Here is a 57,671-nt window from a genome sequence, read left to right on the forward strand (position 1 = left end):
GTGTTTTATTGCACAAATGTCCTGACCTGAATAGGATATAGGGACACAAAAAAAGGAGGTTGTTACGATGTCTGAAGGATGCGGCTATGGTGGCGGTTTCGCCCTGCTTGTAGTATTGTTCATTCTTTTAATCATAATCGGAGCTTCTTGGGGTTTCGGTTACTAAACAGTGAATAAGTAAACTTCATTAGGAGGTTTTACCATGTACGGATACAGCGGCTGTGGATATGGCGGTTACGGTGTAGGAGGAGCTGGATATGGCAGCGGTTTTGTGTTAATCGTTGTGCTGTTCATCCTCTTGATCATCGTTGGCTGCGCATGTTATCGCTAACAAACCATGGAAAGAGGCTGGCTCAAAGGTCATTGTTTGTGACCTTTTGCCAGTCTCTTTTTCTTTAAACCTCATAGCCGCCTTCTCATTCAGCTTCTAATATTTCCTCATAACTCGGCTGCCTTCCTTCTTAGTCAATTAGGCCGATTGGAAAAGGTAAGAATTTTTGTTATTTTTAATTAAATTAAAAATATTCCAAAAACAGTGATTCTTTTTTTATCCTTGTTCGTCTAACTGTCTGTAAAAGGGGGGAGAATTTTGAGCGATCACTACAGCAATCATTTCCATGAGGTATATGTGGAGTACAGTGACAAGGTTTATGGCTATCTCCTGTTATTGACCGGAAAGAAAGAAGTCGCAGAGGATCTAACCCAGGAAACATTTTTAAGGGTGTACAAGCATATTCACCAATTTAACGGTGATTCACAAATTTTCACATGGCTTGTTAAAATTGCCCGGAATGTTGCTATTGACCATTTAAGAAGACGAAGGAGGCTGCGTTTCTTTTCTTTGGATAAGTATGTCATTCAATCATGTCAGCCTTCTCCTGTCGAAATTATTGTAAAAGGGGAGAAGACTTCACACCTTTATAAAGGAATCAAAGCTCTGAAGCTAAGCTACCAGGAAGTATTGATTCTAAGGAAAATCAAAGAATTTTCGATTAGGGAAACCGCTTTGATTCTTGGCTGGAGCGAAAGTAAAGTGAAAATCACGACTTCCCGTGCAATGGCAGCCTTAAAAAAAGAGTTAAAGAGAAGAGGGGAAATAATTGAAGAAATCATTTGAACTGGAAGATCACTTCAGGAGCCTCAATCAAATCCCAAGGTCGGAAATTCAAAAACGAAAAACCTATAATACCATACTCCAAACTGGAAGAAAGCAGATGCCCAATCAATGCTTGTCCAGTTGGACAGGCAGTCTATTGACTTTTGTGATGATATTGGTTTGTGGAGCGTACCTTCTTACGGAAATCCAAGCTCCTGCCCAGAATGGATTAGCTGCTCTCCACTCATCAGAAATCGTTGCAGAGAGCGAGGTTGTCATTACTTATCTGACTAAATCTGATTCAGCTGATCACTTTAATCTTCATTCGAATCTGACCCGAAAAGGAATTTTGATTGTTGATGAGCCAGGCTGGCTGGAGATAATGAATTCCACAGTTAATGGACAAAACAATGTGAAGGATGCCCCGGAGATGAAGAGTGCTTACGATTTGTTGTTAATCTATGAGGGAAAAAAGCCTGATAAATGCAAGGTGTGGATCAGTAAAAATCAAGTCTATATCAAAAGAATGAAAGAAAATAAGGTATATAAAGTAGAGGAAAGTCAGGCAGCCAAAGTGATCGCCATGATTGATGATATGGAAAAACAGGTTCAGTTTTGAATCTGTTTTTTTTATGCAACTTTACTCCTGTTTTTGAAAAAATATAACTCAAAATGTTTAGATAGTCGAAAGGTGTGGTAAGAAAAGGGTTGTACTTATTAAACAACTTGGATATACAGGAGGAAGAGAGATGAAAAGGGGTCTAGCACTACTTCTAACAGCATTTATTCTAATTGGCTTACTTGCTGGTTGTTCTGGGGAGCAAAAAGCAGAAGCCGAAAAAACGAAAGATGGGAAAGTAATCGTCGATTTCTGGACATTCTGGGGCTCGGAAACACGTCGCCCAATTATTGAAAAAATCATTGATGATTATAATGATTCCCAGGATAAGGTGTTTGTTAAACATACTTTCTTGCCATGGGGTGATATCTGGACAAAGAACCTTGCCTCAGTTGCAGCCGGCAATCCTGCAGATGTCATTGTCAATGACATCAATACGGTGGCCCAACGTGCTGAAAACAAGCAGGTTGAGGATTTAAGCCAGTATATTGATGATTCATTTAAGCAAAAGTTTTACCCGCATTTATGGGAAACAGTAGAGTATGACGGAAAGTCATATGCTGTTCCTTTCAATACAGACACGCGTCTTCTTTTCTACAATAAAACGGCATTCAAGGAAGCGGGCCTTGATCCTGAGAAGCCGCCTGCAACCTGGGCAGAGCTTGAGGAGTATGCAAAGAAATTAGATAGTAAAAATGGTGACCGATACGAACGAGTTGGCTTCTATCCATTATGGGGAAGTGTCGGAGCTTCAAGCTGGATGACAAACGCTGATAATGGCAATGGATTCATTGAGGATGGAGAGCTGACAATCAACACTCCCAAAAAAGTTGAAGCCCTGAATTGGATCCTTGATTGGAAAGAACGTCTCGGAGAAAAAACTGTCCAAGCCTTCCAGGCAGAGTTCGGGAGCGAACAGGCAAACCCATTCATCGCAGGAAAAGTTGCCATGTGGGTTGATGTAGGAACATTCTACACACAATTAAGAGATTATGGACAGGATGTCGATTTTGGTGTCGCTCCAATTCCTGCAAACGAGGAAGGGTCAGGTAACTGGGCAGAAGGCGGAGGATTTGTAGTCGAAATTCCAAAAGGCGCAGATCATCCAGAGGAAGCAATGGACTTCATTAAATATCTGACAGACGTAGAAGCGCAGAACTATTGGGCAGTGAAAAACTATGACAATGTAGCTAACGTTAAAGCTGCAGAGGCGGCATTAAATGAGCTGGAAGGTCCTGACAAGCTGGTTTATGAAGCTACTGTCAAAAACCTGGAGCAAACCAAGATGTTCCCTGTACCCGTAGAGTATCCAGATTACCATAGCAGGTTGAACCCGCATATCGACAATGCGCTTTTAGGTAAAACAACCCCAGAAAAAGCATCGAAGCAAGCAGAAGAAGATATCGAAAAGATGAAGAAATAATGACTTTAAAAAGAGAAGGCGCAAAACGCCCTTCTCTTTTTGATAAAGATTTTAGCTTAAAACGGTAGAAAAGATAACGATTGTTTTCGGAATAGTCAATGAACTAGAGTGAAACGCAACAAGGGGGTAAGGACAGGATGAAGTCATCGGAAAGTACATTAGTGCATGAAGAAGCTGCTTCACCAGTAACAAGGGAACGTAAAACTGTTGAATCAGCACGAACGAAGGGTCTCAGCAGAGAGGCAAAGGACAATTTGGCAGGGTATTTATTTATTTCTCCTTGGATCATTGGGTTTCTTGGGTTGACCTTGGGGCCATTGCTCTTCAGCCTGGCCGCAAGTTTCACAGATTACAATATTACTTCGAAAATGAATTTCATAGGTTTGGAAAACTATAAACGCATGTTTACGATGGACGATTTATTCCGCACTTCTCTTTTTAATACTATTTATTATGTTATTTTCTCGGTTCCATTGACGACTGCAGGAGCGATTTTACTGGCCGTCCTGTTGAATCATAAGATCAAAGGGATGAAGTTTTTCAGGACAATCTATTATCTGCCGGCGGTCTTATCCGGTGTTGCTGTATATTTTCTTTGGATGCAGCTTTTGAGCCCTTCAACAGGACTTGTCAACACAATGCTTGGGTGGGTCGGAATTGATGGTCCAGCCTGGCTGTTTGATCCCGAGTGGACGAAGCCGGCATTGCTTTTAATGAAAATGTGGAGCGTAGGCGGGGGAATGCTTTTATACTTGGCAATCATGCAAGGGGTTTCGACTCAGATGTATGAAGCTGCAGATATAGAAGGGGCATCGCCATGGCAAAAGTTTTACCATATCACACTGCCTATGATTTCGCCTATCATATTCTTTGATGTAATCACAAGTACGATTGGTGCATTCCAGATTTTTCAGGAAGCGTATGTCATGACCGAAAATGGAAGCGGTGGGCCTGGTAATTCGCTCTTATTCTATAACCTCCATATGTGGAACAATGCGTTTGAAGTCTTTAACATGGGTTATGCTTCGGCCATGGCCTGGCTATTGTTTATCATTGTCATGATTCTGACAGCAGTGAATATGAAGCTCGGTAAACGGTGGGTGCATTATGAAGGGGGTAACGGCAAATGAGTTCAACGACAGCACCAAGATTTTACGAGACTAAAAAGTTTAAAAAGAAGGTAAGACATACATTCGTAACGCTGCTGCTCCTTGCCGGAAGCACATTGATCTTAATGCCGTTATGGTGGATGATATCGACTTCACTTAAGTCACCGGCAGAGATTGCGCAATATCCGCCGACGTTTTTTCCGAAAGAGTTCAATTTTAATAATTATATAGAAGCCTGGCAGACTGCACCATTCACTCGCTGGGCATTGAATACGCTTTTCTTGGCAGTAGTCGGGACAATTGGCAGTGTACTTGTCAACTCGCTGGTAGCCTATGCTTTTGCAAAGATAAAGTTTAAGGGAAGAAATGCTCTCTTTGTCATTGTGTTGTCCACTATGCTGATTCCTGGGTTTGTAACGATGGTGCCGCAATATATCCTCTTCTCGAAGCTTGGATGGATTGACACGTATCTGCCATTGCTCGTACCCGCATTCCTTGGCAGTGCGTTTTTCATCTTCCTTCTGCGGCAGTTCATGATGGGGATACCGAATGAGCTGATCGAAGCCGCCGTCCTTGATGGTGCCGGTCACCTGCAGATATGGTGGAATATCATGCTCCCGCTTACAAAGCCAGCATTGATTACAGTAGCGATCTTCTCCTTCAATGGTGCATGGAACGATCTGTTAGGGCCGTTGCTTTATATCAATGATGAAAGCAAGTATACATTGCAAATTGGTCTCCAGACCTTCAAGGGAACTGTTCAGACCCAATGGCATTACTTGATGGCAATGTCGGTCACAGTTCTATTGCCGGTGATTCTGTTATTTTTCTTTTTCCAAAAATACTTTATCGAAGGTTCAAATATCTCTTCAGGCACGAAAGGATAAATGTAGACATAAAAAGGATGCTGGTGGCCAGCATCCTTTTTTATTGTTAATTCATGACTGGGCAGGTTGTCAGCCACACGCCTGATACACACGTTCTATAACCATTATGATAAACATATTTAGTGCACTGCCAGCATGTGTACCCATCTGGGTTAACTCCAATTTTACTTTGGTAATCCTCAACAGGAGTGGCATTCCTATTTTGATTTTGTGAAGAAGAGGCAATGACAGAACCCGAGAAAACAAGCAGCAATACGAAAGTCAACATGAACAGTTTTTGCATGATTCATCCCCCTTTTTGAAATGAAAAATCGCAATAGAAAACTTTGTAAAAAATTTACTATTATTTATAAAGTACGGAAGGGGACATGGAAATAGAATAGGACGAAGTGTTTATTCCCTAAAAGACCACTTTCGTACTAGAAAGTTAAAAGGATTTTTTCCCAATAAAAAAGCCCGATTAATTTCGGGCTAAGTAAGGCTTTCCATATTATTTTCGATTGAAGTTTCTTCAATAATAGTATTACTGGATGGATTTACTTCTTTCCAGATTCGGAAACTTTCGAGGTCAACAGAAATTTGTTTTAGTACAAAACCAATGACGGCTGCGTCATCAACGATTCCCAGTCCAATCAGGAAATCTGGAACTAAATCGATGGGTGATACGAAGTAGATGATCGAAGCGATGATGGTCAGTATTGATCTTGTAGGGATTTGTCGATATTCCCCCCGTCGCCAGGCTCCGACTAAATCAAACAGGAGCTGGAGATTGTCCCAAATTTCCGCCAGCGCCCCTTTATTCTGATCAGCTTTTTTGCCGGCATCCTTCAGTAAGACATCGGTTTTCTCCGGTTTGTTCATATATTCTTTTGCCTTGGACTCAAACTTTTTATAACCTTCTTCCAGTTTTTTTGTGCCTAACATTGCAAACACCCTTCCTGCTGAAATTCCTTATTTCTTATTTTTACCCTTATGTTTCTCGTATCAAAACATTTCGAGCCTTTAGTAATTTTTTATAGTGATAGACCATCCAAGTCCAAGGTCTGTTTGAAACCAGGGTTTTTGGGAAATTTAAAGGATGATTAAAACTAGTTGACTAATCATGTATATACAAGTAAAATGAAAACGTAATCAACATGTATATACAAGAAGATTGATGAGCTCTTATTTTTATAGTAAATGAAAACGGTAACAGGAGGAGATTAACTATGGATCGACAAGCAGTTGAACAAATTGTTGAAGCTGTCGGCGGTAAGGAAAACATTGCTGCTGCCACCCACTGTGTTACAAGGCTGCGTTTTGCCTTGAAGGATGAAGGAAAAGTAGATAAAGAAAAGCTTGAAAATAGTGACCTTGTAAAAGGATCGTTTTCCGCTAACGGCCAGTACCAGGTAGTGATTGGACAAGGCCTGGTCGATAAGGTTTACGCAGAAATGGTTGCGATTACAGGAATTGGTGAAGCATCGAAAGAAGATATCAAAGATGCTGCAGCTCAAAACTTGAACCCACTTCAAAGGGCAATCAAGACGCTTGCAGATATCTTCATTCCGATCCTGCCGGCAATTGTTACTGCTGGTTTGCTTATGGGAATTAATAATATCCTGACTGGGAAGGACATCTTCTTTGAGGGAAAGGCATTAATTGATGTTTATACTGGCTGGGCTGATTTTGCCAGCATCATTAATTTGATTGCCAATACAGCCTTCGTATTCCTGCCAGGCTTGATTGGATGGAGTGCGGTTAACAAATTTGGCGGAAGCCCGCTTCTTGGTATTGTACTCGGACTCATGCTTGTTCACCCGGATTTGCTGAACGCCTGGGGTTACGGGGCAACAGAGGAAGTTCCTACATGGAATTTATTTGGACTGACAGTTGAGAAGGTAGGTTATCAAGGACAGGTATTACCTGTATTGTTAGCATCCTATGTACTGGCGAGGATGGAAATCTTCTTGCGCAAGCGGATACCTGATGCGTTCCAGCTTTTGACGGTAGCACCTCTCGCACTTTTGATCACAGGTTTCTTGTCATTCATCGTTATCGGGCCAATCACGTTTGCAATTGGAAACCTGATTACTGACGGCGTTGTCGGGATTTTTGATGCAGCACCTGTTATCGGCGGCCTTATTTACGGAGGCTTATATGCTCCACTAGTTATCACAGGAATGCACCATACCTTCCTGGCAGTGGATTTACAGTTAATAGGAACAATCGGCGGTACATTCCTATGGCCGATGGTAGCTCTTTCTAATATCGCACAGGGCTCAGCTGCTTTTGCGATGATGTTTGCTGATAAGGATAATGAAAAGTTAAAAGGTCTTTCAATGACATCAGCGATTTCAGCATGGTTGGGAATTACCGAACCAGCAATGTTTGGTGTGAACCTGCGCTACAGATATCCATTTATCGCAGCGATCATCGGTTCAGCAATCGCTGGGATTGTCATCACCCTTCGCGGAGTTATGGCACCATCGATTGGTGTTGGCGGATTGCCTGCTTTCCTATCCATCTTCACTGAGTTCTGGGGTGTTTTCTTCATCGGGATGGGAATCGCGCTTATCGTACCATTCGTACTGACATTCATTATGGCAAAAACAAGAAAGAAAAAAGAAGCATAATCGCACTAGAGTAAAATCCTGATGGAGGTGGATGTTTTATCATGACTGAACCATGGTGGAAAAAGTCGGTTGTCTATCAAATCTATCCAAAGAGTTTTTATGACACCACCGGCAATGGAACAGGCGACCTGCCAGGGATTATCGCCAAGCTGGACTATTTGAATGAGCTGGGAGTGGACGTCATATGGCTGACGCCGGTTTACGATTCACCACAGCGGGATAATGGCTATGATATTAGGGATTATTACCGTATTTATGAGGATTACGGGACGATGGAAGACTTCGACCGTCTGCTTGAGGAATCTCATTCACGCGGCATCAAAGTGATCATGGATTTAGTCGTGAACCACTCATCAACTGAACATGAGTGGTTCCAGGATGCCCTGAAATCGAAGGAAAGCCGTTACCGTAATTATTATATTTGGAAAGATCCAAAGGAAGATGGAAGCGCACCGACCAATTGGGAATCAAAATTCGGCGGGAACGCATGGGAGTACGATGAGGCTACAGGACAATACTATCTTCATTTATTCGATGTGACCCAAGCCGACTTGAATTGGGAAAATGAGCAGCTTCGCAATGATGTTTATGAGATGATGCATTATTGGTTCAAGAAAGGTATAGATGGTTTCAGGCTTGATGTCATAAACTTGATTTCAAAGGATCAGGATTTCCCTGATGATGATGGATCGGTACCGCCGGGAGATGGCCGGAAATTTTACACAGATGGACCAATGGTGCACGAGTATTTGCAGGAAATGAACGCTGAGGTTCTTTCCAAATATGACAGCATGACGGTCGGAGAGATGTCTTCTACAACCATCGAAAACTGCATCAAATATTCGAATCCCGAGAGAAACGAACTGAGCATGACATTCAACTTCCATCATTTGAAAGTGGACTATGAAAATGGTGATAAGTGGACTCTTGCCGATTTTGATTTCCTTGCCCTTAAACGGATTATGTCCTTATGGCAGGTAGAAATGAACAAAGGTGGCGGTTGGAATGCACTGTTCTGGTGCAATCATGACCAGCCGCGGGTCGTTTCACGTTATGGTGATGATGGTCAATATTACCTCGAATCTGCGAAAATGCTGGGAACCGCAGTGCATATGATGCAGGGGACACCTTATATCTATCAGGGCGAAGAAATCGGCATGACCAATCCTTATTTTGAAAGGATCGAGGATTATCGGGATGTTGAATCCTTGAATATTTATAAAATGAAAATGGAAGAAGGCGTGTCCAAGGAGCAAGTCCTGAAGATTTTGCAAAGTAAGTCACGAGACAACTCGAGGACACCTGTACAGTGGAATGCAGAAAAGCATGCAGGTTTTACAAGTGGTACACCTTGGATCAAGGTTGCTGAGAACTATCAAACGGTGAATGTGGAAAGTGCGCTCGCAGATGAAAATTCAGTGTTCTATCATTATAAAAAGCTGATACAACTGCGCAAGCAATATGACATCATCACTTATGGCGACTACCAGCTCATCCATGAGGAACATCCAGACATTTTTGCATATGTTAGGAACGGACAAAATGAAAAACTGCTGGTCGTGAATAATTTTTATGGTAAAGATACGGTATTTGAGCTGCCTGATTCAGTGAAAGCTGACGGATATAAGGTGGGTGTCTTGTTATCCAACTATACGGATTCAAGTGATGACGTGTCGCGAATTAACCTACGTCCTTACGAATCAATTGTTTATCATCTAACTAAATAAAATATGAAAAGTGGAGGCCGCTGGTGGTCTCCACTTTTTGCAGTTTTTGGAATTTGTAGAGATGACTGTAATTTGGTAGAGATTTTCATCGATTTCGTAGAGATTAAGAATGAATCTAGTCGTAGAGAATATTATCCATTTTGTAGAGATTCACTATAGAAATTATCACTGAGAGTATGGATTGTTATCCATTTGCTTTATTGAGCTGCGAAAATGAATGATTCTCTTATCCCTAGTATGCTAAAGCAGGTTTGATGTTCATTTGTGGGTGGAAAAAGTAAGATATGAGACTATCCCAAATGAAATGAGGTTTATGATATGATTCCGATTCAATCAAATATAGACGGAAAAGAGCTTACCGTTGGAGAACTGAAGAAAAAGCTAGGGCCGCTTGGTTTCAATGTCAATGGGCAGTGGGAATATGACCATGCTTTTATTGATTACAAATTGAATGATGACCATGGTGACCGCCAGTACGTACGGATTCCATTCGAGTCCACGGGAGGCCCGCTTGATGATGATGGCACCTTTGTTCAGATTGGCACGCCATTCCTGCTTGATCATCAGTTTCAGACAGATGTTGATGAGGAAGGGAATATTGGAGCAGTAACCGGTTCTTTTAACCAGTTTAAATCACCTGCAGACAAAGATGCCCCATTCCCAGAGGGACTTGTTGATAGAGGAAAAACGTTGATCAACAAAGCAGAGCAGGCATTGGGCACTTTATAGGCAAACAGCGGCAGCTCCCATTATGGGAGCTGTTTTTATTTGGATTTCCACACGACAAATACTACTGTTTCATTAAGAATGCTATACTAAAAACCATAAGTACGAATCGGAGCGTGAAAATGGCCATGGAACATAAATTGTATTATCGCGATGCATACTTGAAAACCTTTGCTGCGGAACTGGTTGAGCAGAAAGAAGATGAAGCTGGGAGGAAATATGTCACCCTTTCACAGACCGCATTTTATCCCACTGGCGGTGGACAGCCATTCGATACCGGATACCTGAATGGAATTAAGGTAGTGGATGTCGAGGAGGTTGACGAGGAGATCCGTCATTACATAAAAGAAGCTTTGCCCGCAACCAATCGTATTGAAGGCGAAATTAATTGGGATCGCAGATTTGACCATATGCAGCAGCATGCAGGACAGCATATACTTTCCGCAGCATTCGAGGAGCTGTATGGATATAAAACGGTCAGCTTCCATCTGGGGAAAGATACACTGACAATTGACCTTGAAACAGACATGCTTGTTGCTGAAGAGGCGGCAAAGGTGGAGGAACTGGCTAACCAGATGATTCTTGAAAACCGACCAATCATCACTAAATGGGTCGATGAAGAGGAATTGAAGCAGTACAGGCTAAGGAAAGAGCTATCCGTATCAAGTAATATCAGGCTCGTCATCATACCGGACTTTGACTACAATGGCTGTGGCGGCACACATCCAAACAGCACTGCCGAGGTTGGCTCATTGAAAATCCTTGGTTGGGAAAGACAAAAGAAAATCATGCGGATAGAGTTTGTATGCGGCCAAAGGGTGTTGAAGCAGCTTGGCCAGAAACATGAAGTCATCAAAGAACTTACTGTCTTGCTGAATGCACCAGAACAGGAAATGGGTGCAGCAGGAAATAGACTTCTTGGACAAAAGAAAGAACTAGAAAAAACAATTGAAGAAATGAAGGAGCAATTATTAAAGTTCGAAGCAGACGAAATTCTGGGTTCCGGGAAAAACGATGTTATCAGCTCTGTTTTTCAGAACCGAAGTATCCAGGAGCTTCAAAAGCTGGCCAGGCTGCTGGTAGCGAATGCTGAAGAAAAGGTATTTTTGCTGGTATCAGAAAATGAGGACAAGCTTCAATTTGTGTTGGCAAAAGGGAAGAATGCAGATGGGAATTTGAAGGAATGGTCTAAGCAAGCTCTTTCCCTTATTGACGGTAAGGGGGGCGGAAACGAAACCCTTGTACAGGGTGGAGGCAAGTTAATTTCAGGTGAGGAATTCATCAGAGAGGTTACCGGATTTATCCAATGATTTGAATGAAGCGTGAATGATCAAGACGATTTTAAGGTAGAACGATCTAGTTCTAAAGTGGTGATTTCCTTCGAAAAACCATCTTAACTACTGTTTTTACGGTAAAATCTTGATAAATACCGACTTATAGCCTAAATTCGACTTGTTAATTGGGTATACATGAAAGTTTTACCATTTAAAAATAGGTTTAACTCCCTCATAATGGAATTCAACCAGAGAATTAGGGGGAATCAGAATGTTTGATGTTGAAAGAGGATCTGTAGAAGAGGCAATCATGATCCTGCAAAATCTCGGTCTTAAAGTGAATGAATACGAGAAGACGAATTCAATGATTCCGGTAGAAAAATATAAAGAGTTATTGGAATTCACGATTGCGGTAGCAAGGAAAACAAATGAGATCACTGTTACTATAGATGAAATGATGGATGATATAGCAGAAAAAATGTAAATGGATATAGAAGGAGCAGCCAATAAAACTTTGGCTGCTCTTTTTTGCTTGTTTGGTAAGAAACTCTCTCTTCCTTTACTGAGTTTTATCAATGTATTCAAACAGAAAGGATTGTCCGTTTCGGTAAAAGCGTGGGTCGTAAACTCCTAATCTGTCACCGTCGTCAACAATCACGACAAATGGCGACCACTCAGTAAGAGTCTTAGCTTCTGGCTTTTCAGTGAATAAATCATTGAGATCAGCATTCTCAACAGAAGTAAGTTCGTATTGGAGAGTACTATCTTTAAATAGGTTATCATTATAAATGTTGACCTTATCGTCATTTTTAGCGATTACCGTATATGTCCATGGAATGAAGCCTGCTGAAAGGGCAATTTGCTCATATTCTTCCTCGTATTGATTATATAATATCCATCCCTGGATACTTTGAATGACGACGTGCAGAGCGATGAACACCCAAGCTAGTTTGAAATAGGCTGGACTTTTTAGCTTATTGAACTTTGAAGCAACAAATGCGGTGCCGAGAATCACCCAGAAAACGAAGTCAATGATGGGGATCGTCCCAAATGTGACTCTCATATTGGAAAATGGCTCGAGATAGCCGGTTCCCCAGGCGTTGAATAGATCGCTTGTATTATGGATGACAACTGCAAGCCACCCAAGGAAAAAAAGTTTTAAATCTTTTACTTTAAATAGAAGGAAAGATAGTAGAATAAATAAAGCGGCCCATAATGGGGTCAGGAAAATCGAGTGAGTGATGCCGCGGTGCCACATCTGGTAAAGTCCTTCTTGATCCCATAGCTGTGAAATGACATCGATGTCCGGAATCTGGCTTGCGCCGACTGCGGTGAGTAGATAAGCACGCTTTTGAGATTTTTCCATATCTTTTTTATCAACGGTGCCATACAAGGCTAAACCGAAAAGTGTATGGGTAATTGAATCCATGCTGCACCTCCTGAAGTTATTATAAACGGTAAAGGGAAATTTTTAAAAGTTCTGATATGCATTTGCAGGATTGCAAACTTACCGCCAGAAAGATAAGATTAAATTTATAGTAAAAAGAATAAATTTTTTAACTCGAGAATTGTCCAGCTCCAGCGCCTAGCCCGAGACGTTTGTCTAGCTGCGGCTCCTAACTCCTCGAGACGCTTCGGTCCTGCCAATGAAGTCAAAAAACGACTTCACTGTCAGGCCCTCCAGCGCTTGTCGGAGTTGGACAGTCGCCTCCGCTTTTCGAATTCGGTCCTGCCAATGAAGTCAAAGAACGACTTCACTGTCAGGCCCTCCAACGCTTGTCGGGGCTGACCAAGGCGCTTGCGCTTTTCTATGAGGAATTTTGCCTTTAAACAGAAAGGAAACATATAATCATGAAAAAATTAAAAGATGAAGTACAATCGCGAAGAACATTTGCGATTATTTCCCACCCGGATGCCGGGAAAACGACGCTTACGGAAAAATTGCTGTTATTCGGCGGTGCTATTCGTGATGCAGGTACGGTAAAAGCAAAGAAGACAGGGAAGTTCGCAACGAGTGACTGGATGGAAATCGAGAAGCAGCGTGGAATTTCCGTTACATCCAGTGTCATGCAATTTGATTATGATGGCTTCAAGGTCAATATCCTTGACACCCCAGGCCACCAGGATTTTTCTGAGGATACCTATAGAACATTAACTGCGGTCGACAGTGCCGTGATGATCATAGACTCCGCAAAGGGTATTGAGGACCAGACTCTAAAGCTTTTTAAAGTTTGCCGCATGAGAGGAATTCCCATCTTCACCTTCATCAACAAGCTTGACCGCCAGGGGAAAGCGCCACTGGAACTTTTGGCTGAATTGGAAGAAGTGCTTGGAATTGAATCCTATCCAATGAACTGGCCAATCGGCATGGGCAAGGAGTTCCTCGGAATCTATGACCGATTCAACAAACGGATCGAGCAATTCCGTGTAGATGAAGACCATCGCTTTATTCCATTGAATGAAGAAGGCGAAATAGCTGGAGACCATTCTATGAAAGAGTCTTCATTGTATGACCAGACATTAGAGGAAATCATGCTATTGGATGAGGCAGGCAATGAATTTTCCAAGGAACGGATTGCCGATGGAACATTAACACCGGTATTTTTCGGAAGCGCCTTGACGACTTTCGGTGTCCAAACATTCCTTGACTCTTACCTGCAATTTGCTCCGAAGCCACAGCCAAGGAATTCTACTGCAGGAGAAATTGATCCGGAATCAGAGGAGTTTTCTGGATTCATCTTTAAAATCCAGGCGAATATGAACCCAGCCCACCGCGATAGAATCGCATTTCTTCGCATTTGCTCTGGAAAGTTTGAGCGAGGGATGACCGTTCAGCTTAGCCGTACAGGAAAAGCGATGAAACTTGCGCAATCAACACAGTTCATGGCCGATGATCGCAGTACCGTTGAGGAAGCTGTAGCAGGTGACATCATTGGGCTCTACGATCCGGGCACATACCAGATTGGCGATACAATTGTTTCTGGCAAGGAAGGATTCCAATATGAAAGGCTTCCTCAGTTCACTCCAGAACTGTTCGTAAGGGTTTCAGCCAAAAACGTCATGAAACAGAAGCATTTCCATAAAGGAATCCAGCAGCTTGTCCAGGAAGGTGCCATCCAGCTATTCAAGACTTTGAAGACCGAAGAGTATCTTCTTGGCGCTGTAGGACAGCTTCAATTCGAAGTCTTCGAGGCAAGGATGCGCAATGAATATAATGTAGAAGTCCTGATGGAAAGACAGGGTTCAAAAATTGCCCGCTGGATTGAAGGCGACGATGTCAACGAAAACCTTTCCAGCTCAAGAAGCCTGCTTGTGACGGACCGTTATGATAAAAAAGTATTCCTATTCGAGAATGAGTTTGCCTTAAGATGGTTCCAGGACAAGAATCCAGAAGTAAAACTTTATAATCCAATGGATGCGTCATAAAAGCTTGAGCCGGCATTTAAATGTCGGCTCTTTTTATTTGTTTGTTTCGATCAAGTGATTCGTCAGATAAAAACTTATTCGTAAATGGCGGATATTAAATAAAGTCAGGGAAGAACACAGTAATTTTTCAATTGAAGTGTAATATCTATTGACATTTGCCACAACAAATACTATATTAATATTATTCTATAATGCTTTTATGCATAAAAGCGTTTAAGTGAAAAAGTAAAAAACAGTGCTGGCAGAAACTAGTAGAGTCCCCATGAGCAGCAAAAAGAAACTGGATGGTTGCTGAAAATCCAGGCAATGGCTGATTCGAATTACACCTGTCTCGAATAGGCGCTGTTAATGAAGTGGGCAAATGCATTGTTTGCCAATTAGGGTGGTACCGCGGAGCTCCTTCGTCCCTAGATTATATGGAGCTTTTTGTATTTTACTTCTAATTGGGGGAATCATCATGTTAAACCAAAGCCAATCCATTAAATTGAGAACTTCAGAGGCAGCAGCCGTCATAATCTTGCTCCTAGCGGGAATAGGTTATGGCATGATTAAACTGGAGTTAATGCCACATATTCCGGTAATGATCGGGATTGGATCTTTGATCATTTATGGATTGTTGAAAAGAATAAAGATGTCTGAGCTTGAACAAAGTATGATTGACGGTGCAAAGGCTGGGCTCGGTGCGGTAATGATTTTCTTCTTTATAGGGATGCTGGTCAGCAGCTGGATGGCAGCCGGAACCATACCTACATTGATATATTTCGCATTTGAGTTAGTGACTGGAAAGTGGTTTTATGCGATCGTCTTTATCGTCACATCTGTTATTGGGTTGAGCATTGGCAGTTCACTGACAACCTCAGCGGTAATCGGTGTTGCGTTCATCGCGGTCAGTGAAACACTTGGCTTCTCATTGGCAATAACAGCTGGTGCGGTAGTTTCGGGTGCATTCCTTGGCGATAAAATGTCACCACTCTCGGATACAACGGTCCTGGCGTCTTCTACGGTGAAGGTTGATCTATTTGATCATATAAAAAACATGTCATGGACAACGGTACCTGCATTCTTTATTTCACTTATTTTGTTTGCCGCTATGTCACCAGAACTGAGTTCAGTGGACTTTACTAAGCTGCAAAACTTGCAGAATACACTTACAGAGATGAATCTTATACACTGGTACTCGCTCATTCCGCTGGCAATCCTGGCGATCCTTGCATTGAAGAAAGTATCTTCAATACTGACACTTGGAGCAGGAACTCTTTCAGCAATGATCATCAGCTTGGTGGTTGTTCAGCAAGAGGACTGGGGAACACTTCCGGGAATTTTATACACTGGATATGTTTCTGAGAGTGGTAATGAACAGTTGGATTCTCTGTTGTCCCGCGGCGGCATGGAGAGCATGTTCTTTTCAGTATCGCTGGTACTACTAGCCTTAAGCATGGGGGGATTACTGTTCAAGCTTGGCGTTCTTCCTGCTCTGTTGCAAGGACTTGCCGGAAGTTTGGAAAAGGTACCGGTTCTGATTGGATCTTCAGCTTTGTCTGCGATTGGAGTAAACTTTTTGATTGGTGAGCAATACCTTTCGATTATATTGACTGGCAATACATTTGAGGGCCATTTTGAAAAAGCCGGGCTGCATCCGAAAAATTTGTCCCGGGTTCTTGAGGATGCCGGCACAGTACTAAATCCACTCGTTCCCTGGAGTGTGTGCGGTGTCTTCCTCTCAAGCGTCCTTGGAGTCAGCACATTGGAGTACGTACCATTTGCGTTCTTTTGTTTGCTCTCACCGGTATTGACGCTGGCAGCAGGATTTACTGGAATAACCTTATCGAAGACAGGGAAAAATGCGGTGGCATAAGCTGCCGCTTTTTTTTATTTAAATTAATACTGACTATGTGCCCGAACTTCGAGAGAACCCAGGAGATGGGGCACATAAAGCTCGAATATGTGCCAGAACTTCGAGAGAGCTCAGGAGATGGGGCACATAAAGCTCGAATATGTGCCCGAACTTCGAGAGAACCCAGGAGATGGGGCACAAAAAGCCTGAATATGTGCCCGAACTTCGAGGGAACCCAGGAGATGGGGCACAAAAAGCCTGAATATGTGCCCGAACTTCGAGGGAACTCAGGAAATGGGGCACAAAAAGCCCGAATATGTGCCCGAACTTCGAGAGAACCCAGGAGATGGGGCACAAAAAGCCTGAATATGTGCCCGAACTTCGAGGGAACTCAGGAAATGGGGTACATACATCGCCAGATTATGCCCGCAGTCTAAAGTTCGGTCACCATGGCCTTTCGTTTAAAAATTCAACGCCTAAAATTTTCATTAATCAATGGTTTCATTTAAAATGAAAGGTATGTTTACGGGAAACAACTGTTAAAAATTGTTCTTTTTAATTGCATACTGGATAGTTGAATTATCCACCGTGCTTCACTATATTTAGGATGTTAGAGTAATAACCGTCCGGTCAGTCATTGTGTTTTATCGCCGAAAGGAGTTCGTATATGAAAATCAGTAATTTTTCAATCAGAAGACCTGTTTTTACATTAGTGACCATGTTTTTGGTCCTGATTCTCGGGGTTGTTTCATTGATGAGGATTCCTCTGAAACTGATTCCGGATATAAATCCTCCTGTTGGGGTCGTTGTGACCAATTATCAGGGAGCGAGTCCACAGGAAGTAGTCGAAAAGGTTACAAAGCCACTTGAGGCGAATCTGGCTACTCTCCCAGGAATCAAGACGATGACATCGACATCGCAGGAGGGTGCCAACCTGATCCTGATGCAGTTTTCCTGGACAACCAATATTGACGATATCCAGGATGAGGTCATACAAAGGCTTGATATGACACCGATCCCGGACGATGCGAATAAGCCAAGATTCATGAAGTTCGATCCGTCTCAATTTCCAGTCATTCAGTTATCATTAAGCTCAGACCAGGACGAATCTGCACTCAGGGAGCTGGCAGAAGAACTGGAGTTGGAGCTCACAAAGGTTGATGGAGTGGCAAGTGTCAATTTATCCGGCACATCCATCCAGGAAGTGAGGGTGGAACTCGACCAGGAGAAATTGAAGGAGTACAAGCTGAGTCAATCAGATGTTGTCGACCTGATCAGGGCTAACGATGTATCGATGCCTGGTGACACGATTTTGACAGATGGCAAGGAACTGACGACCAGAATCATCAGCTCTTTGGATTCATTGGATACGTTAAAGAAACTGACTGTTTTCAATAATCCTGTGACAAAGCAAAAGGTCACACTTGAGGACGTTGGTAAAGTTGAACTGCAAAAGCAGGATGATAATACCATTACTAGGACGAATCAATCTCCCTCTGTTCTACTGAGTGTACTCCAGCAATCTGATGCTAACACTGCAGAAGTTTCTGAGACTTTTCTTGAAGAATTGGAGGCTTTGCTGGAAAGGGATAAATACTCCGGTATCAAGTCGGAAGTTCTCTTTGACCAGGGTGATTATATCAAAATGGCGATTGGCAATATTTCGAATTCCCTGATTGTCGGGGGATTGCTTGCGATGGCCGTTCTGTTCTTCTTCCTGAGAAATGTAAAGAGTCCGCTGATCATTGGGATTGCGATTCCATATTCAGTCATCTTTACCTTTGTATTAATGTTCTTTGCAGATTTCACTTTGAATATCATGACGCTTGGCGGACTGGCTCTTGGAATAGGGATGTTAGTTGATAATGCCATTGTCGTCATTGAAAATATCTATCGCCATCTTACAATGGGCAAGGATCCGAAAACAGCCGCCAGGGATGGGGCCAAGGAGGTAGGAGCGGCCATAACAGCTTCTACTTTAACGACTGTTGCTGTATTTTTGCCGGTCGTATTCATTTCCGGTATTATCGGCGAGTTGTTTACTGAGTTTGCATTGACCATTTCTTTTAGTTTATTTGCTTCGTTAGTAGTAGCATTGACCGTCGTCCCAATGTTGGCCAGCAGGCTGTTGAAGGCGCCAAAGAAAAACATGGAAACAAGAAGGCAGAGATCTGGATCGATGAGAGGATTGGAAAAATCGATAAGGTGGGCGCTCCGCCACCGTTTCATTGTCATTCTGATTACTTTGCTGATGCTCGCCGGAGGCGGTTATGGGGTGACAACCGTAGGAACTCAGTTTATTCCTCCTACTGATGAGGGGTTCTTCAGCATCAGGGTGAATCTCGAAAATGGAGCGGCTCTTTCAGAAACCCAAAAAGTCATGACAGCACTCGAAGACAAATTGAAAGATGAAGAGGATGTCGACGTTTATGTAAGCTTGATCGGCACTACTCAAGAGGCTTCATTCAGGGGCACGACGAATGCTAATGTCGGGGAACTGTATGTGAAAATGGATGAGCTTGAAGAACGGGAAATCAGTACCTTCCAGTTTGTCGATGATGTAAAAAAAGAATTGGAGCAGGCAGCTGTGAGTGCAAACAGCAGTGCTGAACTAAATTTTAATATGCAGTCCACATCCGGTTCGGCTCCAAACACGCTTACTTTCAATGTCCGGGATTCCAGTGAAAAGCGGCTGAATGAATCAGTTGATTCAATATATAATTCACTCCAGCAACTTGAAGATGTCAATGAACTGACCACAAGCCAGAATGAAACGGTCGAGGAAATCCAGATTACAGTGGACAGGGAAAAGGCACTCGCCCAGGGACTTGCACCAGCTCAGATTGCCATGGTCGTCAACAACGTGACCAGAGGGGATATGGCCACGCAAATGCCAGGGAATGATGGTGAAATTCTTGGTGTATATGTGGAATATGACAGTGAGGTCACGCAGAATATCGATAAGCTGAAACAGCTTTTAATCAAAAAGCCTGATGGAAACTATGTCACTCTTGGACAGGTGGCAAATATTGAAACAGGCAGCGGTCCTGTCAAAATTCAGAGGATCAATCAGCAGGGTGCAGTTGAATTCACGATGAAATACAAATCCTCAACGAACCTTGGCGATATATCCAAAAAGGTTGATGAAAAGATTGAAGAACTTGACCTGCCCGAGGAAACGGAAGTTGTCTTCAGTGGAGACAGGGAGTTGCTCGAGTCTTCAATTGATGATCTTGTTTTGGCGTTCGTGCTGGCGATCATCTTGATTTATCTGGTCATGGCGGCTCAGTTCGAGTCATTGAAGTATCCATTTGTCATCATGTTCACAGTTCCTTTAATGGTTATTGGTGTCGCGCTGGCACTGACGGCAACGAGTACACCAGTCAGCTTGACTGTGGTTATCGGTATCATCGTTCTTGCTGGTATAGTTGTTAACAATGCAATCGTGATCGTCGACTATATTAACCAGAAGAAAGAGCGTGGATTGATTCCGCATGAAGCTATAGTTCTCTCAGTTAAAGACAGGGCAAGGCCTATCCTGATGACCGCATTGACGACTATCCTTGGACTTCTTCCGCTAGCCCTTGGTGTAGGAGAAGGGACAGAAATCAATCAGCCAATGGGAATTACGGTCATTGGCGGCCTGATCAGCAGCACCTTCCTGACGCTGTTTGTCATTCCGGTGGTATATAGTTTCTTTGATAAGGATTATAGAAGAAGAAATAAAATGTATGCGACCCCTGATGGACATCTGGTACCAGCCTATCTGTTAAAGGAGCATACAGAGTCAGGTTATACCGAAGTTGAAGAAAGACAGACATCCTTCCAAAAAGGGAAATATTCGAAAGAAGAAATGGCAGGAATGTTAGAAGAGCTTCTTGAACTCATAAAAGAAGATGAAGATTCAAATCATGATTTAAGAAGGAAAAGATAATATGATATGCCTGGCATTGATTGATATGCCAGGCTTTTTTTTTGAAAACTGATGAACACGGAGAATGAGGGGCTTATTTCAGGCTTAATACCAGATATCCATCGCATTTTTCTGAATAGTCAGGAAAGTTATTGAATATGTAAGCGCTTATCGTTAAAATATAGCTAATTAACGTTGAGGAGGACATTCATGGAGTACGGATACTTTTTCACAGGATTTCCTGGGTTCATCAGCAATCAATTGATTCGAGAAGTTTTGCGTAAAAATGGGGGCAATGGAAAGGTTCATGTACTTGTATTGCCTAATATGATGGATCAGGCAAATACTGAGAGAGCAGCGATCATACAGGAGTTCAGCCTGTCGGAGAGTCAATTTGAGATCATCAAAGGGGACATTACCGCTAGTGGTCTGGCTATCGCCCCAGAGATACAGGCCCAGCTTGAAACAGAAGTAACACATGTTTTCCATCTGGCAGCCATATACGACCTGGCAGTGCCGAAGGATATTGCCTATCGTGTCAATGTAGAGGGTACCAGGAACGTCAATGATTGGTCGAAGTCCTTAAAAGATATCCAGCGATATACGTACTTCAGTACTGCTTTTGTTGCCGGCAGACGGGAAGGTAAATTATACGAGAATGAATTAATCAAGCCGCCCGGTTTTAAAAACTTTTATGAAGAAACTAAATATGAAGCAGAGCTCCTTGTAGAGGCATTGAAATCTGAGGTTCCTGTGACCATCATCAGGCCAGGAATCGTTAAGGGACATTCGAGAACAGGAGAAACCATCAAATTTGATGGCCCCTATTTTATCATGAATTTTATCGACCGCCTCAGCTTCATGCCATTTTTGCCGAAGCTTGGAAAGGGCGAGAGTGTTGTCAATCTGGTGCCGGTGGATTATATTATTGAAGCGACAACCTATTTGACATTTGCTGAAAAGGGTGCAGGAAAAACATATCATCTTACAGACCCTAAACCATATAAGGTTTCCGAACTTTACGCCATGATGATGTATGAATTGATGAAAAAGCATCCAAAAGGAGCCGTTCCGCTGGCTTTGGCAAAAGGAGGACTCAATTTCAAGGTGCTCAGGAGGTATCTCGGAGTTGAAAAGGAAGCACTTGATTATTTTACATGGAAGGGGAGTTTCGATTCTTCCCAGGCACAGGAGGACTTAAAAGATTCCGGCATAAGATGCCCGGATTTCAAGGAAGGTATAGCTGCAATGGCGGCTTTCTACCAGGAGAACAAACATAAAAGTCAATTCCAAATCAATATATCATAAAAATTAATGTATTTTGGCAGGTGAATGAACATGCATTCAGTTAAAGAGGTGCAAAAGATGTCGGTTGTGGCACCAGCGACTGGAAAGATAATAGCCGAAATCGAAGAGACGCCTGTCCAGGAGGTTCCATTCTTCTACCAGAAGGCAAAGGATGGATTCGCTTATTGGAGCAGCCTGGCCCTTTCTGAGAGAACAGGGTACTTGAAGAAACTGAAACAGCTGATGGTCGATGAAATGGACCAAATCGCGAAAGTCATCTCAGAAGATACCGGCAAGGTGTTGACAGAGTCAATAGTGGCCGATATCATGCCGACTCTTGATGCAATCGATCATATTATCAGACATGCGGAAAAGGTATTAAGCAGGAAAAAGGTAAAAACCCCATTATTGCTTTTCGGGAAAAAATCCTTTATTGAATATATGCCACGTGGTGTTGTTCTTGTTATTTCTCCATGGAATTACCCGCTTCAGCTTGCGATGGTTCCGATGATCAGTGCACTTGCAGGAGGTAATGCAGTTATTTTAAAACCATCAGAAGTTACTCCGCTTGTCGGAAAATGCATTGAGGACTTGTTCAAGCGTTCCGGCTTTCCTGAAGGAACAGTCCAGGTCGCACATGGCGGAAAAGAAGTAGGTGCTGCTTTTACGGCGGGTAAGCCAGATTATATCTTTTTTACAGGCTCAGTCAGGACAGGTAAAGTCATTCAGCAGCAGGCAGCGAAAGATTTAATACCTACGACCTTGGAGCTTGGCGGGAAGGACCCGATGATTGTATTTGAGGATGCAAACATCGACAGAGCGGTAAAAGGAGCCGTCTGGGGTGCATTTACCAATAGCGGCCAGGTTTGCATGAGTGCTGAGCGATTATATGTTGAACGATCCATTTATGGCAAGTTCCTTGAAAAGTTGAAAAAAGAAGTCAATTCCCTCCAACAAGGGAACGATATCAATGCAGATGTCGGGTCCATGACGTTTCCTGGTCAGAAAGATGTTGTGAAAGCTCAACTGGATGAAGCACTTGAACGGGGAGCGAAATTAGAGACAGGGTTGAAGCCTTCTGACTGGAAGGGTGACATGTTTTTGCCGCTGACAGTTGTAACTGAAGTGGAACAGGATATGAAAATCATTCAGGAAGAATCTTTTGGTCCATTGCTTCCTGTTGTCCCATTCGATACGGAAGAAGAAGCAATTACCTTTGCTAATGGAACTGTATTTGGTCTGAATGCCAGTGTCTGGACCAAAGATAAAGCGAAGGCTCACCGTGTCGCTTCCAGACTTGTGTCTGGAGCTGTCGTCATCAATGATGTCCTCATCACTGTGGCAAACCACGGTCTGCCGTTTGGAGGAACAAAGGAGAGCGGCATAGGCAGGTATCATTCTGAGGCGGGATTAAGGATTTTTTGTCATGAAAAAGCCATCATGGAAGACATGGGTATCATGAAATCCGAAATACAATGGTATCCCTATAAAGGCAAATATCCGTTATTCCTGAATTTATTCAAAAGCTATTTTTCCGAAAAAAGAGACTGGTTCACTTTTGTGAAAAACTATATCGCTCTTTTAAAAAATAATAAATAATCATTAGCCGTTCCGGTATAGGGACGGTTTTATTTATATGGAAGAAATTAGTGAATTAATATAAAGAATACGAATTATATTTAACAATTAACTGGAAAAATGATAATTTGAAGTACAATTTGGACAATCTAAAACAAGTAGCAAGATGCAGTGGTTTTTATAAGATGTGTTCCTTTTGACAACGTGGAAACCTGGGGACTCATAAAAGCACTAATACTATGACTAAAGGATGAAACGTGACGTGGCGATTAAAAAGAATTTAACCAAATTGGAAGCGGTAATGTGGAGCATCGCACTGCCAGGGTTTGCTCAGTTGCTGACTGGAAACCTTGTTAAGGGAATCTTGTTTGTCCTACTCGAGTTCCTTGTTAATGTGAATAGTAATTTTAACAAAGGAATCATGTACAGTTTCCTTGGGGAGACAGATAAGGCAATGCATGTCCTGGACTATCAGTGGCTGATGTTTTATCCATGTTTATATATGTTCGCCATGTGGGATGCATATAGAAGCGTCATGCCGGAGGAGGAAAAGATTACCTTTCTGCCTTTTGCATTTTCTGCCTATTTTGTCACTGTAGGCTTGATGATATCACCAAAGGTTAAATTATTTGGCCTATTTCCAGGGCCCGTATTCCTTCCAATGCTTTTTGTCATTCCAGGAGTTCTCACGGGATTCCTAATCAGGAAGTTATTACTAAAGTTTTATTATGATTAAGCTATAATTAAGCTTTTTAATCGCTAAAATTCGTTGTATTACCATATATAACAACAATCTTCTTACCCTTCAGTCATATTATTTGACTGGAGCTTTTTTTTTTTTTGAAAAAACCCCCATAACATAGTTAGCGCATACGTAACTTTGTAGTGATTAAAGCGGCCGCTCCAAAAACTTACGAGGTGAACTGAGAATGAAGAAACTTTCTAACCAAGAGATGAAAAAAATTGCCAAGAGTACATTGGCATTAGTGCTTGCTGGAACATTTGCTTTTTCGCCAATCGCAATGGCAGAAGAGAACAATTCTGAGATTGAAACTGTGGAATTGCAGAATGTCAGCCCAGAAGAGATTGAAGAAGCTAAGACACAGGTCGATGAGCTTGAAGAAACGAATCCATCTTTGATTCCTGGTGACTTCTTCTACTTTGCTAAAATTGCTTTGGAGAAAATAAGGCTCGCTTTTACATTTGATAATGCAAAAGAAGCAGAATTGCTTGCTACATATGCGTCAGAACGCCTTCAAGAGGCGGGGGCTTTGTTCGCTGAAGGGAAAGAAGAAGAAGCGCTTCAAGTAATCGAGGCTGCTGTTCAATACATGGAAAACTCACAGGACATTGTGGATGAAGAAAGTAATAAGGAAGAGGCTGCTGAAGAAGGATCAGAATTGGAAGAAGAGGCAACCTCTGACGAAGGAATAGAAGAAACGGAACTAGAAGAAACAGATACAGAAGAGTCAACTGAAGATGGTGAGGAGCCTGCCGATGATGTAGTCGCTGAAGAGCCAAGTGATGAGGCAGAAGGTTCTGAAGATGAAGTTGGAACTGAAGATCCTTTCGATCAGATTGAAGGAATGCTTAGACAAAATATCATTGCATTGAAAGCGGCTATGGAACATGTTGGCAATGACAATGCAAGAGCGCAGCTTCAAAAAAATATTGACAAGACATACGCAAAGATGGCTAAAAAGTTGGCTAAATTAGAGGAAAAGTATACTGAGAAGCCAGTTGAAGAAGAAGAAGAAACAACTGAACCAGTCGAATTAGAACCAATTGTTGAGCCAGACCTTCTCCCTGCTGATGAAACACCTGTTGTTGAGGAACCTGCAGATGAAACAATGCCTGTAAATGACGATGCAACAGCAGTACCAGTTGTATCTCCAAAAGTAGAAAAAGAAAAAGCGAAACAAGAGCGTAAAGCACAGAAAGCTGCTGAAAAGCAAGAACGCAAAGAAGCACAGCAGCAAAAGAAAGAAGAAAAACAACAGTCAAAAAAGGATAAAAAAGAAGACAAAAAATCAAATGAACATGAAAACAAGGGCAATGGGAAAGACAACGGCCAAGGGAACGGAAAAGGTAACGATAAAAACTAGTTCATATTGAACAATAGACTCGAAAAGGTAGCCAAAACTGGCTATCTTTTCACTGCCTAACCACAGAACGAGAAATTGACAGGCTATGATATAATGTGGTGAGGAAAGAGGTGAGGCTATTGCTAAGTTTATTGTTCATGGCTAAGAAAAAGCGCAGACCGCTGGAAGAAACAGTAGAAAAAATCCACCAGGGGGATGCTGCTTTAAGAGAAGAATTAATTGATTCTTATAAGCCATTTATCGCGAAGACTGTCTCGTCTGTCTGCAAGAGATACATACATGAATCGGACGATGAATTTAGCATTGGCCTCATCGCTTTCAATGAGGCAATCCAAAAATATTCATCTGAAAAAGGCAATTCATTATTAAGCTTTGCAGAAGTCATGATTAAGCGGAGAGTCATTGATTATATCCGTCAGCAGAGCCGGAATCAAAATCTCAGCTTCCATATATCGAATGATCCAAACGAGGAAGAACAGCAGAGATCGACAATTGAAGATGAACTTTCTCTCGATGATTTCCGAAAAAAGACAGAACAGGAAATCAGAAGAGAAGAAATCATCCAATTCCAAGATGTACTAAAAGAATTTGATTTGTCTTTGCAGGATCTGCTTGAGCAGTCCCCTAAACATGCAGATGCCCGTAAAAACGCAATGCTTGTTGCAAAATCAATGGTAGAGAACGAGGAACTAAAGAATTTGCTTCTAGATAAAAAGCGGCTGCCAATCAAGCAACTGGAAGACATGGTCAAAGTAAGCAGAAAAACCATAGAGAGAAACAGGAAATATATTATTGCAATTGCACTTATATTAATTGGGGATTATGTCTATTTAAAGGATTATATAAAAGGGGTGTTAGAGACATGAGAAAAGGGGTTATCCTCGAAATCAATGATCTTTACCTAACATTGTTGACCCCCGAAGGCGAATTTTTGCGGGCCCGAAAGCTTCAACAAGATTATCAGGTAGGAGAAGAAATTCATTTTTTTCCAGAATCGCAAGCAGTTAAAAAGAAGAAATTCAATCTATCGTTTTTAAATAGCTTCAAGACAAGGACCATTACACTCGCAGCGGCGATAATGCTTATCATGACTGCGCTTGTTCCGGCATATCAAAACAACCAGGTATATGCGTATATGTCCATCGATGTGAATCCGAGCATTGAATTGGCCGTCAACGATGATTTAAAAGTCCTTCGTTTGAAAGGCTACAATCCTGAAGGGGAAGAAATCATTGGGGAAATAAAGGATTGGAAAAGGAAAGATGCGGCCAAGGTCGCAGAGCTGATCCTAGCGGAAATCGAGGAAGATGGATTTTTTAAAGAAATAAATGATGTAGTCATCGCGACAGTTCATAATAAGAAGGCTAAGGAATCTGTGGATCGGGAATTAGAACAGAAGATTTCTGAAATTAAAACTTCTTCACTAGATGAAGACCTGAATTTCAAGGTTTTGGAAGCAACTAGTGAAGATAGGGAGAAGGCAAGAAAGCAGGGAATCACAACTGGTATATATAAAGAAAAGCAAAAGCCGACACCTGTTGCAACCCCGGTTGATAAAGGCAAAAACACCAAGCAAGAGCCTGGGAAGAAAGAAGTTCCTGCACCTTCTGTTGCTCCGCAGCCAGAAAAGAAGGTACCGCCTGGCCAGTTAAAGAAAAATGATCCTGAGAGTGAAAACGGGAAACGGAAACAAGAAAAACCGTCTGTCCCTGAGCAAAGCAAAGGAACTGACAATAACGATAATAACAATCGTGGCCAGGGTAATAACAAGCATTCTGATACAGGCAATAAGCCTAACAAAAATAATGCTCATAACGGAAAACAATATAAAAATGATCATAAGCCTAATTCACAAAAAAGGCCTGATGAGAACAACAGAGGCCAATCAGGTAAAAAACAAGCCAATCAGGGTCAAGATAAAGGGAATAATGGTAAAAAATAGAAAAATATTAAAAGTCCGGAATCCAATCCGGACTTTTTTCCATGTTCATATTCAATTGTTTGGGCCTTAATGGACAACCTAAATATAGGCGCAAGTTCGGAGTTATTGTTGGCCTTTTCCTGAAAGTTGTGCCTGTGCCTGTTGAACCAGGCGTTTTGTGATTTCCCCGCCAACTGAACCGTTTGCTCTGGAAACTGTATCGGAACCAAGGCTAACCCCGAATTCCTGAGCAATCTCATATTTTACCTGGTCCATGAATTGTTCAACTCCAGGTACAAGTAATTTATTTGAATTTCGAGCCATTATTTTCATCTCCTTTAGTAGTATACAGAGAGAGTTTCTCTGTAATGTTAGTTTGAGCAAAACTTGTATGTTCATGAATGGTAATCTTTTATCCTTTTGGATAATGTTTACCGCGGGCCAAGGTGAAAGTAAACTTGGAAGAATATGATGAAACGTTGATTGCAAGAAAGTACTTTATTATTCAGATGATATTCTTTATCATAGGTATGTATATGAATGAGGGCTGAAAGGAAGCAATTATGTGGATTAATATAAGAAGAAGATTAGACAAATTATCACCTGCGCAAATTATCGTAGCGTACTATTTAATAGCGGTAATTGTCTCGATGAGCTTATTAAGTTTGCCTGTTGCCATCCAGCCCGGGGCTAAATGGACGTTCATGGATGCATTATTCACTGCAGCAAGTGCTGTGAGTGTTACCGGGCTCTCGGTCATAACCGTCCGCGATACTTTTACTGTGCCTGGCATTTTCATTCTCATGTTTGTTCTGCAATTCGGCGGTATTGGTGTGATGGCACTGGGTACATTTTTCTGGCTGATCATCCGTAAGAAAATCGGCCTTAAAGAACGCAGATTGATTATGATGGACCAGAATCAGACTTCAATGGCAGGCCTTGTGAAGCTCTTGAAAGAAATTCTTGTGATCATTGTCATTATTGAATTAATAGGAGCATTGTTATTAGGGTTATATTTCTTAAAATACTATCCTACATGGCAAGAAGCTTTTCTCCACGGTTTGTTTTCATCCGTTAGTGCTACGACCAATGGGGGGTTTGATATAACAGGAGCCTCTCTGATTCCGTATGCACAGGATTATTTTGTGATTACCATCAATATATTGCTGATCACTCTCGGTGCTATTGGATTCCCTGTTTTAGTTGAACTGAAGAGTTTCCTTTTCAGGAAGAAAAAAAGTCGACCGTTTCGTTTCACCTTATTTCTCAAGATTACGACTCTTACGTTCCTTGGGCTCCTGATTTTTGGGACCGTAGCCATTTGGGCATTGGAGTATAATCATTTCTTATCCGATAAATCATTGTTGGATTCATTCTTCTATGCTTTTTTTCAGTCCACCACAACTAGAAGTGGGGGATTGGCGACAATGGACGTAAATGATTTTACTGATCCTACCTTATTCCTGATGGCGGCATTGATGTTTATCGGTGCATCACCAAGCTCTGTTGGTGGAGGAATCCGAACAACCACTTTTGCGCTAAACCTCTTGTTCCTTTACCACTTTGCAAGGGGGAGAAGGGCAATCAAAATATTCAATAGAGAATTGCATCAGGATGATATAATCAAGTCATTGGTTGTTTCCATCATGGCTGTACTTATTTGTTTCTTTGCTGTCCTCATTTTGATGGTGACAGAAAATCAGGCGTTATTGGCCATTATTTTTGAAGTCGCATCGGCTTTTGGAACAACTGGGCTATCCATGGGAATTACACCAGAGCTCTCGAATATAGGGAAAATGGTCCTGATTATCCTGATGTTCATCGGAAGGGTGGGAGTTATCTCCTTCCTGTTGATTATTGGCGGAAAAACAGAGAAAGAAGCCATTCATTACCCACAAGAACGAGTGATCATAGGTTAAAGATAAAAAATCCGGGAGATCCCGGATTTTTTTGTGCACATTAAACATTAATCAGCTATATGGAGATGAGGTTCGCTAGTCCTGGCCTTTGCTTACATCTTTTGTTGGATGCATGAAGGGTGAGGCCTGCGGCTTTCTCTTTTCCTCCAGCAGCTCTCTGTTTTCTGCTGTGTTCCAGCCGATATCGTTGGTAGGATGAACCCATTCATCCCCAGCCATGACAGCCGGATCTGTCTCTTCAGTCCAATTTTCAAGAGGGGAGTTTTCCGATGCGTACAGGCTGTCTCCAATGATGACACCATGCTCATTTTTAAAAGGCGCCTTCATTTCAATGCCAGTGTCCTTGAAGCTAGGAGCGTTGATTTGGTGAGGTAAGGTATCCTCAATATCCAATGGTTTTAGCTCTTGTTCTTTTTTCTCCATTTCAGCTCCTCCTTTTTGAGCTTATTTTTTGTTTCATTTAGTTTTTTATCAGGAAATCCTTTTTGTAAAATTAGGTAATCAAATCAGTACATAGCTAATTTTTTATTGAAAAAAATAAGAGTATGGAGGTGGTTAGAATGGCTAAACGGAAGGCAGAAAGAAATGCTTTGGCTAAATATACAAACACACCTAAGAAAAACCTTCAGGAGAGCGAATTCTCTGCAGAGTTTGCCCACGGTGAAGATCCTGGGAAATTTGCAAACAGAAATTCAAAGCAAGGCAGGAAAGGAAGATCGTAATGAAAAAGCATGAAGGTCGGCACCAAAAACCTTTGAATGTTGAATTTGGCATGGAATTTGGCGATATCAATGCTGGTAAACTATATGAACATCCTTTTAGCAGCAAAAAGGCGAAAAATAGAGCTGAAAAAGACTGTAAATAAAAATTGAGTCAAAATAAAAAGCCGGCTGAAATTAAGCCGGCTTTACATCTTCCATTTTAAAAGTGAAAAACTGAGGACGATCTATTTTAGAATCGAAATAAACAAGCATAAAGGAAGGGGAGTGCATGATTTCTCCATCTTCGATAAACTTCTCCAGGTCAATAGTGATATCCTCTAGCAATGTGTGTTTATATAAATCCTTTTCACTAATATTCATTTCGGAGTACTGATTGCCAAGGGCGTCAGGTTTCTGGATGATCCCACGGTATAGTTCAGAACGATCCTGCTTGTCCAAGCTCAGTTCCCACCATGGCTTTCTTGGCTTGTGTTTCATGCTGGCCAAGTAATCATACTTCATCAAGCTTTCAATAGCTTCCAAATCTTCCACACCTTTTTCCTGTAGGAAGTTGAAAAGTCTTTTGAATAAGTCCTCTAGCTGATGGCCAATCCGGGACCATCCTTTTGTCTCCCAATAAGAGCCGAAGTCCTGGAAGAAATCAAATGGTGAAGGAAATACCTTTGTGACCAGATACTCAACGGTACGATCCATTCGGTGATCATTCCAGTATTTTTCCAAAACGTCTTCAACCTGTTTTATTTTTATGATGTCATTGAAATCAAGGACATTATTTCCGAGTATCTCATATGGAGAATGATCCATGTACACATAATCATGCTGTTCAGCCCTCAGTCTCAAACCAGTCCCTCTGAGCATCTTCAAGAATCCAAGCTGCAATTCTTCCGGACGCATGGCAAATACATCATTAAACGTTTTTTTGAACGATTGATAGTCTTCTTCTGGCAATCCGGCAATTAAATCAAGATGCTGATCAATCTTACCGCCATCCTTTACCATGGTTACAGTGCGTTTCAGCTTATCGAAATTCTGTTTCCTCATGACCAACTCATTTGTGTAATCATTAGTTGATTGGACCCCGATTTCAAAACGGAATAAACCGGCAGGTGCTTCATCGTTCAAGAATTGAATGACCTCAGGTCGCATGATATCAGCTGTGATTTCAAACTGGAACACTGTCCCTGGCAGATGTTCATCTATCAGGAAACGGAACATTTCCATTGCATAGCTTCGGCTGATATTGAACGTCCTGTCGACGAATTTGATGGTTTTTGCACCATTTGCCATTAAGTAACGGATATCTTCCTTGATTTTCTCCCTGTCGAAATAGCGGACACCGACTTCAATGGAAGATAAGCAAAATTGGCAGCTGAATGGGCACCCACGACTTGTTTCGAGATAGGTTACCCTTTTTGAAAGATGGGGAAGATCTTCTGCAAAACGATATGGAGACGGAAGCTCCTTTAAATCCAGCTTATTCTGTTGAGGATTCATAGAGATGCTATCACCTTTTCGATAGGCAATCCCAGGTACTTCATTAAAACCTGTTCCAGAAGCCAATGCGGAAAGAAGCTGCTTGAAGGTCTGTTCACCTTCACCAATGACGATAAAATCAAATTCTGGCACTTCCTTCATCCATTCAAGGACATCATAAGTAACCTCAGGGCCGCCTGCGACAATTTTAATGTCAGGGTTGATTTTTTTAATCATCTTGATGACTTTGATACTCTCTTCAATATTCCAGATATAGCAGCTGAATCCAATAACATCAGGCTGTTTTTGAATCAAGTCTGACACAATATTGATCACAGGATCCTTGATGGTATACTCAACAAGATTTACGTCAAACTCAGGCTGAGCATATGCCTTAAGGTACCTGATCGCAAGGTTTGTGTGTATATATTTCGCGTTAAGCGTTGTTAAAACTATATTCATTTAAGAAAATCTCCTTTATAAAAATCCAGCAGCAAATCAACTTTAAATTATATCTCAGTTTGGACAAAAAAGACAGGTTGAATTCAATAGGAGAATAAGGAAAAGAGGCTGCCAAAAAGGAAAATATAGTCCTTTTTGACAGCCTTTGTAAATTTACATCCTCAGCCTTGCGGTCACTGGCTTAAAAGCTTCCGACGATAGAAGCGAAGTATAGCATTAAACCTTAATTTTAGCCGGCTAATCCGTGAGGTTTTGAATTCGATTAACGGTTGTGCGATGGCTGCTGCGTACTTGCTGGACAATAAGAAGGTCAGCATCAAGGCGATGACCGCCAGCAAGAGGAAGCGTTCGGGACTATGGAAGAAGTCCTGGACTTCGCTTTCGCGGAAGGTTCGTACAAAAAAACCATGCAGCAGATAGACGTATAGAGTATTTTTGCCTAGGTCTGTAAAGAAGTATTGTTTCTTCGGGACAATGGTCAAGAAGCTGAACACCATCAGCAGGCTTAATAAATAAAAGCCCAATCGTCTGAACATGCTTGCTATTGAAGCAGCTTCCATCAATGAGTATGGTTTGGAACCCAGCAGCCATTTATAGTCTATATCTGGGTTAAAATAGAAACCTAAAAATACAAGAACAAAGGTTACCAATGCTCCAGCCTTGAATGAGGGCCTTGTCAATGTTCTAATATGATCCTTCGTCAAGTGGTACCCTATCAGGAACAATGGGAAGAACACAAAGGTCCTTGATAGGCTCAAGTAGTTGGAGATCCAATCTACATAGCCGACACCCAACCCCAATCCAAAGGCAACCAACAACCCAATAGGTGCGTTAAGCTTTGAGAAGCCGATCAGCATGATGTTCCAGCAGAACAGACTGATCAAAAACCATAGGGACCAGTGCGGATTTAGCGGATCCATCGTAAAAGTAGACTTGCTGTACAGGAAATAATAGAAAATAGAATAGATCAGCTGAAAGATGAAGTAAGGCAGTATTAATTTTTTGGCAATTTTCATCACATAGCCTTTTTTATTGAAGCCCCTCGCAAAAAATCCGGAAACAAGGATGAAGGCAGGCATATGGAATGTATAAATGACTTTATAAAGATTATAGATCATTTCATTGTCTTCAATGAACGAGCGCAAAAGATGGCCAAATACGACGAAAAAAATCAAGATGAACTTGGCATTGTCAAAGTAGTAATCTCGTTGTTTCATATTTCCTCCCTTAATTAGAGACCCCCAAAACACTAACCCTTTTCTACCCTTCCATGGATAAAATCAAACCAGGCTAATTGCTCTAAATAAAGGAACCAATTCCTGAATCTGGTTCTGTACTATCACAATTCTATTTCTGTTATATAAAAGCTTTTTCATTATAACATACGGGATAGATTAAAAATTTTTGGGTGTGTTCCAATAAAAAAGTTGTAATGTTTGATTTATGTCACAGCTTAAATTCCTTTAAGTCTATAAAATATTATTGGGGAATGTTTTATGTCAATTACCTTATCAACCAAATTGGGGAGGGAGATTATGTCTATCTTACCGAAGAAAAATGAATTAGGCTTTTATGAGATAAGACTTGAATCGATTGGAGGACTTGGAGCGAACCTGGCAGGAAAGATGCTAGCTGAAGCAGGTGTCCTGGGTCTGGGATTGAACGGTTCCAACTTTTCTTCTTATGGATCGGAGAAAAAAGGATCACCGGTAAAAAGCTTTGTCCGTTTCTGTGAACCAGAAACCGAAATCAGGATCCACAGTCCGATAGAAGAGCCGCATGTGGTCGGTGTATTTCATGAAGCACTTTATAAAATGGTCGATGTAGTTAGCGGGTTGCGCCCTGACGGGATCCTGCTGGTGAATTCAACGAGAGATTTCGATGACATTAAAAAAGATCTTCATCTAGATCACGGAACACTGGCAATAGTTGATGCACTTTCGATTGCTGTCGAGGAAAAAACAAAGGTAAATACTGCGATGCTTGGTGCATTGTACCGCATTCTTGATTTCCTTGATCCTGAAGCGATGAAAAATGTTATCCGCAAAACGTTTGAGAAAAAATATCCTCATTTAGTCGAGCCGAACATCAGGACATTCGAGCGAGGCTACAATGAAGTTCAATTTAAAACTTACGCACCTGAAGATGGCGCAAAAGGCAAGAAATTCGAGCGTCCTATGCCGCTTCTTGGTTACCAAACACAGGAAATCGGTGGAGTGATCACAGCTCAGGCAAACAGTGTCCTGAAGGACCTGAGCGGTTCCAGACAGGGATTCCTGCCACAATTCAACCAGCAGGAATGCATTAACTGCGCTGCATGTGATACTGCATGTCCTGATTATTGCTTCGTTTGGGAAGAAGGAGAAGACAAACGAGGCAGAAAGCAAATGTTCCTTAAGGGAATCGATTATCAATATTGCAAAGGCTGCCTGAAGTGTGTTGAGGCATGTCCAACTACTGCGTTGAGTGATCTGAGGGAAATGATCGGCTATGCCGAGGAAAATCAAGTAAAACATAACTATCCTTATGTGACAGGAGGGGTTTCTTAATGTCCGTTCTTGAAGAAAACGTAAAGCAGATGAGTAAAGCAGAACAGGTGACAACCTTTGAATCCGGAAATGAAATGGCGGCTATGGCAGCAGCTCAGATTAATTATCATATAATGGGCTACTTCCCGATTACCCCTTCTACAGAAGTTGCGCAATATCTCGATATGATGAAATCGAGAGGCGAACATGATATCAAATTGATTCCTGCTGATGGAGAACATGGTTCCGCAGGCATCTGTTACGGTGCAGCGGCAACCGGAGCCCGAGTATTCAACGCGACCAGCGCGAACGGCTTGATGTATATGCTAGAGCAGCTTCCTGTCCAATCAGGTACACGTTATCCAATGGTCCTTAACCTGGTAACTCGTTCTATAAGCGGGCCGCTGGATATCCGCGGTGACCATTCCGATTTGTATTTTGCATTAAATACAGGATGGGTGATTCTGACCGCCAGGACACCACAGGCTGTTTACGATATGAACATCATGGCACTTAAGATTGCTGAACACTCTGATGTGCGCCTGCCTGTAATGGTTGCGTATGATGGATTCTTTACATCCCACCAAAAGCGTAAAGTGAACTATTTTAAAGACCGGGCTGTAGTTCAGAGATTTGTTGGGGAGGCACCGACTGAATATAATTTTGCCAGGGATCCAAAGAAGCCATTGACAATTGGAGCCCATATGAATGGCGACGACTTGATGAACAACCACTTCCAGCAATCAGAAGCGATTTACAAAGCGAAGAATGTTTATAAAGAAGTAGCTGCAGAATATGCTAAATTATCAGGACGCAACTATGATATCCTGGATCTTTATCAAATGGAGGATGCGGACGTAGCTCTGTTCCTGCTGAACTCAGCTGCCGAGTCAGCCAAGGATGTTGTTGACAAGCTTAGGGAAAAGGGAATCAAAGCCGGTGTGATCAGTCCAAATATCATCCGCCCATTCCCTGTGCAGGAAATCAGGGAAGCATTGAAGAATGTGAAGTCTCTTCTTGTAGGTGAGCGTGCGGATTCCTATGGCGGACACGGTCCTAACCTGACACACGAAATTAAATCTGCTCTTCAGGAGGATAGGGAAAATACGACTATCGTCCAGAGCCGGGTGTTTGGACTCGGCGGTAAAGACTTCTATGCAGATGATGCTGAAGCTTTCTTCAATATGGCGATTGACGCGATGGAAAAAGGACACGCAGAAAAGCCGTTCGACTACTATGGACATGTTGCAGGAGAACCTGATAAGGCATTGAAGCAGGTCATAGAGCCACAGCATGGGGATGTCTATAAGTCAGGATTGATTCAGGTAACAAGAGATGAAGAAAAGAATAAATTGAATGTCAAAATTCCTCCTTTAAAAGCTTTGACTTCCAAACCGAAACGAATTGCCTCTGGTCATGGTGCATGCCCTGGCTGCGGTATCTTTGGCGGATTAGAGCTGTTCTTTAAAGGAATTGAGGGAGACCTCGTCATTCTTTTCCAAACTGGTTGTGCGTACGTCGTGACAACAGCTTATCCTCACACATCCCATAAGCAGACGACAATCCATAATCTGTTCCAGAATGGAGCGGCAACATTATCAGGAACGCTTGAAGCATTCCTTGAACTGAAACGAAGAGGCGAAATCGAAGTGTCTGCAGATGCAACCTTCGTAATGGTGACCGGTGATGGCGGAATGGACATCGGAATGGGATCGGCGATTGGTACAGCGCTTCGCGGCCACAAGCTGATCATGCTTGAATATGATAATGAGGGTTATATGAATACAGGTTCACAGCTGTCCTACTCCACTCCTTTCGGACACATGACGAGCACATCAAACGTAGGAAAGGCACAAAAAGGTAAGGCGTTCCATCATAAGGATACAGCCCAGATCATGGCATCTACCAATATCCCTTATGTTTTCACTGGAACAGAAGCCTTCCCACAGGACCTAGTGAAGAAGGCTGCGAAGGCACAGTGGTATGCGCAAAATGTGGGTACAGTTTACGGCAAGCTTTTAATCACATGTCCGCTGAACTGGAAATCAGAGGACCGATTTGGCCAGACAATTGTCGAAGCAGCAGTGAACTCAAACTTCTTCCCACTATATGAGGTGGAACAAGGAATTACAAATATCACTTACGATCCGGAAGCGAAAAACAAGAAAATTCCGTTGGCAGACTGGTTGAAGTATATGGGTAAAACCAAGCATTTATTGAAAGAAGAAAATAAAGACATGCTTGTGGAATTTGAAGAAGAAGTCGAAAAAAGATGGCAGCGCCTAAAAGCCAAGAACGAGAACGAATATCTATAAAATAAAGAGAAGCCAGTGGCCCTGGCTTCTCTTTTTACTTTGTCCGCCTAGCGGGCAATAATTCATACTTTCCTTTCGAAGAACTCAGCAGGAAAAATAGAAAATAATCGCGAGTTTAAAGGGATTTTTACCATCCGTGTAGAAATTACTAGAAAAATGGGAATCAAAGCAAGGAGGCTTTCTGGTGAATAGTGCTAACACGGCAGATGAGATTAAGGCACTGAAGGAAAAAATAGCCGCTTTAGAACAAGAAAATTCCTCATTAAAAGAGTGGATCAATAGCTCTGCGCAAACAGCTGCTGACTTTTTTGCAACAGAAGGACAGAAAACAGAGATTGCTGAGAGATTCATAACGGACGATCGTTTGCTAAAGAACTTCTTCATGGAAACATTGGATGGAATCGTGTTTTGGGGCAAGTGCGGAAAAATCATTGCAGTCAATGAAGCAACCTGTAAAATTTTCGGGCTCAGTCATGAAGATATGGTAAAGCATAAAATTTCGGACTTCATTTATCGTAAAGACGAGAAATATCGACAGATGAAGCAAATAATCAATGAAAAAGGGGCATTGCGTGAGGAAGCGTTCTTTCTGCTGCCGAATGGTGAAAAAAGGCTGCTCGAATTCACTGTAAAGCTCAACGCGGGCGATGGCTATCATATGACGATTGTCCGTGATGCAAGTGAGCGTTATCATATGGAACAGCAGGTGCGGAAAAGTGAAGAGCGTTTCAGGAGAATTTTTGAAGGGTCAATTGAAGGGATGATCCTTTGGGATGAAAATTGCAAACACTATGAAATTAATCCTTCAGGAATAGCCAAGCTTGAGTTGAAGCAGGAAGACCTGACAGAAAAGGACTTTCGTAAGCTTTTTATGAATCTCGGACTATCCAATGCGTTAATCGACGAGAAGTTACAGGCATTGCTTCGGAAAGGGAGGCTGGACGGCAGGATAACCATTCCCTATGAAGAGGGCAGGATGAAACATTTTGAATACAGTATCAAACGTCATTTAGTTGATAACCTGAATCTCATCGTATTCAGGAACATCACTGAAAAAATTGAGATGGAAGCCCAGCTGAATAAATCAGATACGCTCAATATGCTGGGGGAACTGGCTGCGGGCATTGCTCATGAAATCCGCAATCCGATGACCGCTCTAAAGGGGTTCATCCAGTTGCTTGAAAACAGCACAGGAGATGCCTATTCGTTATATTTCCAGGTGATCAAGACCGAACTGCAAAGGATTGATTCCATCATCAATGAGTTCCTGGTTTTGGCTAAACCTCAGTCTATTAAATATGAATATACCGATATATCCAAGATCATGAACGAGACCGTGTCTCTTCTGACTGCCCAGGCGGTGCTCCATGATGTGCAAATCAAAACCATTTATGACGGTGATTTGCCAGATCTTATGTGTGAACCTAATCAACTAAAAAAGGTATTTATCAATATCATAAAAAATGCAATAGAAGTCATGTCAAAAGGCGGCTTTGTGAATGTGATCGTCAGTCAGGCACCCGGGAACAGAATACATATTTGCATCAAGGATGAAGGTGAAGGAATCCCGGAGGAACAGATAAAAAAGCTTGGGGAACCTTTTTACACCACAAAGGAAAGAGGGACTGGACTCGGCCTGATGGTGAGTTTCAAAATCATTGAAGAACACGGGGGTACCATCGAAATAGAGAGCGAAGTGGGCCACGGAACGATTTTTCATATTTATTTGCCGATAACCAAGGAAACGTCTGATTGAAGCCAATCAGGCGTTTTTCCATTGCCTATGCAACAGGGTGGAACCATTAATAATAAAAAATTGCCAAATCCCCTTTTAATTTTCTATAGAATGGTATATATTAGATGTATAACTAATTAGATATACATTAAATCAGTTGGAGTGGTTTTATGCAATTGGACAGAATAGTCGCTTTCCATAAAGCGATGGGGGACCCTACAAGGATCAGGATTGTTGCATTACTGGCCAATGGGCCGTTGCATGGCCAGGCGATTGCTGGAAAGCTGGGCCTTACCCCGCCAACGATCACCCACCATATCAAGAAATTGCGTGATATCAATGTGATTGTAGAGCGCAGGGACAAAAATACAATTTATTTTCACCTGAATGAGTCAGTAATCAAGCAACAGGCAAGGACGCTAGGAAAATTAATTGAGAAGAGAGAAGGGGAGGTGGACGCAATGATTGAACAAAATATCGAAAGGCAAAAGGTGATCGAGAATTTCCTGACGAAAGACGGAAAACTAAAAAACATTCCGGCACAACGCAAGAAAAAGCTGATGGTTTTCGAATATATAGTTCGAGGTTTGAAAGCCGGAAAAAAATATCCGGAAAAGGAGTTGAACGAATATATCACGAAGTTCCATGAAGATTACGCGACAATCAGGAGAGAATTCATCATCAATCATTACATGCATCGCGAAAATGGGATTTATGAATTGAATCCAGAAGAAATGTGGGCAAAACCTGAGTGATTCACAAGAAAAAGCAACATGAAACCCGCCTCAGCCTTAGTCGCTGGGCGGTTTTTTTATTTTGATGGGAATTAATACAGTTCTGGCCTGCGGTCGGTAAAGATAGGAATCCTGCTCCTTGCTTCCTTAACCTCATCAAGGTCAATTTCCGCTAAGAGTATTTCCTCATCTTCTCCACCTTCAGCAATCACTTCACCCCATGGATTGATCACCATGGAATGGCCGGCGAATGTATTGTTAGGATCGGAGCCAGCGCGGTTGCAGGCAATCACAAAGCATTGGTTCTCAATCGCACGGGCGATAAGCAATGCCCGCCAGTGTTCCAAACGCTGGATTGGCCATTCAGCGACTACAAACATCGCTTCCACATCCTGAAGTGCATGGACACGGACCCATTCCGGGAACCTGATATCATAGCAGATCAGGCCAGCAAATTTATGTCCGTCCAAGGAGAATATTCCTTTTTCCTTACCAGCAGCCAAGTGCAAATGCTCATCCATAAGCTTGAACAAATGAAGCTTGCTGTAGGTTCCTGCCTGAGCTCCATCTTTGTCGAATACAAGCAGTGTATTTTCAATGCCTGCTTCTGTTTTATTGGCAACAGAACCGCCTATGAAATGCGAGTGGTATTTCAACGCTGCATCCTTTAAAAACTCTTTGGCTGCTTGTGCTTCTTCTTCAGCTGTGGTCTTTAAATTATCGAGATCATAGCCGGTCGTCCATAGTTCAGGAAGGACTATCATATCGGGTTTTTGTCCATTTGCCTGTTCAATCAGTTGTGCTGCATGTTTGTAGTTTTTCGCAGGATCTCCAAACGCAATATCCATTTGCAAGCAAGCTATTTTAAACTTCATCATTCATCACCGCCATAAATTCTGAAAATTATTTCTTTACAAGTTACTATTTACGTTATATCATTTGTGACTAGAATTTCAAATTAAAATTTTAAAATAATCATTTAAATCCTAAGCAGGTGAGAAAATGGAATTTCCACAGTCAGATTTACTAAAGAGCCTGCCCAAGCAGTTTTTTGCTTCTCTGGTGCAAAAGGTGGGCGCTTATACAGAAAAAGGGGCAGACATCATCAATCTTGGCCAGGGAAACCCTGACCAACCGACACCACAGCATATTGTTGAAAAACTGAAGCAAGCTGGAGAGAATCCAGCGAACCATAAGTATTCTCCTTTCAGAGGACAGCGTTCGTTACGAGTAGCTGCAGCGACATTTTATAAAAGGGAGTACGGAGTCGACCTTGATCCGGAAGAAGAAATTGCCATCCTTTTCGGGGGCAAGGCTGGCCTGGTAGAAATTCCTCAATGTCTGTTGAATCCTGGGGACACGATTCTCGTTCCAGATCCCGGCTATCCTGACTACTGGTCGGGAGTCGAGCTGGCCAGGGCAAAGATGGTGACAATGCCACTCCGGGAAGAGAATGACTTTATGCCTGATTATGAAGAGTTAGCTGCCGAGCAATTGGATAAAGCCAAGCTGATGTTCCTTAACTATCCTAATAATCCCACAGGGGCAGTTGCCGATAAACAATTTTTTGATGAAACAATCGAGCTTGCACGAGAGAATCAGATTTGTGTCGTTCACGATTTTGCTTATGGTGGAATTGGCTTTGACGGGAACCGCCCACAAAGCTTTTTACAGTCTGAAGGCGCAAAAGACGTAGGAATCGAAATTTATACTCTGTCAAAAACTTATAATATGGCTGGATGGCGTGTTGGTTTTGCTGCAGGAAACAAGAGTGTGATTGCCGCAATCAACTTGCTGCAGGACCATATGTATGTCAGCTTGTTTGGTGCAGTGCAGGAAGCGGCTGCAGAAGCATTGCTGGGACCGCAGGAGTGTGTTGCCGAGCTAAACAATCTATATGAAACCCGAAGAAACGTACTTATTGACGGCCTGACAAAGATAGGCTGGCAGGTGACTGCTCCAAAGGGCTCATTTTTTGCGTGGCTGAAGGTTCCAGAACCATTTACTTCGGTTGAGTTTGCGGATTTCTTACTGGAAAAAGCACATATAGCAGTTGCCCCCGGTGTAGGATTCGGTGGCTATGGAGAAGGTTTTGTGCGGGTGGGCCTGCTGACTTCGGCAGAGAGACTGCAGGAAGCAGTCAGCAGAATTGAAAGCTTGGAAATATTCAAAAAATAGTTGACATTGTTTTATGAACCTGACATAATCCTAATTAACAAATTTACTTTAACCAATTAAATAACTTGATTAAATTATTTTCTTATCAAGAGCAGGCGGAGGGACGAGCCCGATGAAGCCCGGCAACCGATCCAGCGTAAGCTGGGCACGGTGCTAATTCTTGCAGCGAAAGCTGAAAGATGAGAAGAGTTTAGTGTATTTTCTAACCTCTTCTTTGTGAAGAGGTTTTTTTAATGCCCAAATACAACTGGGTTCAATAAGTATCGAAGGGATTGATCTTCATGAGTGAAATTACAGCGACTTACATAGTCCATGACGCCAAACATAACCCGCAGAAAAAAGCAGAGGGAATCGCGCTCGGCTTGACAGTGGGATCCTGGACTGACCTGCCGGAACTGGACCAAAAACAATTAAAAAAACATAAGGGAAGAGTGGTTTCTGTAGAAGGCTCGAGCCTGGACCATAATTCAGAAACAGTGGCAACAATCAAAGTCGCCTATCCTGCCCTCAATTTTTCACCCGACCTGCCAGCCATTTTGACAACTGTTTTTGGAAAACTCTCGCTTGATGGCAAAGTGAAACTTGTCGATCTCGAATTTGATGAAGAATTAAAGAAACACTTCCCAGGTCCTCGCTTCGGAATCGAAGGAATCAGGAGGAAGCTTGGTGTTTATGACCGTCCATTGCTTATGAGCATCTTCAAAGGTGTTATCGGACGTGATATGGATTTCCTGCTAAAACAACTTAAAGAACAAAGCCTTGGAGGAGTTGACCTGATCAAGGACGACGAGATCCTGTTTGAAAACGAATATACACCTTTTGCAAAGAGGATCACTCTTGGTAAAAAAGTTCTTGAAGAAGTCTATGAATCTACTGGACATAGGACCTTATATGCGGCCAATCTGACAGGAAGGACTTCACACTTGAAGGACAAAGCGAGAAAAGCGGCAGAACTCGGAGCAGACGCGTTATTGTTCAATGTGTTCGCCTATGGCCTGGATGTCTTGCAGGAACTTAGGGAAGATGATGAAATCGGGATTCCGATCATGGCTCACCCAGCTGTGAGTGGGGCGCTGACATCGGCTGATGAATATGGCTTTTCCCATTCATTGCTTCTGGGTAAATTACTCCGCTATGCCGGAGCAGACTTCTCGCTTTTCCCGTCACCATATGGAAGTGTGGCACTTGAAAAGCAGCAGGCGATATCAATTGCTGAGGCACTGACTGCTGAGGATCAATACGAAAGGACCTTCCCGGTTCCATCAGCAGGCATACATCCTGGAATGGTGCCGCAATTGGTTAAAGATTTCGGAGTTGATTCTATCATAAATGCAGGCGGAGGCGTTCATGGTCATCCTGGTGGAGCACAGGGTGGAGGCAAGGCATTCAGACAGGCGATTGAAACCGTACTTCAGGGAAAAAGCCTTGAAGAAGGGGCTCTGGATCATGCTGAGTTGAAAACAGCTATACGCCTGTGGGGTTCATCAGAGGCGGTGGCAAAGTGAGTCAGCCTGTGATATTTTGCGACTTTGACGGAACAGTAACAGAAAAGGACAATATCATAGCCATCATGAATGAATTCGGTTCGGATGGCTGGGATGAAATTAAAGAAGCAGTGCTGGGCCGCAGGATTTCGATCAGGGAGGGAGTAGGGAAAATGTTTTCTCTCCTACCTGTTTCGAAGAAGGAAGAAATCATTCAGTTTGCTGTACAGAACGCCAGGATCCGCCCGGGATTTCAAGAGTTTCTTGATTATGCCCATGAGGAAGGTATACCTGTTTATATCGTCAGCGGAGGGATAGATTTTTTCATAGAACCTATCATTCAAAAATTCGGACCGCTCGCTGGAGTGTATTGCAATAGTTCGGATTTTACAGGAAGTACGATAAAAATAGAATGGCCAAACAGCTGCGATGATCAATGTTCAAATGATTGCGGCTGCTGCAAACCATCCATCATGAGAAAGCTGGAAAAAAAGAGCGCCTATAAAATAGTCATCGGTGATTCCGTAACAGATTTGGAAGCTGCAAAACAAGCCGATCTTGTGCTTGCCAGAGACTATTTAAAGGATAAATGCGAAGAATGGAAGATTGAACATAGACCATTCGAAACGTTTTATGACTGTATAGATGCACTTAAAACTGAGACAGGGGTGAGAGGATGAGCTCATTAGAAAGTAAGTGGGAAGAACTGGCCGACGTAAAGGCAGAACTGGCAGATCGTGATTGGTTCATGGGAACGAGCGGCAACCTGGCAATTAAAGTGAACAACGACCCGGTGCAATTCCTTGTAACGGCGAGCGGGAAAGATAAGCGGAAACGGACAGATGAAGACTTTTTGCTTGTTGACCAATTCGGCCGTCCGGTTGAAGAAACATATTTAAAGCCATCTGCTGAGACACTCCTCCATGTTGAGGTATACAAAAAGACAAACGCTGGCTGCAGCCTTCATGTCCATACCATTGATAATAATGTCATTTCTGAGGTCTATGGAGACAGAGGCGAGGTGCAATTCCAGGGGCAGGAACTGATTAAGGCATTTAATATCTGGGAGGAAGATGCCGTCCTCAAGATTCCGATTATTCCGAATTATGCACATATACCAACCTTGGCCAAAGCATTTTCAGAGCATGTTAAAGGAGATACAGGTGCTGTTTTGATCCGTAACCATGGGATTACTGTGTGGGGCAGGAATGCATTTGAAGCAAAGAAAATTCTTGAGGCTACCGAATTTTTATTCCGCTATCAGTTAAGGCTGCTCGAACACAAGCCATTCCAATTGTTCAAGGTCGTTTAACGAATCATTTAGCAAATACCATTAAAACTAAGGGAGAGATTCACATGGCATTTATCGTAAAGCAAAACACACAGGAAAGAATACTTGATGAACAGCAGGTCGAAGCATTTCTGAACGAGCAGGAAGTCATCTATGAAAAATGGGAGATCAATAAATTGCCTGCAAATCTTCAAGAAAAATTCTTGTTAACAGATGAAGAAAAACAGGAAATCCTCGAAGCCTTCAGTGAGGAGATTAAAGATATCTCTGAACGCAGAGGCTACAAAGCTCAAGACGTCATTTCGCTTTCCGGCAATACACCGAATCTTGATCAGCTTTTGGCGAATTTCAAGCAGGAACACCACCATACAGATGATGAGGTAAGATTCATTGTCAGCGGGCATGGAGTATTTGTTATTCAGGGTAAGGACGGAGAATTTTTTGAAGTGTTCCTGAATCCAGGAGACTTGATCTCAGTTCCTGAAAATACACGTCATTACTTTACGCTTCAGGATGATCGCCAGGTAGTTGCAGTTAGAATTTTCGTTACAACTGAAGGTTGGGTTCCTATTTACGAAGAGGAAAAAGTCAGCCAGTAATCAAGGTGAAGGGCAAATTTTGTCGAAGAAAATTTTTTCATCCGTGAATATTGTCTTATTTTGCGAATCTATTTACATTCATCTAGGCATTTGCCATAATTCTTCAAGTAATCTATTTATTTTATTAAGCAATTAAAGTAGTAGAGGAGATATAGAAGTGTATCATTCGCAAAATGCTTTGTTGAAGGAAATCAATCGCGTAAGGGAATTGATGGTGGCTTCTGCACTGGAAACAGGATATACAAGTGCTGAGACAATCCGCCGCAGCCAGGAGCTCGACACTCTGATTTATGAATATCAATCATTATGCAGGGAGACAGAATTGCAAAGGCAAAGGACTAAAATTCTTTTCAGACAAATGATCCTGCTTACAAAAAAACAATATATTTTATCACATGCGTGATAATATTCAGACATATGGAAACAATTAGCCACTGCCAGTAAACGGGCAGTGGCTGATGTTATTTTATAAGCAAAATAATGAGATAAAAGGCAAAGAATAAACGGTATGATGGAGAACGAAGAAACCTCCAATGATTTTAGTACTTGAGAAAAAAATGTAACAATTTGCTCAAATTTTCACGATAAAATATCTTTGTGTGATTTTTATCATATTTTTATATGTTTATTTTATATATTTTTAACATAGATAGCTTCTTATCATCAGTCTGCTAACACACCTCACCATGTCACTTAACTTTCAATCACTTTTTACATTGGACTTGCTTCAGTTCGTGAAGGTTTAAACCTCATTATTCACAAAACAATCTCAACTATGTTATCTACTTTTTTAATTGTTGGTACTATGCATGTAATACGATTCATATATCGTACTACATAGCATTTTATTTATATAAGGCTGTGTGAACAGTTTTTTACTGGATTGACCATTAAATTATGTCACATAAGTCTTTATTATTGCTATTTTCATCCTGCTTCTTTTCTGCAAGGGCATTGCCATTTGGTGAGGAGGTTTTCTTGGTATCAAAAGCTTCTCCCATATTATATTTCCTTCATTTAAAGAATACGAAGTTGTTTCGAAAATAGCTGAAAGTAAACGCTTACAAATTAATAGTTTTACATTTTCAGGAGGGGGAAAGAGAGTATGCACATTGTCGTATGTGTCAAGCAAGTGCCCGATACGAAAATCATCAAAATCAATCCTAAGACCAATACTCTGGACAGGCGAAGCGCACCAGCCATTTTGAATCCTTATGATGCTCACGCTGTACAGGAAGCTGTGAAAATCAGGAATAAAACAGGAGGAAGTATTTCTGTACTTTCAATGGGACCGCCACAGGCAGTATCTGTCATAAAAAAAAGTGTGGAAATTGGCGCAGACCGTGGATACCTCATTTCAGACAGAGCTTTCGCGGGAGCTGATACCCTTGCGACTAGTTATGCGCTCTCCAAGGCGCTTGAAAAAATATCGAAGGATCATCCCATAGATCTCGTCATTTGCGGAAAGCATGCGATTGATGGAGATACAGGACAAGTAGGACCTGGTATTGCGCGACGTCTTGATATTCCCCCGATCACGAACGTGATTGAAGTTTCAAAGGTTAATAAGGAAGAAAAATATGTCCATATCAAGCGCAAGCAAATCGATGGATACGAGGTCTTACAATCGCAGCTTCCTTGTTTGCTGACTGTTGAAAAAGAGATTAATGACATAGAGTATGCACCACTTCCAAACATGATCAATGCAGCAAGATATGAGCCGGTCATCTGGTCTGTGAATGATCTTGAGGATGTTGACAAGACCCAATTGGGATTAAAAGGATCGCCAACAATTGTCGGCAAGATGTTCAGTCCTCCTAAGCTAGAAGGCGGGAAAAGGATTGAAGGAGATGCCGATGCCCAAGTAGAGCAGCTGATGGGAATCCTGATGGAAAGAAAAGATTTATTGAAATTAAATGCAGCCAACTCTTGATTGTAGTTAAAAGGGGGAATAGCAGAATGGAAGAAAACCAGGGAGTCTGGGTATTCATTGAAGTAAATGATGGAAAAATCGAAGGAGTTTCACTGGAATTGCTTGGTGCAGGAAGGAAGCTTGCCGACAAATTGGAAGTGCCGCTGTCCGGGGTTATGCTTGGGCAAGGTGTCATGCCTTTAGCAAATGAAGTGATCTATGCTGGTGCAGACCAAGTATATGTCGTTGACCATCCGGTCCTGAAGGATTATCGGACTGAGTCCTATATGAAGGGTGTCTGTACCCTGGCTGAAAAATATAAGCCTGAAATCTTCCTTTATGGAGCAACTCCAAATGGAAAAGACCTGGCAAGTGCGGTTGCAACGGATTTAAGCACTGGTTTGACCGCGGATACAACGATGCTTGACGTCGATATTGAGAAAAGGCTGCTTGAAGCGAGCCGTCCTGCATTTGGCGGAAATATCATGGCAACCATTCTTTGTAAAAAACACAGGCCGCAAATGGCTACAGTGCGCCCTAAGGTAATGAAAGCCCTCGAAACAGATGAAGGCAGGAAGGGAGTCATCATCGAAGAGGAATTAGAAATTAGGGAAGAAGATATGCGTACAAAGGTGCTTGAAATTGTGAAGGACGTAACAAAAAAGGCAAGCCTTGCAGAAGCCCATGTCATCGTCGCTGGCGGGAAAGGTTTGGGCGATATCCAGGGATTCCAGCTTATCCATGAGTTAGCAGAAGTGATTGGAGCAAGTGTAGGGGGCACAAGGGATGTTGTCGAGGCAGGCTGGCTGAAGCATGAGCAGCAAATAGGCCAGACTGGTGAAACGGTAACGCCGAAAATCTATTTTGCTATCGGAATTTCAGGGGCAATTCAGCATGTCGAAGGAATGAAGAACTCTGAGCTGATCATTGCCATAAACAAGGATCCGAACGCTCCGATTTTCGATGTAGCCACATATGGCATTGTTGGTGATGCATTGGAAATAGTGCCTAAACTAATCAAGCAGTTCAAACAGCTCAGCAAAGAGAAGGGCGGGGAAATGAGCTATGTCTGAAAAATTTGATGTAATCGTCGTAGGAGCCGGCCCTGCTGGAACATCATGTGCCTACAACTGTGCCAAAAACGGCCTGAAAGTATTGTTGATTGAACGTGGTGAATACCCAGGTTCAAAGAATGTTATGGGTGGGGTTCTTTACCGGAAACAGATGGAAGACATCATTCCGGAATTTTGGAAGGAAGCGCCATTGGAGCGGCCTGTTGTTGAGCAGCGCTTCTGGATGATGGATAAAGAATCGGTTGTCCAGTTTGGCTACAAAGGTCTTGAATGGGCGGTTGAACCATATAATAACTTTACAGTACTGCGTGCCCAATTTGACCAATGGTTCGCAAAGAAAGCGGTCGAACAGGGTGCCTTGTTGATTAATGAAACAGTTGTCACAGAATGTATTGTGGAAAATGGCAAGGTAATAGGCGTGCGCACCGACCGCCCTGATGGAGAAGCGTTTGCGGATGTTGTCGTGCTCGCAGACGGTGTAAACTCCCTGCTATCCAAGCAGCTTGGCTTCCACAGGGAATTCAGGCCTGATGAAGTGGCACTGACGGTTATGGAAGTTATCAATCTTCCAAAGGACAAAATCAATGAACGCTTCAATCTTGAAGGAAATCATGGAACGACAATTGAGATATTCGGTGATTCTACGCAAGGCAATCTTGGTACTGCCTTCCTTTATACAAACAAAGAAAGTTTGAACATCGGGGTAGGCACTACGCTCTCAAGCATGATCAAAGCCAAATTGAAGCCATATGAGCTGCTTGATTACCTGAAGAAACATCCAATGGTCCGTCCGTATCTGGAGGGAGGAGAATCGGCAGAATACTTGGCCCACTTGATTCCTGAAGGAGGATTCAATTCCGTGCCAAGGGTTGCGGGGAACGGTGTGCTTGTAGTAGGGGATGCCGCCCAGCTCGTCAATGCCATTCACCGTGAAGGGTCAAACATGGCGATGGCTTCAGGCCAAATGGCTGCAGAAGCGATTGTTGAAGCCAAAAAGGATGGCGACTTCAGCGAGAGCAGCTTGAATCGCTATAAAGAAGCGTTATTCGGAAGCTTCATCATTAAGGACCTTGAAAAATATAAGGATGCAGCACATACCTTTGAGACATACCCGCAGTATTTCAAGGAATATCTGCCGATGATGAACAAGGCAATGAGCAAGTTTTTCACTGTTGATGGAACACCAAAGAAAGAAAAACAAAAGGAAATCATGCGCAGCGTGACGGCTGAAAAAGGTACCTTTAAGGTTATGCAAGACATCTATCGTGCCTGGAAGGCGGTGAAATAATGTCAACGACAAACATCGAGGAAAAACAATTTCTTTTAAGGTTTAAGTGTGACACAAAATCGCATCTTACAGTTTTGGACCATGACGTCTGCATGACACAATGTCCTGACAAGCTTTGTACCGTTTTCTGTCCTGCTGAGGTGTACAAGTGGGAAGGGAAAAGGATGCAGGTAGGCTATGAGGGCTGCCATGAATGCGGTAGCTGCCGGATCGGATGCCCTTACCAGAATATAAAATGGGAATATCCAAAAGGCGGTCACGGCATTGTATTCAGGCTTGCTTAATAGTTAATTAGAAGAGACTGGCGGACAAATAATTCGCCAGTCTCTTTACTATTTTAAACAAGCAAAACAATGAGTACAAAGGTGTTGACAGTTAGTGGGAAAATGGTTTGAAAAAGTGATGGGATTTACTTTACAAGCTAATCGTACCAATTGTTTCTATATTCATCATATGTAAGTTAATTCACAAGTGGGTTCAAAAAAAGGTGTAGCTTTTTAAAAGAGGGGATGAAAGAGGGGGTTAACTGATTTTTTCTTGCTGGCGCATTGTGTGAAGCTGATCACTGAGGATTTCTTTTTCTATGTTCCTCGCTGCCTCCATAGCATCATCAAAGGTGTCAAACAGTGCTGATGCATAAACTGGCTTGCCGGCATCATATATTCCAGATGAATCTGATTTGTATATCGTTACATTCCAATCGAAGCATTCACTATCTTCTTTTTGGTGCCCTTGAAGCCCAACCAATAAATGGGTATGCAGCAGGTCAGACTGGGTGTCGATGAAAGCCTTCTTATCGCTAAGCCCTGCTTGAACAAGTGACTTTTGATAAAAATCGCGGTACAAAGTATTCTGCAAGGTAAAATCACTCCTTTTACTTTTAGCTATAACTTTATTATATGTAAGGATTTATAATATTTGAAGGATAATTGTTAAAATTTTTAGAAATTTTAACAAAGTGTCATTTTTCCTTCACAATTTCTTGAATAAATCCAAATTGTGATGCCTATCACAACCTCTAATACGATTGCTTCCTATAATTAAAATATAACTTATATTATAGGAGGCCGATTTAAGATGACAGGATGTTTGAGTGGTATTAACCAGGATTCGAGTTTTACATTAAGTGCTGGTCTTCAACAATTAAAAAATGAGCATCCGCCACTCTTGGAGATGCTTGCAAACCTTTTGGATCTTTCACAGAAAATCGAAGAAGGGGAGCAAATGGAAGAAAACTTCTCGAGGCTGAGGGAGATGGTCATTGAGTTCCTTGCGGAGCTGGAGCCGCATTCAGAGAGAGAGGAAGGCGTATTGTTTGAGATGATGGCAGCCTATATTGGAAGAGAAATGGGACCGATTGCCGTCATGGAATATGAGCATGATCAGGCAAAGCGCTTTATCGGGACCTTCCTTCATAATACAAAGGATGGCACCATTGGTTTTTCAAATGAGAAGATGATTGAAAATGCCCAGATGATAAAAAATGCAAATTACACCTTGGTGAGCCATTTTGCTAAAGAGGAAAGCATTCTTTTCCCGATGGCGGAGAATTTGTTCAGCGAGGAAGAAAAACAGGAATTGGCTGAACGCATTAAAGTAATATAAAGATTGAAAAGGGTGAAGCAGCCATTGCTTCACCCTTTTGAAATCTTTTTAAGCTTCAGTGATCGTTATTAGTTTAATGTCTTTTGTATCGAATCGATAAAAAACATCATCTTCATCAGTAAATTCAATCAACCCTTCTTGGTCTTTGGCATCCTGGATGGCTCCAGCAATGTCCTCCACCTCGATAGGTCGTGAAACGGAAAAATCTTTTTCAAAAAAATAATTGATCTTAAACTTAGACATGATAATCTCCCTTCATTAAATCCTCACTTTCTTTCTTTCCTTATCAGGGGCATGCCTAAACATAAAAGTGCAAATGGAAATAATTAATTCTATAAAGTAGGAATGATTCAACCATTCCTATCTGTGCCATTCAGCCAGTTTTTCATCTGAAGGAAGGAACATTGTCAGTAGTCCCAGCAGAGGTAGGAACCCGACACAGATGATCATCAATGGCAAGCCGATCAGGTCAGCAAGATAACCAAGACCGACAGAGCCAATAGCACCCATACCGAATGCAAGACCGACCGTCAGTCCCGCCATCGTGCCGATTTTACCTGGAACAAGCTCCTGTGCGTATACAACAGTAACCGAAAAGCTCGACATCAACATAAAGCCGCTTAGGGTAAGCAGGGCAAAAGCGATGCTGTACGGCATAAATGGAATGATGGCGGATAGAGGCGCAGTCGCAATCATCGAAAGGAATATAATGTTTTTCTTGCCAAAACGGTCAGCCAGCGGGCCACCGAAAAAAGTGCCGAACGCACCGGCAACAAGGAAGGCAAATAAGAATATTTGAGCCTCTTTAATCGATAGGCCATATTTGTCAATCGTATAGAATGCATAGAAATTCGTCATACCCGAGATATACCAGGAACGGGCGAAAATTAAAAATAAAATCAGGACAAGCGCCATTTTAATATTTTTTGAGATCTTTCTATTTACTTGTTTGTTAGCTTGATTGACTTTGGCTGCTATTTTTTCATAATCCAATTTCCGGCTGTACCAGGCGGCGATATATAAAAGCAGCCCAACTGCAATAGCTGCGACAATCGTAAACCATACTGCTCCAAATTGGCCGAGCGGTACAAGGATGAGCGCTGTGATCAAAGGGGCAAGGGCCTGTCCGGAATTGCCTCCAACCTGATAAATGGACTGCGCCAATCCCCGGCGAGGACCGGCAGCCATATAGGCTACCCGAGAACCTTCAGGATGGAATACAGCTGACCCAAGTCCGATGAATAAAACGGAAAGAATGACAAACTCAAAACTCGAAGCGAATGCAAGACCGAGAACACCGAACATTGTCGAGGTCAAACCAAGTGGCAAGGCATAAGGCATTGGCTTTTTGTCGGTTGCCATTCCTATCAGAGGCTGAAGGATGGAAGAAACGATATTCAAAGCAAAGGCGATCATTCCTAATTGAGTGAATGAAAGTCCCATCGATTTTTCAAGAATGGGGAACATCGCCGGGATGACGGATTGGATGGAGTCATTCAATAAATGTACTAACCCGATGATGAAGAGTATCTTATATGCAGTCTCATTTTGATTCTGCGGTTTAGCGCTAACTGCGGCAGCTGATTGGCTCATGATTTTCTCCTTCTAAAAATATTTCGGTTTCCTACATATCATTTTACAAAAAAAGTCACCAGATAAAAATAGCTTTTCTAGTGAAATATATGGTCTAATATAATTTAGAAAATACTGATTATTTGTTAAGGGGGAAGCAAAGTTATGGAAAAAGCTGTGAGCACCTTGATGAACCAAGAAATTTTAGGAGAATTCCTGAGGCGTTTCGGGCTTGAGGAGGAAGTGAAGAAACTTGGAGATTTCGAGAATTATGTTTATGAAACTTATAAAAATGGCCAGCCATATATCATGAGGCTCACCCACAGTTCCCACCGGAACATGGATGAGGTTTTATCCGAATTGGATTGGATGAGGCATTTGAAAAGTAATGGTCTGTCTGTACCCAAGGTTTTTCAATCGGAAGGCGGAAACTTTGCAGAAGAGATTAAGGCGGCCGATAATAGTTCATTTTATGGCTGCGTATACGCCAAAGCTAAAGGGAAGGCTGTCAGTGTGCGTTCCGATGAATTCAATGAAGCTTTGTTCAAAAAATGGGGAGAAACGACGGGAAAAATGCATCTTGCGACCAAATCCTATGAGCCGTCTAGAGGCATAAAAGAACGATCAAACTGGGATGATGACGATCTTCTGTCAATTGAAAAATATTATCCTGCCGAAGATGGGCAATTAGTAGAAAAGGCTAATGAAGTGATCGCCATGATTTCAAAACTGCCGAAAAATAAGGATAATTACGGTATCATCCATACTGATATTCACTCCGGGAATTTTTTTTATGATGGAGAACAGATTCATGTTTTCGATTTCGATGATGCAAGTTACCATTGGTTCGCTTCGGATATCGCGATTCCTCTGTACTATTCTATCCTTTATCGGATCCCTGCAAGCGAGGAAGCAGAGCGAAATCGTTTTGGCAATTTATTTCTGGATGCTTTTATCGAAGGATATCAAAAAGCTAATTCGCTGCCAGACGGCTGGGAGGAACAAGTCCCGTTATTCCTGATGCTTCGTGATATTGTACTGTACGCTGTTCTCCATAAAAAAATCGCCCCAGAGGATCGGGACGAAAAATTGAAGGGTATGATGGAAGAAATTGCAGAAAGAATCAGGAACAAACAGCCAATCGTGAAAATGGATTAACCGCTGTTATTATTCTTCTTATAGAAGGTATAAAGTAAAAAGGTGCCGCTAAAAAGAAGAGCTGTCAAAAGGAAGAAAAAAAAGATACCAATTTCATCGATTAGCCTACTTAAATAGGCAATAAGCGCAATGTCTGTGATTACCGATATAATCAGAAAGTAGCGGATATATTGTGGGTACATGAACTCTCACCATCTTTTATTTTCTATTATGTATGTTTATGGTATAAGTGATACAAAAACACCAGAGCAATAGGCTGCTGGTGTTTTTCCCTGAAAGCAAAAATATCGGATGTCCTGGCTAATCAAGGCGCTTGTGGTTTATTGTCACCACCCACGGCTTGCACCGCCTCCTCCTGATGAGCCGCCACCGCCACCTCGAGGTCCGCCACCACCTCCGCCTCTTGAAATGATTGATAACAGCAGGTAGGTTAAGGTCCCGCCGAAGAACATAAAATCGAGGACAATGACGCCGATTACGATGATGACGAGAAGCCATGAAGGTATAGGGAGGTCTTGCTGCTGCTGAACAGCATCTTGTGCACTTCCGAATTCATTTGTACCCGATACCTCGTTGGCAAGCGCCTGATACGTGTTCATGACAGCGATGTTAGGCTGGCCATTTTGAAGATGCGGAATCGCATACTCATCAAGGATACGACCTGCCTTGCCGTCAGGAATGATTCCTTCGAGTCCATATCCGACTTCAATCCTGATTTTTTTTTCCTGCAGGGCAATTACAAGCAGTACGCCATTATCATCTTCTGCTGTGCCCAGTCCGTACTGGCGATACGCTTCGACCGAGTATTCCTCAATGCTTGACTCGCCAATCGAGTCGACGGTGAGGACAGCAACCTGTGAAGAAGTCTGGTCATCAATCGACCTTCCAATGTTTTTAAGTTGTATTTCTTCGTTCTCGCTTAAAACATTGGCAAAATCCTGAACATAGATATCACCTACTGGTGCAGGTATCTGATTTGGTGCCGCGATTGCCCCGGCCGGAAGCAGCAATAGCAGGATGCCAAGTATTGCTGCAAGGCGAGGGAATCTATTTATTCTCATCATCAGCCTCCAAAGTCAACCTCAGGGGCATCCTGTGCCTGAGGGTCAGCCTTGAAGTATTCCTTAGCATCAAAACCAGTCATATTCGCGATAATGGCACCTGGGAATTGCTTTACTTTCCGGTTATAAACAGATACCTGATCATTATAATCTTTTCTTGCTACAGCTAACCTGTTCTCTGTACCAGCAAGCTCATCCATTAATTGAGTGAACTGTTTGTCCGCTTTCAGGTTTGGGTAATTTTCAACTACTACCAGTAAGCGGCTCAATGCGCTGGATAATTCAGCATTAGCAGTTGCCTGTTCTTCCGGTGTATTTGCTCCTCCTAATTTTGCGCGAGCATCTGAAATGGATTGGATGACTTCTTTTTCATGTGCTGCATAGCCTTTTACCGAATTGACAAGGTTGGGAATGAGGTCAAGCCTCCGCTGAAGCTGGTTCTCTACCTGCGCATAAGCTTGATTGACATTCTCTTCCTCGGCAACGAAATTATTATAGCTGCCAACTCCCATCATGATGAAGATTCCTAGTATGACTAATAAACCAATGACAATTCCTAATCCTTTTTTCACTATAGACACTCCTAATTCATAGTTGTATGTTGATGCCCGTATTTTTCCCTCAACTGTGAGGGTTTTAAACTTAACGGAGAAGATTTCTCCTTTGCTTTAGAAGATTAGAATCTCAGGAAAGACTTTATTTAGTTTTTCATATAAAATTAAGGGAAATACTGATAAAAACAACGAATTCAGATATACTCTAGTTATGGATTAGTCGTATAAGGTAAAGGAATGAATATGAATGAACAATGAGACAGAAAAATCTTTGAAGTTATTCATTGTATTGTCCAGAGCGTACAGGGCTGTCAATGAAAAGGTAAACAAGGTCATCCAAAAAAATGGGCTTAACCCCACAGAATTTGCTGTATTAGAGCTTTTATACCATAAAGGTGAACAACCATTGCAGCAAATTGGGGGCAAGATCCTGCTCGCAAGCGGAAGCATTACCTATGTAGTCGATAAGCTTGAAGAAAAGGGCTATTTAAACAGAGTAGCCTGTCCGAAAGATCGAAGAGTCACATATGCGAAAATTTCTGATGATGGAAGAAAATTAATAGAAGAGATTTTTCCTGAACACAGCGCCTTGATCCATGAACTCATGGACAGTCTGGATGATGATGAAAAAGATACAGCGATTGAGTTGTTGAAAAAGCTGGGCCTTTCTGTGAGCAAATATTAAAAAAACGGCAGATGCCGTTTTTTTTATTGCTTTTTTCGGGAAATTTTATGGAAAGAGCAAGTAATAAAAAGGGAAAAAGGGAATATCCGTAGAATAGGAAAGAGATGGGGAAAATACTTTCCGTATAAAGATAAAGGGGGCAATACCGTGAAATTTGAGCAATATACATATACTCGCCCGAATTTGGATGAAGTCACTGCCAAATTCGATAAACTGCTTGAAGAATTCAAAAATGCAGGCTCTGTTGAAGTGCAAAGCACGGCAATGAATGGAATCAATGATTTGCGCAATGATGTAGGCACGATGTTCAATCTTTGCTATATCCGCCACTCAATCGATACCGAAGATGAGTTCTATAAGCAAGAGCAGGATTTCCTGGATGAACTCGCTCCACAGGTAGAGGGTTTGGTGACAAAATATTATGAAGCACTTGTTTCATCTGCTTTCCGTGATGAACTTGAAGCAAAATGGGGACGTCAGCTCTTCGCTTTGGCTGAAGCACAGTTAAAGCAGTTTTCACCTGAAATCGTTCCAATGATGCAGAAGGAAAACAAGCTGTCCACTGAATATACAAAGCTTGTTGCTTCAGCGAAAATCATGTTCGAAGGGGAAGAGAGGACCCTTGCACAACTTGATCCTTTTACAGAGTCTAAAGACCGTGAAACAAGGAAGAAAGCAAGCGAAGCAAAATTCGCATTCTTTTCTGAGCATGGAGAAGAGTTCGACCGGATTTATGATGAGCTAGTTAAAGTGAGGACAGAAATGGCCCACAAGCTAGGCTACAGCAATTTTGTAGAGTTGGCATACTACCGCATGTTCCGTACGGACTATGACAGCAGCATGGTAGCAGCATTCAGGGACCAGGTCCATAAATACATTGTTCCGGTAGCTTCAAAGCTTAAGGAACGCCAAATGAAACGTATTGGTGTGGAAGAGTTAAAGTATTTTGATGAGCCATTCGATTTCAAAACAGGCAATGCCGCACCAAAGGGAAGTCCTGAGTGGATCATTGAAAATGGTCAAAAAATGTATGATGAGCTATCTTCTGAAACTGGTGAATTTTTCACCTATATGAATGAAAATAACCTGATGGACCTGGTGGCAAAGAAAGGCAAAGCAGGCGGAGGCTATTGCACATACATTGAAAACTATAAGTCACCATTCATATTCTCGAACTTTAACGGCACCTCAGGGGATATTGACGTCCTTACACATGAAGCAGGGCACGCATTCCAGGTATATTCCAGCCGTCATTTTGAGATTCCCGAATATAACTGGCCAACATATGAAGCTTGCGAAATCCATTCGATGAGTATGGAATTCTTCACTTGGCCATGGATGGAACTGTTTTTCAAAGAAGATACCGACAAATATAAGTTCTCGCACCTAAGCAGCGGATTGCTATTCCTGCCATACGGAGTTTCTGTCGACGAATTCCAGCACTGGGTATATGAGAATCCTGAAGCAACACCAGCAGAAAGAAAGCAACAATGGCGAGAAATCGAAAAGAAGTACCTTCCTCATAAAGACTATGACGGAAACACTTATTTAGAAGAAGGGGGATTCTGGCAGCGACAGGGCCATATCTATAATTCACCTTTCTACTATATCGATTACACACTTGCGCAGATTTGTGCATTCCAATTCTGGAAGCGTTCAAGAGGGAATCAGGAAGATGCTTGGAAAGATTATGCTAACCTGTGCCAGCTGGGAGGAAGCATGGCTTTCACTGACCTCGTCAAGGAAGCGAACCTAATTTCTCCATTCGAAGAAGGCTGCGTCC

At 42.2% G+C, this 57,671-nt stretch carries 55 protein-coding genes and 1 riboswitch (1 of these 56 running past the window's edge); of the genes, 42 read left to right on the plus strand and 13 right to left on the minus strand.

The annotated features are described in order from the left end of the window. The first annotated feature begins 67 nt into the window (after positions 1-67). The 7 genes from AB5I83_RS15045 (at position 68) to AB5I83_RS15075 (ending at position 5,134) form a co-directional block, all read left to right on the plus strand. A complete protein-coding gene (locus AB5I83_RS15045) occupies positions 68-166 on the plus strand; it encodes a YjcZ family sporulation protein (protein ID WP_023615168.1) in 99 nt (32 codons plus the stop codon). Positions 167-202: 36 nt separating this feature from the next. Continuing rightward, positions 203-331, plus strand: coding sequence for a YjcZ family sporulation protein (locus AB5I83_RS15050; protein WP_167834664.1), 129 nt, complete (start codon positions 203-205; stop codon positions 329-331). 258 nt (positions 332-589) lie between these two features. Continuing rightward, a complete protein-coding gene (locus AB5I83_RS15055; RefSeq protein WP_167834665.1) occupies positions 590-1,117 on the plus strand; it encodes an RNA polymerase sigma factor in 528 nt (175 codons plus the stop codon). Beyond that, positions 1,101-1,715, plus strand: coding sequence for a hypothetical protein (locus AB5I83_RS15060; protein ID WP_448976302.1), 615 nt, complete (start codon positions 1,101-1,103; stop codon positions 1,713-1,715). Before AB5I83_RS15055 ends, AB5I83_RS15060 begins: the two co-directional genes overlap by 17 nt. Positions 1,716-1,845: 130 nt before the next feature. Next, entirely contained in the window at positions 1,846-3,138 is a 1,293-nt protein-coding gene (locus AB5I83_RS15065; protein WP_448976304.1) for an ABC transporter substrate-binding protein, read from the plus strand. 137 nt (positions 3,139-3,275) lie between these two features. Further along, positions 3,276-4,268 (plus strand): carbohydrate ABC transporter permease, encoded by a 993-nt coding sequence (locus AB5I83_RS15070; RefSeq protein ID WP_448976306.1) that lies wholly within the window; start codon positions 3,276-3,278, stop codon positions 4,266-4,268. Then, the gene (locus tag AB5I83_RS15075) at positions 4,265-5,134 is read left to right on the plus strand and encodes a carbohydrate ABC transporter permease (protein ID WP_226087233.1); all 870 of its coding nucleotides are present in this window, start codon (positions 4,265-4,267) and stop codon (positions 5,132-5,134) included. The genes AB5I83_RS15070 and AB5I83_RS15075 overlap by 4 nt, the downstream gene beginning before the upstream one ends. Positions 5,135-5,180: 46 nt before the next feature. On the opposite strand, the gene AB5I83_RS15080 is transcribed toward AB5I83_RS15075, so the two are convergent. Both AB5I83_RS15080 and AB5I83_RS15085 read right to left on the minus strand, forming a co-directional pair. Next, entirely contained in the window at positions 5,181-5,417 is a 237-nt protein-coding gene (locus tag AB5I83_RS15080; RefSeq protein WP_448976308.1) for a hypothetical protein, read from the minus strand. Between the two features lie 188 nt (positions 5,418-5,605). Beyond that, the gene (locus AB5I83_RS15085) at positions 5,606-6,058 is read right to left on the minus strand and encodes a YkvA family protein (RefSeq protein ID WP_448976310.1); all 453 of its coding nucleotides are present in this window, start codon (positions 6,056-6,058) and stop codon (positions 5,606-5,608) included. 284 nt (positions 6,059-6,342) lie between these two features. On the opposite strand from AB5I83_RS15085, the gene treP reads away from it, so the two are divergent. The 5 genes from treP to AB5I83_RS15110 all read left to right on the plus strand — a co-directional run bounded on the left by treP (position 6,343) and on the right by AB5I83_RS15110 (position 11,960). Then, the gene (treP, locus tag AB5I83_RS15090) at positions 6,343-7,749 is read left to right on the plus strand and encodes a PTS system trehalose-specific EIIBC component (protein WP_448976312.1); all 1,407 of its coding nucleotides are present in this window, start codon (positions 6,343-6,345) and stop codon (positions 7,747-7,749) included. A gap of 41 nt (positions 7,750-7,790) precedes the next feature. Then, the gene (treC, locus tag AB5I83_RS15095) at positions 7,791-9,476 is read left to right on the plus strand and encodes an alpha,alpha-phosphotrehalase (protein ID WP_448976314.1); all 1,686 of its coding nucleotides are present in this window, start codon (positions 7,791-7,793) and stop codon (positions 9,474-9,476) included. Positions 9,477-9,794: 318 nt separating this feature from the next. Beyond that, complete coding sequence (locus tag AB5I83_RS15100; RefSeq protein WP_167834674.1) at positions 9,795-10,205, plus strand: YugN family protein; 411 nt, start codon at positions 9,795-9,797, stop codon at positions 10,203-10,205. Positions 10,206-10,324: 119 nt separating this feature from the next. After that, positions 10,325-11,512, plus strand: a complete 1,188-nt coding sequence (locus AB5I83_RS15105; RefSeq protein WP_448976317.1) for an alanyl-tRNA editing protein — start codon at positions 10,325-10,327, stop codon at positions 11,510-11,512. Positions 11,513-11,747: 235 nt separating this feature from the next. Continuing rightward, a complete protein-coding gene (locus AB5I83_RS15110) occupies positions 11,748-11,960 on the plus strand; it encodes a hypothetical protein (RefSeq protein ID WP_167831964.1) in 213 nt (70 codons plus the stop codon). Positions 11,961-12,035: 75 nt separating this feature from the next. Here the strand turns inward: AB5I83_RS15110 and AB5I83_RS15115 are convergent, their stop codons facing one another. Further along, positions 12,036-12,905 (minus strand): metal-dependent hydrolase, encoded by an 870-nt coding sequence (locus AB5I83_RS15115; protein ID WP_448976319.1) that lies wholly within the window; start codon positions 12,903-12,905, stop codon positions 12,036-12,038. A 422-nt stretch (positions 12,906-13,327) separates the two neighbouring features. On the opposite strand from AB5I83_RS15115, the gene AB5I83_RS15120 reads away from it, so the two are divergent. The 9 genes from AB5I83_RS15120 to AB5I83_RS15160 all read left to right on the plus strand — a co-directional run bounded on the left by AB5I83_RS15120 (position 13,328) and on the right by AB5I83_RS15160 (position 27,561). After that, a complete protein-coding gene (locus tag AB5I83_RS15120; RefSeq protein ID WP_448976321.1) occupies positions 13,328-14,902 on the plus strand; it encodes a peptide chain release factor 3 in 1,575 nt (524 codons plus the stop codon). Positions 14,903-15,359: 457 nt separating this feature from the next. Then, on the plus strand, positions 15,360-16,757 hold the full coding sequence (gene nhaC, locus AB5I83_RS15125) for a Na+/H+ antiporter NhaC (RefSeq protein ID WP_448976323.1): 1,398 nt from the start codon (positions 15,360-15,362) through the stop codon (positions 16,755-16,757). A 646-nt stretch (positions 16,758-17,403) separates the two neighbouring features. Further along, complete coding sequence (locus AB5I83_RS15130) at positions 17,404-20,670, plus strand: efflux RND transporter permease subunit (RefSeq protein ID WP_448976325.1); 3,267 nt, start codon at positions 17,404-17,406, stop codon at positions 20,668-20,670. A gap of 189 nt (positions 20,671-20,859) precedes the next feature. Beyond that, positions 20,860-21,957, plus strand: coding sequence for an SDR family oxidoreductase (locus tag AB5I83_RS15135; protein ID WP_448976327.1), 1,098 nt, complete (start codon positions 20,860-20,862; stop codon positions 21,955-21,957). A gap of 30 nt (positions 21,958-21,987) precedes the next feature. Then, entirely contained in the window at positions 21,988-23,535 is a 1,548-nt protein-coding gene (locus AB5I83_RS15140; protein ID WP_448976329.1) for an aldehyde dehydrogenase family protein, read from the plus strand. A 280-nt stretch (positions 23,536-23,815) separates the two neighbouring features. Then, positions 23,816-24,250 (plus strand): hypothetical protein, encoded by a 435-nt coding sequence (locus AB5I83_RS15145; RefSeq protein WP_448976480.1) that lies wholly within the window; start codon positions 23,816-23,818, stop codon positions 24,248-24,250. A 193-nt stretch (positions 24,251-24,443) separates the two neighbouring features. Beyond that, positions 24,444-25,619: a DUF5667 domain-containing protein gene (locus AB5I83_RS15150; RefSeq protein WP_448976331.1), complete on the plus strand. Its 1,176-nt coding sequence runs from the start codon at positions 24,444-24,446 to the stop codon at positions 25,617-25,619. Between the two features lie 119 nt (positions 25,620-25,738). Next, entirely contained in the window at positions 25,739-26,485 is a 747-nt protein-coding gene (sigI, locus tag AB5I83_RS15155) for an RNA polymerase sigma factor SigI (RefSeq protein WP_448976333.1), read from the plus strand. Beyond that, complete coding sequence (locus tag AB5I83_RS15160) at positions 26,482-27,561, plus strand: anti-sigma factor domain-containing protein (RefSeq protein WP_448976335.1); 1,080 nt, start codon at positions 26,482-26,484, stop codon at positions 27,559-27,561. The genes sigI and AB5I83_RS15160 overlap by 4 nt, the downstream gene beginning before the upstream one ends. A gap of 102 nt (positions 27,562-27,663) precedes the next feature. Here the strand turns inward: AB5I83_RS15160 and AB5I83_RS15165 are convergent, their stop codons facing one another. Beyond that, positions 27,664-27,864, minus strand: a complete 201-nt coding sequence (locus AB5I83_RS15165) for an alpha/beta-type small acid-soluble spore protein (RefSeq protein WP_167831954.1) — start codon at positions 27,862-27,864, stop codon at positions 27,664-27,666. Positions 27,865-28,103: 239 nt separating this feature from the next. Between AB5I83_RS15165 and AB5I83_RS15170 the strand changes: the two genes are divergently transcribed. Continuing rightward, positions 28,104-29,459, plus strand: a complete 1,356-nt coding sequence (locus AB5I83_RS15170) for a TrkH family potassium uptake protein (protein ID WP_167831953.1) — start codon at positions 28,104-28,106, stop codon at positions 29,457-29,459. Positions 29,460-29,534: 75 nt separating this feature from the next. Here AB5I83_RS15170 and AB5I83_RS15175 read toward each other — a convergent pair whose 3' ends face one another. Beyond that, positions 29,535-29,882 (minus strand): DUF3905 domain-containing protein, encoded by a 348-nt coding sequence (locus AB5I83_RS15175; RefSeq protein WP_448976338.1) that lies wholly within the window; start codon positions 29,880-29,882, stop codon positions 29,535-29,537. Positions 29,883-30,019: 137 nt separating this feature from the next. On the opposite strand from AB5I83_RS15175, the gene AB5I83_RS15180 reads away from it, so the two are divergent. After that, a complete protein-coding gene (locus tag AB5I83_RS15180; protein WP_023615140.1) occupies positions 30,020-30,181 on the plus strand; it encodes a hypothetical protein in 162 nt (53 codons plus the stop codon). Next, positions 30,181-30,324 carry a hypothetical protein gene (locus AB5I83_RS15185; RefSeq protein WP_448976340.1) on the plus strand — a complete coding sequence of 48 codons (144 nt, stop codon included), beginning with the start codon at positions 30,181-30,183 and terminating at the stop codon, positions 30,322-30,324. Before AB5I83_RS15180 ends, AB5I83_RS15185 begins: the two co-directional genes overlap by 1 nt. 31 nt (positions 30,325-30,355) lie before the next feature. On the opposite strand, the gene AB5I83_RS15190 is transcribed toward AB5I83_RS15185, so the two are convergent. After that, positions 30,356-32,116 (minus strand): B12-binding domain-containing radical SAM protein, encoded by a 1,761-nt coding sequence (locus AB5I83_RS15190; protein WP_448976342.1) that lies wholly within the window; start codon positions 32,114-32,116, stop codon positions 30,356-30,358. A 173-nt stretch (positions 32,117-32,289) separates the two neighbouring features. Next, a complete protein-coding gene (locus tag AB5I83_RS15195) occupies positions 32,290-33,333 on the minus strand; it encodes an acyltransferase family protein (protein WP_448976344.1) in 1,044 nt (347 codons plus the stop codon). 318 nt (positions 33,334-33,651) lie between these two features. Here AB5I83_RS15195 and AB5I83_RS15200 point away from each other — a divergent pair, with 318 nt between their 5' ends. The 4 genes from AB5I83_RS15200 (at position 33,652) to AB5I83_RS15215 (ending at position 39,449) form a co-directional block, all read left to right on the plus strand. Continuing rightward, positions 33,652-34,665 carry a 2-oxoacid:acceptor oxidoreductase family protein gene (locus AB5I83_RS15200; RefSeq protein WP_448976346.1) on the plus strand — a complete coding sequence of 338 codons (1,014 nt, stop codon included), beginning with the start codon at positions 33,652-33,654 and terminating at the stop codon, positions 34,663-34,665. Beyond that, entirely contained in the window at positions 34,665-36,959 is a 2,295-nt protein-coding gene (locus AB5I83_RS15205) for a thiamine pyrophosphate-dependent enzyme (RefSeq protein WP_448976348.1), read from the plus strand. The genes AB5I83_RS15200 and AB5I83_RS15205 overlap by 1 nt, the downstream gene beginning before the upstream one ends. Positions 36,960-37,143: 184 nt before the next feature. Continuing rightward, a complete protein-coding gene (locus AB5I83_RS15210) occupies positions 37,144-38,715 on the plus strand; it encodes a PAS domain-containing sensor histidine kinase (protein ID WP_448976350.1) in 1,572 nt (523 codons plus the stop codon). A gap of 149 nt (positions 38,716-38,864) precedes the next feature. After that, positions 38,865-39,449, plus strand: a complete 585-nt coding sequence (locus AB5I83_RS15215) for a DUF2087 domain-containing protein (RefSeq protein ID WP_448976352.1) — start codon at positions 38,865-38,867, stop codon at positions 39,447-39,449. Positions 39,450-39,520: 71 nt separating this feature from the next. On the opposite strand, the gene AB5I83_RS15220 is transcribed toward AB5I83_RS15215, so the two are convergent. After that, positions 39,521-40,303: a carbon-nitrogen family hydrolase gene (locus tag AB5I83_RS15220; protein WP_448976482.1), complete on the minus strand. Its 783-nt coding sequence runs from the start codon at positions 40,301-40,303 to the stop codon at positions 39,521-39,523. Between the two features lie 127 nt (positions 40,304-40,430). Here AB5I83_RS15220 and AB5I83_RS15225 point away from each other — a divergent pair, with 127 nt between their 5' ends. The 10 genes from AB5I83_RS15225 (at position 40,431) to AB5I83_RS15270 (ending at position 49,537) form a co-directional block, all read left to right on the plus strand. After that, positions 40,431-41,606, plus strand: coding sequence for an aminotransferase class I/II-fold pyridoxal phosphate-dependent enzyme (locus AB5I83_RS15225; RefSeq protein WP_448976354.1), 1,176 nt, complete (start codon positions 40,431-40,433; stop codon positions 41,604-41,606). A gap of 79 nt (positions 41,607-41,685) precedes the next feature. Further along, positions 41,686-41,792: riboswitch (SAM riboswitch) on the plus strand. Positions 41,793-41,887: 95 nt separating this feature from the next. Next, complete coding sequence (mtnW, locus tag AB5I83_RS15230; RefSeq protein WP_448976356.1) at positions 41,888-43,111, plus strand: 2,3-diketo-5-methylthiopentyl-1-phosphate enolase; 1,224 nt, start codon at positions 41,888-41,890, stop codon at positions 43,109-43,111. Continuing rightward, a complete protein-coding gene (locus AB5I83_RS15235) occupies positions 43,108-43,770 on the plus strand; it encodes a 2-hydroxy-3-keto-5-methylthiopentenyl-1-phosphate phosphatase (protein ID WP_448976357.1) in 663 nt (220 codons plus the stop codon). Before mtnW ends, AB5I83_RS15235 begins: the two co-directional genes overlap by 4 nt. After that, the gene (locus AB5I83_RS15240) at positions 43,767-44,402 is read left to right on the plus strand and encodes a methylthioribulose 1-phosphate dehydratase (protein WP_448976359.1); all 636 of its coding nucleotides are present in this window, start codon (positions 43,767-43,769) and stop codon (positions 44,400-44,402) included. Before AB5I83_RS15235 ends, AB5I83_RS15240 begins: the two co-directional genes overlap by 4 nt. A gap of 44 nt (positions 44,403-44,446) precedes the next feature. Then, a complete protein-coding gene (locus AB5I83_RS15245; protein ID WP_226087253.1) occupies positions 44,447-44,980 on the plus strand; it encodes a 1,2-dihydroxy-3-keto-5-methylthiopentene dioxygenase in 534 nt (177 codons plus the stop codon). Between the two features lie 157 nt (positions 44,981-45,137). Then, positions 45,138-45,383: an aspartyl-phosphate phosphatase Spo0E family protein gene (locus tag AB5I83_RS15250; RefSeq protein ID WP_226087254.1), complete on the plus strand. Its 246-nt coding sequence runs from the start codon at positions 45,138-45,140 to the stop codon at positions 45,381-45,383. 702 nt (positions 45,384-46,085) lie between these two features. Beyond that, positions 46,086-46,913 (plus strand): electron transfer flavoprotein subunit beta/FixA family protein, encoded by an 828-nt coding sequence (locus tag AB5I83_RS15255; protein WP_167831939.1) that lies wholly within the window; start codon positions 46,086-46,088, stop codon positions 46,911-46,913. 26 nt (positions 46,914-46,939) lie between these two features. Beyond that, positions 46,940-47,965: an electron transfer flavoprotein subunit alpha/FixB family protein gene (locus AB5I83_RS15260; RefSeq protein ID WP_448976361.1), complete on the plus strand. Its 1,026-nt coding sequence runs from the start codon at positions 46,940-46,942 to the stop codon at positions 47,963-47,965. Beyond that, complete coding sequence (locus AB5I83_RS15265) at positions 47,958-49,253, plus strand: FAD-dependent oxidoreductase (protein ID WP_448976363.1); 1,296 nt, start codon at positions 47,958-47,960, stop codon at positions 49,251-49,253. Before AB5I83_RS15260 ends, AB5I83_RS15265 begins: the two co-directional genes overlap by 8 nt. Beyond that, the gene (locus AB5I83_RS15270) at positions 49,253-49,537 is read left to right on the plus strand and encodes a ferredoxin family protein (protein ID WP_023615122.1); all 285 of its coding nucleotides are present in this window, start codon (positions 49,253-49,255) and stop codon (positions 49,535-49,537) included. The genes AB5I83_RS15265 and AB5I83_RS15270 overlap by 1 nt, the downstream gene beginning before the upstream one ends. A gap of 238 nt (positions 49,538-49,775) precedes the next feature. Here AB5I83_RS15270 and AB5I83_RS15275 read toward each other — a convergent pair whose 3' ends face one another. After that, positions 49,776-50,111, minus strand: coding sequence for a hypothetical protein (locus tag AB5I83_RS15275; RefSeq protein WP_448976365.1), 336 nt, complete (start codon positions 50,109-50,111; stop codon positions 49,776-49,778). A gap of 219 nt (positions 50,112-50,330) precedes the next feature. On the opposite strand from AB5I83_RS15275, the gene AB5I83_RS15280 reads away from it, so the two are divergent. Next, positions 50,331-50,858, plus strand: coding sequence for a hemerythrin domain-containing protein (locus tag AB5I83_RS15280; RefSeq protein ID WP_448976367.1), 528 nt, complete (start codon positions 50,331-50,333; stop codon positions 50,856-50,858). Positions 50,859-50,906: 48 nt separating this feature from the next. Here the strand turns inward: AB5I83_RS15280 and AB5I83_RS15285 are convergent, their stop codons facing one another. Both AB5I83_RS15285 and AB5I83_RS15290 read right to left on the minus strand, forming a co-directional pair. After that, on the minus strand, positions 50,907-51,101 hold the full coding sequence (locus AB5I83_RS15285) for a hypothetical protein (RefSeq protein ID WP_167831934.1): 195 nt from the start codon (positions 51,099-51,101) through the stop codon (positions 50,907-50,909). Between the two features lie 117 nt (positions 51,102-51,218). Next, positions 51,219-52,451, minus strand: a complete 1,233-nt coding sequence (locus AB5I83_RS15290) for an MFS transporter (protein WP_448976369.1) — start codon at positions 52,449-52,451, stop codon at positions 51,219-51,221. A gap of 144 nt (positions 52,452-52,595) precedes the next feature. Here AB5I83_RS15290 and AB5I83_RS15295 point away from each other — a divergent pair, with 144 nt between their 5' ends. Continuing rightward, positions 52,596-53,588: a phosphotransferase enzyme family protein gene (locus AB5I83_RS15295; RefSeq protein ID WP_448976371.1), complete on the plus strand. Its 993-nt coding sequence runs from the start codon at positions 52,596-52,598 to the stop codon at positions 53,586-53,588. A gap of 326 nt (positions 53,589-53,914) precedes the next feature. Here the strand turns inward: AB5I83_RS15295 and AB5I83_RS15300 are convergent, their stop codons facing one another. Further along, a complete protein-coding gene (locus tag AB5I83_RS15300; protein WP_448976373.1) occupies positions 53,915-54,652 on the minus strand; it encodes a TPM domain-containing protein in 738 nt (245 codons plus the stop codon). Then, the gene (locus AB5I83_RS15305; protein WP_448976375.1) at positions 54,652-55,221 is read right to left on the minus strand and encodes a LemA family protein; all 570 of its coding nucleotides are present in this window, start codon (positions 55,219-55,221) and stop codon (positions 54,652-54,654) included. Before AB5I83_RS15305 ends, AB5I83_RS15300 begins: the two co-directional genes overlap by 1 nt. A 229-nt stretch (positions 55,222-55,450) precedes the next feature. Here AB5I83_RS15305 and AB5I83_RS15310 point away from each other — a divergent pair, with 229 nt between their 5' ends. Together AB5I83_RS15310 and AB5I83_RS15315 are read left to right on the plus strand one after the other, a co-directional pair. Beyond that, complete coding sequence (locus AB5I83_RS15310) at positions 55,451-55,888, plus strand: MarR family winged helix-turn-helix transcriptional regulator (protein WP_167831929.1); 438 nt, start codon at positions 55,451-55,453, stop codon at positions 55,886-55,888. A 147-nt stretch (positions 55,889-56,035) separates the two neighbouring features. Then, positions 56,036-57,671: the 5' portion of a M3 family oligoendopeptidase gene (locus AB5I83_RS15315; protein ID WP_448976377.1), read on the plus strand. The gene runs 59 nt beyond the window's last position; only the first 1,636 of its 1,695 coding nucleotides appear in the window; the start codon lies at positions 56,036-56,038; its stop codon lies beyond the right edge, outside the window.

The sequence above is a fragment of the Mesobacillus sp. LC4 genome (genome assembly GCF_053543455.1).

What these genes read in the sequence shown, in the direction of transcription:
- AB5I83_RS15045 (WP_023615168.1), top strand. Translation starts at nt 68, where the DNA reads ATGTCTGAAGGATGCGGCTATGGTGGCGGTTTCGCCCTGCTTGTAGTA.
- AB5I83_RS15050 (WP_167834664.1), top strand. Translation starts at nt 203, where the DNA reads ATGTACGGATACAGCGGCTGTGGATATGGCGGTTACGGTGTAGGAGGA.
- AB5I83_RS15065 (WP_448976304.1), top strand. Translation starts at nt 1,846, where the DNA reads ATGAAAAGGGGTCTAGCACTACTTCTAACAGCATTTATTCTAATTGGC.
- AB5I83_RS15070 (WP_448976306.1), top strand. Translation starts at nt 3,276, where the DNA reads ATGAAGTCATCGGAAAGTACATTAGTGCATGAAGAAGCTGCTTCACCA.
- AB5I83_RS15075 (WP_226087233.1), top strand. Translation starts at nt 4,265, where the DNA reads ATGAGTTCAACGACAGCACCAAGATTTTACGAGACTAAAAAGTTTAAA.
- AB5I83_RS15080 (WP_448976308.1), bottom strand. Translation starts at nt 5,417, where the DNA reads ATGCAAAAACTGTTCATGTTGACTTTCGTATTGCTGCTTGTTTTCTCG.
- AB5I83_RS15085 (WP_448976310.1), bottom strand. Translation starts at nt 6,058, where the DNA reads ATGTTAGGCACAAAAAAACTGGAAGAAGGTTATAAAAAGTTTGAGTCC.
- treP (WP_448976312.1), top strand. Translation starts at nt 6,343, where the DNA reads ATGGATCGACAAGCAGTTGAACAAATTGTTGAAGCTGTCGGCGGTAAG.
- treC (WP_448976314.1), top strand. Translation starts at nt 7,791, where the DNA reads ATGACTGAACCATGGTGGAAAAAGTCGGTTGTCTATCAAATCTATCCA.
- AB5I83_RS15100 (WP_167834674.1), top strand. Translation starts at nt 9,795, where the DNA reads ATGATTCCGATTCAATCAAATATAGACGGAAAAGAGCTTACCGTTGGA.
- AB5I83_RS15105 (WP_448976317.1), top strand. Translation starts at nt 10,325, where the DNA reads ATGGCCATGGAACATAAATTGTATTATCGCGATGCATACTTGAAAACC.
- AB5I83_RS15110 (WP_167831964.1), top strand. Translation starts at nt 11,748, where the DNA reads ATGTTTGATGTTGAAAGAGGATCTGTAGAAGAGGCAATCATGATCCTG.
- AB5I83_RS15115 (WP_448976319.1), bottom strand. Translation starts at nt 12,905, where the DNA reads ATGGATTCAATTACCCATACACTTTTCGGTTTAGCCTTGTATGGCACC.
- AB5I83_RS15120 (WP_448976321.1), top strand. Translation starts at nt 13,328, where the DNA reads ATGAAAAAATTAAAAGATGAAGTACAATCGCGAAGAACATTTGCGATT.
- nhaC (WP_448976323.1), top strand. Translation starts at nt 15,360, where the DNA reads ATGTTAAACCAAAGCCAATCCATTAAATTGAGAACTTCAGAGGCAGCA.
- AB5I83_RS15130 (WP_448976325.1), top strand. Translation starts at nt 17,404, where the DNA reads ATGAAAATCAGTAATTTTTCAATCAGAAGACCTGTTTTTACATTAGTG.
- AB5I83_RS15135 (WP_448976327.1), top strand. Translation starts at nt 20,860, where the DNA reads ATGGAGTACGGATACTTTTTCACAGGATTTCCTGGGTTCATCAGCAAT.
- AB5I83_RS15140 (WP_448976329.1), top strand. Translation starts at nt 21,988, where the DNA reads ATGCATTCAGTTAAAGAGGTGCAAAAGATGTCGGTTGTGGCACCAGCG.
- AB5I83_RS15145 (WP_448976480.1), top strand. Translation starts at nt 23,816, where the DNA reads ATGTGGAGCATCGCACTGCCAGGGTTTGCTCAGTTGCTGACTGGAAAC.
- AB5I83_RS15150 (WP_448976331.1), top strand. Translation starts at nt 24,444, where the DNA reads ATGAAGAAACTTTCTAACCAAGAGATGAAAAAAATTGCCAAGAGTACA.
- AB5I83_RS15160 (WP_448976335.1), top strand. Translation starts at nt 26,482, where the DNA reads ATGAGAAAAGGGGTTATCCTCGAAATCAATGATCTTTACCTAACATTG.
- AB5I83_RS15165 (WP_167831954.1), bottom strand. Translation starts at nt 27,864, where the DNA reads ATGGCTCGAAATTCAAATAAATTACTTGTACCTGGAGTTGAACAATTC.
- AB5I83_RS15170 (WP_167831953.1), top strand. Translation starts at nt 28,104, where the DNA reads ATGTGGATTAATATAAGAAGAAGATTAGACAAATTATCACCTGCGCAA.
- AB5I83_RS15175 (WP_448976338.1), bottom strand. Translation starts at nt 29,882, where the DNA reads ATGGAGAAAAAAGAACAAGAGCTAAAACCATTGGATATTGAGGATACC.
- AB5I83_RS15180 (WP_023615140.1), top strand. Translation starts at nt 30,020, where the DNA reads ATGGCTAAACGGAAGGCAGAAAGAAATGCTTTGGCTAAATATACAAAC.
- AB5I83_RS15185 (WP_448976340.1), top strand. Translation starts at nt 30,181, where the DNA reads ATGAAAAAGCATGAAGGTCGGCACCAAAAACCTTTGAATGTTGAATTT.
- AB5I83_RS15190 (WP_448976342.1), bottom strand. Translation starts at nt 32,116, where the DNA reads ATGAATATAGTTTTAACAACGCTTAACGCGAAATATATACACACAAAC.
- AB5I83_RS15195 (WP_448976344.1), bottom strand. Translation starts at nt 33,333, where the DNA reads ATGAAACAACGAGATTACTACTTTGACAATGCCAAGTTCATCTTGATT.
- AB5I83_RS15200 (WP_448976346.1), top strand. Translation starts at nt 33,652, where the DNA reads ATGTCTATCTTACCGAAGAAAAATGAATTAGGCTTTTATGAGATAAGA.
- AB5I83_RS15205 (WP_448976348.1), top strand. Translation starts at nt 34,665, where the DNA reads ATGTCCGTTCTTGAAGAAAACGTAAAGCAGATGAGTAAAGCAGAACAG.
- AB5I83_RS15215 (WP_448976352.1), top strand. Translation starts at nt 38,865, where the DNA reads ATGCAATTGGACAGAATAGTCGCTTTCCATAAAGCGATGGGGGACCCT.
- AB5I83_RS15220 (WP_448976482.1), bottom strand. Translation starts at nt 40,303, where the DNA reads ATGAAGTTTAAAATAGCTTGCTTGCAAATGGATATTGCGTTTGGAGAT.
- AB5I83_RS15225 (WP_448976354.1), top strand. Translation starts at nt 40,431, where the DNA reads ATGGAATTTCCACAGTCAGATTTACTAAAGAGCCTGCCCAAGCAGTTT.
- mtnW (WP_448976356.1), top strand. Translation starts at nt 41,888, where the DNA reads ATGAGTGAAATTACAGCGACTTACATAGTCCATGACGCCAAACATAAC.
- AB5I83_RS15240 (WP_448976359.1), top strand. Translation starts at nt 43,767, where the DNA reads ATGAGCTCATTAGAAAGTAAGTGGGAAGAACTGGCCGACGTAAAGGCA.
- AB5I83_RS15245 (WP_226087253.1), top strand. Translation starts at nt 44,447, where the DNA reads ATGGCATTTATCGTAAAGCAAAACACACAGGAAAGAATACTTGATGAA.
- AB5I83_RS15255 (WP_167831939.1), top strand. Translation starts at nt 46,086, where the DNA reads ATGCACATTGTCGTATGTGTCAAGCAAGTGCCCGATACGAAAATCATC.
- AB5I83_RS15260 (WP_448976361.1), top strand. Translation starts at nt 46,940, where the DNA reads ATGGAAGAAAACCAGGGAGTCTGGGTATTCATTGAAGTAAATGATGGA.
- AB5I83_RS15265 (WP_448976363.1), top strand. Translation starts at nt 47,958, where the DNA reads ATGTCTGAAAAATTTGATGTAATCGTCGTAGGAGCCGGCCCTGCTGGA.
- AB5I83_RS15270 (WP_023615122.1), top strand. Translation starts at nt 49,253, where the DNA reads ATGTCAACGACAAACATCGAGGAAAAACAATTTCTTTTAAGGTTTAAG.
- AB5I83_RS15280 (WP_448976367.1), top strand. Translation starts at nt 50,331, where the DNA reads ATGACAGGATGTTTGAGTGGTATTAACCAGGATTCGAGTTTTACATTA.
- AB5I83_RS15285 (WP_167831934.1), bottom strand. Translation starts at nt 51,101, where the DNA reads ATGTCTAAGTTTAAGATCAATTATTTTTTTGAAAAAGATTTTTCCGTT.
- AB5I83_RS15290 (WP_448976369.1), bottom strand. Translation starts at nt 52,451, where the DNA reads ATGAGCCAATCAGCTGCCGCAGTTAGCGCTAAACCGCAGAATCAAAAT.
- AB5I83_RS15295 (WP_448976371.1), top strand. Translation starts at nt 52,596, where the DNA reads ATGGAAAAAGCTGTGAGCACCTTGATGAACCAAGAAATTTTAGGAGAA.
- AB5I83_RS15300 (WP_448976373.1), bottom strand. Translation starts at nt 54,652, where the DNA reads ATGATGAGAATAAATAGATTCCCTCGCCTTGCAGCAATACTTGGCATC.
- AB5I83_RS15310 (WP_167831929.1), top strand. Translation starts at nt 55,451, where the DNA reads ATGAACAATGAGACAGAAAAATCTTTGAAGTTATTCATTGTATTGTCC.